Source organism: Flectobacillus major DSM 103 (assembly GCF_000427405.1).
In the GTDB taxonomy this organism is placed as follows: domain Bacteria; phylum Bacteroidota; class Bacteroidia; order Cytophagales; family Spirosomataceae; genus Flectobacillus; species Flectobacillus major.
In genome coordinates, this window is record NZ_ATXY01000003.1 from 1 (window position 1) to 57,671 (window position 57,671).

At 36.9% G+C, this 57,671-nt stretch carries 39 protein-coding genes (1 of these 39 running past the window's edge); 24 read left to right on the top strand and 15 right to left on the bottom strand.

Annotated elements, in window-relative coordinates; all coding sequences use genetic code 11:
* Positions 1-420: 420 nt before the first annotated feature.
* Positions 421-1,020 (bottom strand): TetR/AcrR family transcriptional regulator, encoded by a 600-nt coding sequence (locus FLEMA_RS0100205; protein WP_026993709.1) that lies wholly within the window; start codon positions 1,018-1,020, stop codon positions 421-423.
* 743 nt (positions 1,021-1,763) lie between these two features.
* Here FLEMA_RS0100205 and FLEMA_RS0100210 point away from each other — a divergent pair.
* From FLEMA_RS0100210 to FLEMA_RS0100225, 4 genes are all read left to right on the top strand, one after another.
* A complete protein-coding gene (locus FLEMA_RS0100210; RefSeq protein ID WP_026993710.1) occupies positions 1,764-2,708 on the top strand; it encodes a ParA family protein in 945 nt (314 codons plus the stop codon).
* A 4-nt stretch (positions 2,709-2,712) separates the two neighbouring features.
* Positions 2,713-3,558, top strand: coding sequence for a ParB N-terminal domain-containing protein (locus FLEMA_RS0100215; RefSeq protein WP_026993711.1), 846 nt, complete (start codon positions 2,713-2,715; stop codon positions 3,556-3,558).
* A 52-nt stretch (positions 3,559-3,610) separates the two neighbouring features.
* Positions 3,611-3,964 (top strand): winged helix-turn-helix transcriptional regulator, encoded by a 354-nt coding sequence (locus FLEMA_RS0100220; protein ID WP_026993712.1) that lies wholly within the window; start codon positions 3,611-3,613, stop codon positions 3,962-3,964.
* A 192-nt stretch (positions 3,965-4,156) separates the two neighbouring features.
* Positions 4,157-4,786, top strand: coding sequence for a 3-keto-disaccharide hydrolase (locus FLEMA_RS0100225; RefSeq protein WP_026993713.1), 630 nt, complete (start codon positions 4,157-4,159; stop codon positions 4,784-4,786).
* 183 nt (positions 4,787-4,969) lie between these two features.
* On the opposite strand, the gene FLEMA_RS0100230 is transcribed toward FLEMA_RS0100225, so the two are convergent.
* The gene (locus tag FLEMA_RS0100230; protein ID WP_026993714.1) at positions 4,970-5,695 is read right to left on the bottom strand and encodes a LytR/AlgR family response regulator transcription factor; all 726 of its coding nucleotides are present in this window, start codon (positions 5,693-5,695) and stop codon (positions 4,970-4,972) included.
* 11 nt (positions 5,696-5,706) lie between these two features.
* Complete coding sequence (locus tag FLEMA_RS67030; RefSeq protein WP_044170312.1) at positions 5,707-6,771, bottom strand: sensor histidine kinase; 1,065 nt, start codon at positions 6,769-6,771, stop codon at positions 5,707-5,709.
* Positions 6,772-6,959: 188 nt separating this feature from the next.
* Between FLEMA_RS67030 and FLEMA_RS0100240 the strand changes: the two genes are divergently transcribed.
* A complete protein-coding gene (locus tag FLEMA_RS0100240; protein ID WP_026993715.1) occupies positions 6,960-9,389 on the top strand; it encodes a TonB-dependent receptor in 2,430 nt (809 codons plus the stop codon).
* 13 nt (positions 9,390-9,402) lie between these two features.
* On the opposite strand, the gene FLEMA_RS0100245 is transcribed toward FLEMA_RS0100240, so the two are convergent.
* Positions 9,403-11,790, bottom strand: a complete 2,388-nt coding sequence (locus FLEMA_RS0100245; RefSeq protein WP_081681219.1) for a TonB-dependent receptor — start codon at positions 11,788-11,790, stop codon at positions 9,403-9,405.
* A 201-nt stretch (positions 11,791-11,991) separates the two neighbouring features.
* On the opposite strand from FLEMA_RS0100245, the gene FLEMA_RS75825 reads away from it, so the two are divergent.
* Together FLEMA_RS75825 and FLEMA_RS0100255 are read left to right on the top strand one after the other, a co-directional pair.
* Positions 11,992-13,020 carry a sensor histidine kinase gene (locus FLEMA_RS75825; RefSeq protein ID WP_144080019.1) on the top strand — a complete coding sequence of 343 codons (1,029 nt, stop codon included), beginning with the start codon at positions 11,992-11,994 and terminating at the stop codon, positions 13,018-13,020.
* Complete coding sequence (locus FLEMA_RS0100255) at positions 13,010-13,729, top strand: LytR/AlgR family response regulator transcription factor (protein ID WP_026993717.1); 720 nt, start codon at positions 13,010-13,012, stop codon at positions 13,727-13,729. The genes FLEMA_RS75825 and FLEMA_RS0100255 overlap by 11 nt, the downstream gene beginning before the upstream one ends.
* A gap of 94 nt (positions 13,730-13,823) precedes the next feature.
* Here FLEMA_RS0100255 and FLEMA_RS0100260 read toward each other — a convergent pair whose 3' ends face one another.
* Positions 13,824-15,107, bottom strand: coding sequence for an ATP-binding protein (locus FLEMA_RS0100260; protein WP_026993718.1), 1,284 nt, complete (start codon positions 15,105-15,107; stop codon positions 13,824-13,826).
* A 258-nt stretch (positions 15,108-15,365) separates the two neighbouring features.
* Between FLEMA_RS0100260 and FLEMA_RS0100265 the strand changes: the two genes are divergently transcribed.
* Together FLEMA_RS0100265 and FLEMA_RS0100270 are read left to right on the top strand one after the other, a co-directional pair.
* On the top strand, positions 15,366-15,995 hold the full coding sequence (locus FLEMA_RS0100265) for a gluconate 2-dehydrogenase subunit 3 family protein (RefSeq protein WP_026993719.1): 630 nt from the start codon (positions 15,366-15,368) through the stop codon (positions 15,993-15,995).
* A gap of 76 nt (positions 15,996-16,071) precedes the next feature.
* Positions 16,072-17,787: a GMC oxidoreductase gene (locus tag FLEMA_RS0100270; protein ID WP_026993720.1), complete on the top strand. Its 1,716-nt coding sequence runs from the start codon at positions 16,072-16,074 to the stop codon at positions 17,785-17,787.
* A gap of 57 nt (positions 17,788-17,844) precedes the next feature.
* On the opposite strand, the gene FLEMA_RS67040 is transcribed toward FLEMA_RS0100270, so the two are convergent.
* Positions 17,845-18,249 (bottom strand): putative quinol monooxygenase, encoded by a 405-nt coding sequence (locus FLEMA_RS67040; protein WP_026993721.1) that lies wholly within the window; start codon positions 18,247-18,249, stop codon positions 17,845-17,847.
* Between the two features lie 141 nt (positions 18,250-18,390).
* Between FLEMA_RS67040 and FLEMA_RS0100280 the strand changes: the two genes are divergently transcribed.
* From FLEMA_RS0100280 to FLEMA_RS0100305, 6 genes are all read left to right on the top strand, one after another.
* Positions 18,391-19,284: a helix-turn-helix domain-containing protein gene (locus FLEMA_RS0100280; protein ID WP_026993722.1), complete on the top strand. Its 894-nt coding sequence runs from the start codon at positions 18,391-18,393 to the stop codon at positions 19,282-19,284.
* Between the two features lie 178 nt (positions 19,285-19,462).
* Positions 19,463-20,023 carry a Crp/Fnr family transcriptional regulator gene (locus tag FLEMA_RS0100285; protein WP_044170314.1) on the top strand — a complete coding sequence of 187 codons (561 nt, stop codon included), beginning with the start codon at positions 19,463-19,465 and terminating at the stop codon, positions 20,021-20,023.
* Positions 20,024-20,294: 271 nt separating this feature from the next.
* Positions 20,295-21,050 carry an SDR family oxidoreductase gene (locus FLEMA_RS0100290; protein ID WP_026993724.1) on the top strand — a complete coding sequence of 252 codons (756 nt, stop codon included), beginning with the start codon at positions 20,295-20,297 and terminating at the stop codon, positions 21,048-21,050.
* Positions 21,051-21,148: 98 nt separating this feature from the next.
* On the top strand, positions 21,149-21,730 hold the full coding sequence (locus FLEMA_RS0100295; protein WP_026993725.1) for a TetR/AcrR family transcriptional regulator: 582 nt from the start codon (positions 21,149-21,151) through the stop codon (positions 21,728-21,730).
* Between the two features lie 348 nt (positions 21,731-22,078).
* On the top strand, positions 22,079-22,750 hold the full coding sequence (locus tag FLEMA_RS0100300; protein WP_026993726.1) for a type 1 glutamine amidotransferase domain-containing protein: 672 nt from the start codon (positions 22,079-22,081) through the stop codon (positions 22,748-22,750).
* Positions 22,751-22,837: 87 nt separating this feature from the next.
* Positions 22,838-23,137 (top strand): putative quinol monooxygenase, encoded by a 300-nt coding sequence (locus FLEMA_RS0100305; protein ID WP_026993727.1) that lies wholly within the window; start codon positions 22,838-22,840, stop codon positions 23,135-23,137.
* A 247-nt stretch (positions 23,138-23,384) separates the two neighbouring features.
* Here FLEMA_RS0100305 and FLEMA_RS0100310 read toward each other — a convergent pair whose 3' ends face one another.
* The 8 genes from FLEMA_RS0100310 to FLEMA_RS0100345 form a co-directional block, all read right to left on the bottom strand.
* A complete protein-coding gene (locus tag FLEMA_RS0100310) occupies positions 23,385-24,194 on the bottom strand; it encodes an NIPSNAP family protein (protein WP_044170339.1) in 810 nt (269 codons plus the stop codon).
* A 394-nt stretch (positions 24,195-24,588) separates the two neighbouring features.
* Positions 24,589-26,391, bottom strand: coding sequence for a glycoside hydrolase family 35 protein (locus tag FLEMA_RS0100315; protein WP_044170341.1), 1,803 nt, complete (start codon positions 26,389-26,391; stop codon positions 24,589-24,591).
* A gap of 264 nt (positions 26,392-26,655) precedes the next feature.
* Positions 26,656-28,101, bottom strand: a complete 1,446-nt coding sequence (locus FLEMA_RS0100320) for a TolC family protein (RefSeq protein ID WP_026993730.1) — start codon at positions 28,099-28,101, stop codon at positions 26,656-26,658.
* A complete protein-coding gene (locus FLEMA_RS0100325; RefSeq protein ID WP_026993731.1) occupies positions 28,101-31,292 on the bottom strand; it encodes an efflux RND transporter permease subunit in 3,192 nt (1,063 codons plus the stop codon). Before FLEMA_RS0100325 ends, FLEMA_RS0100320 begins: the two co-directional genes overlap by 1 nt.
* Positions 31,293-31,318: 26 nt before the next feature.
* On the bottom strand, positions 31,319-32,404 hold the full coding sequence (locus tag FLEMA_RS0100330) for an efflux RND transporter periplasmic adaptor subunit (RefSeq protein ID WP_026993732.1): 1,086 nt from the start codon (positions 32,402-32,404) through the stop codon (positions 31,319-31,321).
* A gap of 163 nt (positions 32,405-32,567) precedes the next feature.
* The gene (locus FLEMA_RS0100335) at positions 32,568-32,993 is read right to left on the bottom strand and encodes a hypothetical protein (protein WP_026993733.1); all 426 of its coding nucleotides are present in this window, start codon (positions 32,991-32,993) and stop codon (positions 32,568-32,570) included.
* A gap of 432 nt (positions 32,994-33,425) precedes the next feature.
* Positions 33,426-34,589, bottom strand: a complete 1,164-nt coding sequence (locus FLEMA_RS0100340) for a glycoside hydrolase family 88 protein (RefSeq protein WP_044170316.1) — start codon at positions 34,587-34,589, stop codon at positions 33,426-33,428.
* 51 nt (positions 34,590-34,640) lie between these two features.
* Positions 34,641-36,566 carry a heparinase II/III domain-containing protein gene (locus FLEMA_RS0100345; protein ID WP_044170318.1) on the bottom strand — a complete coding sequence of 642 codons (1,926 nt, stop codon included), beginning with the start codon at positions 36,564-36,566 and terminating at the stop codon, positions 34,641-34,643.
* Between the two features lie 1,000 nt (positions 36,567-37,566).
* Between FLEMA_RS0100345 and FLEMA_RS0100350 the strand changes: the two genes are divergently transcribed.
* The 9 genes from FLEMA_RS0100350 to FLEMA_RS0100400 all read left to right on the top strand — a co-directional run bounded on the left by FLEMA_RS0100350 (position 37,567) and on the right by FLEMA_RS0100400 (position 55,711).
* Positions 37,567-39,174 carry a glycoside hydrolase family 32 protein gene (locus tag FLEMA_RS0100350; protein ID WP_229359299.1) on the top strand — a complete coding sequence of 536 codons (1,608 nt, stop codon included), beginning with the start codon at positions 37,567-37,569 and terminating at the stop codon, positions 39,172-39,174.
* A gap of 369 nt (positions 39,175-39,543) precedes the next feature.
* Positions 39,544-42,255: a substrate-binding domain-containing protein gene (locus FLEMA_RS0100360; protein ID WP_044170343.1), complete on the top strand. Its 2,712-nt coding sequence runs from the start codon at positions 39,544-39,546 to the stop codon at positions 42,253-42,255.
* Positions 42,256-42,678: 423 nt separating this feature from the next.
* Positions 42,679-45,825 carry a SusC/RagA family TonB-linked outer membrane protein gene (locus FLEMA_RS0100365; protein WP_026993738.1) on the top strand — a complete coding sequence of 1,049 codons (3,147 nt, stop codon included), beginning with the start codon at positions 42,679-42,681 and terminating at the stop codon, positions 45,823-45,825.
* A gap of 73 nt (positions 45,826-45,898) precedes the next feature.
* The gene (locus FLEMA_RS0100370) at positions 45,899-47,605 is read left to right on the top strand and encodes a RagB/SusD family nutrient uptake outer membrane protein (protein WP_026993739.1); all 1,707 of its coding nucleotides are present in this window, start codon (positions 45,899-45,901) and stop codon (positions 47,603-47,605) included.
* A gap of 349 nt (positions 47,606-47,954) precedes the next feature.
* On the top strand, positions 47,955-49,073 hold the full coding sequence (locus tag FLEMA_RS0100380; RefSeq protein WP_026993740.1) for a glycoside hydrolase 5 family protein: 1,119 nt from the start codon (positions 47,955-47,957) through the stop codon (positions 49,071-49,073).
* A gap of 188 nt (positions 49,074-49,261) precedes the next feature.
* Positions 49,262-50,287 (top strand): glycoside hydrolase family 43 protein, encoded by a 1,026-nt coding sequence (locus tag FLEMA_RS0100385; protein WP_026993741.1) that lies wholly within the window; start codon positions 49,262-49,264, stop codon positions 50,285-50,287.
* A gap of 559 nt (positions 50,288-50,846) precedes the next feature.
* The gene (locus tag FLEMA_RS0100390) at positions 50,847-53,249 is read left to right on the top strand and encodes a glutaminase family protein (protein ID WP_044170320.1); all 2,403 of its coding nucleotides are present in this window, start codon (positions 50,847-50,849) and stop codon (positions 53,247-53,249) included.
* Between the two features lie 531 nt (positions 53,250-53,780).
* Positions 53,781-54,680 (top strand): helix-turn-helix domain-containing protein, encoded by a 900-nt coding sequence (locus FLEMA_RS0100395; RefSeq protein WP_026993743.1) that lies wholly within the window; start codon positions 53,781-53,783, stop codon positions 54,678-54,680.
* A 41-nt stretch (positions 54,681-54,721) separates the two neighbouring features.
* On the top strand, positions 54,722-55,711 hold the full coding sequence (locus FLEMA_RS0100400) for an aldo/keto reductase (protein WP_026993744.1): 990 nt from the start codon (positions 54,722-54,724) through the stop codon (positions 55,709-55,711).
* Between the two features lie 1,054 nt (positions 55,712-56,765).
* Here FLEMA_RS0100400 and FLEMA_RS67045 read toward each other — a convergent pair.
* On the bottom strand, positions 56,766-57,671 hold the 3' portion of the coding sequence (locus FLEMA_RS67045; RefSeq protein WP_044170322.1) for a peptidase domain-containing ABC transporter. It continues 1,257 nt past the right edge of the window; only the last 906 of its 2,163 coding nucleotides appear in the window; the start codon falls outside the window, past its right edge; its stop codon occupies positions 56,766-56,768.

The window sequence follows — 57,671 nt, forward strand, 5'->3', positions numbered from 1 at the left end:
TTAGTTGGTTTTTAGTAATTGAATGATTTATTGAGGGTTTTGGTAACAATACCAATGGCACTCGCCCAAGGTTGATAGATAACGATCCTTAATAATTTACCAATCTGTTTATATTAAATTGTTTAACACTGTTAAATAACAAAAAATTAGATTTATTATATTTTAAGTGGCTTTTTATTAAATCAAAAATTAACAGATAAATAATTTAACGCTGTTAAATAAAAGCTTTTAAAAAAATCTAATTACTTGATTAATAATTAGATAAAATAATATAATATGTATATTTAAGTGATATTAAAATATTTAACACCGTTAAGTAGTTATTTGAGAAACCGCCATACTAGCGTAATAGTTCCAGAAAAAATACTTTTTCTAAAATAATTTATGGATAATGCTACAAAGGAAGAAGAAAACAATATTCTAGTTTTGCATCAACGAACGAGTTATTCCCGAAATAGCATCTTTGAGTATCTTATGATTGATTTCGTTAGACAAACCATTTCCTACCAAATTGATTGAGATAAGCCCATGTACCACCGAAAAGTAGGTATAGTATTTTTGACAAATCGTATCTTCAGAAGGCGTAGAATCTTTCATCAACTCCATAATAGTAGCCGTAACCAGTCGATAAGGTGTTTTTATTTCGGGATAAGCCATCATTTGGCAGGTTGTCATTTCTACACCAAACATTAATTGATACATTTCTTTATTGGCAAATGCAAACTCCCAATAAGTCAACCACATTGCCTCTAGTTGTTCGGCCGTATCGGTTTTGCTATTTTTGGCTTCCATCAAACTTTGGTTAAGCACCCCATAACCTTGTTTGGTTAATTCTTGAAGAATAGCCTCTTTGTTAGCAAAATATTCGTAAATAATCGGAGCTGTGTATTCTATAGCATCGGCAATTTTTCGTAGGCTCAAGCCTTGCCACCCTTCTTCTTTTACGATTTTACAGGCTGCCTCAAGAATATTGTTCTTGATTTCCTCTTTATGCCGTAATATCCTGTCTTTACTTGCCATATTTTATTAAATTATTTAACACCGTTAGGTAAAGTTAAATAATATTAAATTTCAAATCAAAAAAATCATCTTATAATAGTATATCCTTAAAACTTATTCGCTCACAAAAAAGTTTGTTTTAACAAAGATTTTTTTTAGGAAGACATACAAAAGGAGAAATATTACGACAGTATTCTTTTTTGAATAATACTTACCCAAAAGCCTATTTATGGCATTACAATACCCAAAAAAATCACCTGTTTTAGCAAAATTTATCAGCTAAATAACAGTATCAACATAATTATTGTATTTTCCTACGCTGAGTACAATGATAAAAATACCTAAGGCGACTTTTGGGGAAATTTAATAGGTGCAAATATTACTTAATCGTTTTGGAGAACAAATAGCACTACTTTCTCCTAAAATGCAGTACAACCAATAAACCACTAATAATCAATACATTAAATCTCATAATATATCATATCAACACGATTAATAACTTTTATACTTGTGAAAAAAGTTACAATACTTTTCCAAAAAAGTCGCATAAGAGCCGATATTGAGACAAAAAATAAATTTCCCCACAAATGTATTAGCACATAAACTACTGATTACCAGCAAAATATTATTTATACTTGATGATTTATACATTATTTCGTCTAAAAATTAGAACCAACAACTATTTTAAAAGCAAAAAACACTAGCATTTAGGGATAAAAAATGTTACTTTTGTTTATACAAAAGATAAAAAATTACCTAAATGAATGATAACACAAGATAAGATTATTCGTTTTTTACGCTCAAAACAAGCACTCAATCTTTCTCAAATCGAGAAAGAAGCTAATATCCCTTCCAAAACATTGCATAAGGCTATTTCCGAGCAAAAAGATATTCCTGCCAAGCATATTCCCGCAATTGATGAAGTTCTCAGAAATTATGGCTACACCGATGCCCTATTCGACAAAGCCCAAGTAATTTCTATTGTTAATCACAAAGGAGGCGTTGGCAAAACCACTACCACCATCAATTTGGGTAAAGCCCTTAGTATTTTGGGCAACAAAGTTTTGATGATTGATATGGACTCACAGGGCAATCTTTCGCAGTGTTTTGGCATTCATGAACCCGAGCATCAAGTAATCGATGCACTTTTAGGAAACTTGCCTTTGCCGACCATTACCGTAAGCCACAACTTGGAATTGACTCCATCGGATATCCGAATGGCTTATAAAGAATCAGAATTAGGCAACGCCATTGGAGCCGACCGAAGACTTACGCTTAAAATTGATGAAGTAAGAGACCAATACGACTATATTTTGATAGATTGCCCACCTAGTTTGGGAATTTGTACAACCTGTTCGTTGGTAGCTTCCAATTATTGTGTAGTACCGATTCAGCCCGAAGCAAGTGCCTATCATGGCGTTGAAAGCCTTTTCAACAGAATTGCTGAAGTGCGTTCGTATATCAACCCTACCCTGACAGTAAAAGGAATCGTATTTACGATGGTACACAAAAACCAAAGTGTCCACAAAAGTATGATGACTCATATTGAGGAAAAATTCAAAAACTTCAATATTTACCAAACCGTTATTGAAAGTGCCACGGTCATAAAACAGTCGCAGGTGGCTAAAGAAGATTTGTATTCATATTCGCCCAAATCGGCCTCTTGGCAACAATACTATTCGCTTGCAACAGAAATAATGGCATTCTAAGAACATGGCAAAAAAAGATTTTATGAATATTATGAAAGAGAAAACGCATGATTTGCGACCTTCTCTGCTTTCATCTGAAGAGTTGATTAAATCGCAAATTGTGATTCTCGACGAGCTTCGTGACCTAATACCACCATTAACAGCCGAAGAATCAACCCAATTAGAACAAAATATAGTGAAGCATGGGGTCAAAGACCCATTGTCTATTTGGGAAACGGATTCGACCGCTGCGGGCTTAGACCAAGCCAAAACACCTATTTATATCCTTATCGACGGTCATAATAGGTTTAGTATTTGTAAAAAAAATCATTTAGATTATCGCATCAATATCATGCGTTTTGCTTCGCTCGACGAAGTAAAAGAATACATGATTGATTTTCAATTGGGCCGTCGTAACCTTACACCCGAACAAATTTCGTATTATCGAGGCTTGAAATATTTACAGCAAAAAAATACAAGAGGTGGTAATCAAAAAAATGGCGATTTGCTAGATGCCTCTGTTGCTCTGAGCCAAGAATATGGTGTAAGTGGTAGAACCATTAAACGTGACGGTGATTTTGCGATGGGGCTTGACAAGCTAGAAACAGGCCTAAAACAAGATATTTTGGTAGGTAAAACCAAGGTAGCCAAGTCGACTATTACAGCCCTAGGAAAAACGTTGGTATCAAAGCCTATTACCAATATTGAAGAGTTGGAAAGTGTGGTTCAAGAAAACCTGCCACCTGTAACTGAAACATTACCAGTAAACAGCCTTCAAGCTGAAATACGAGATTTAGTAAATAAAAAGTTAGATAAAAACGCTTGCCAAGAGTTAATTACAAAAGCTCAGGAGTTGTTGTTGCTGTTATAAAATATAAAACGTTATTGATAAAGCACAAAAGAAAAGGTATTCCTATAAAACAATGACAAATCGGAAAATAAGCTCGACAAATTATAACAACCAAGTGTTTTTAACACATAAATGTGCTTTGAATGAGCTAATTTTTGTGCTAAGCAAACGCTGGATAACCGATGTTTTATTTAGTATCGAAGATGGTCATAAGCGTTTTTCGAGTATCAAAGAAGACCTACAGTTTATTAGTGATAATATTCTTGGCGAGCGACTAAAATTGCTTGAAAAATATAAGCTTATTCAAAAAGACTTTACCAACGATACACCTACAAAAGTAGAATACTCGATTACTGAAACAGGTAAAGAACTCAGCGAGTTGCTAGGTAATTTATGTACTTTCGCCGAACACAAAGTTGGTTTGTAATATCGCTTTCAAATGGAAAATAGTAATTAATCGTATTGAAAGTAATTGTGAAAAGAGAGGGTGAATATTTTCATCGCACACCCCCACAGACACCCACACAGCAGATTTTGACATTGATAGCCAAAATGTATTCGTACATTAGTAATTCAATAAAACAACTCATCCCTTAAAAGGAAAATCAAGAATGTAAACATGAAAAAACTATCTTTATTTCTCTGCTTGTTGGTATCAATACAAACGGCTTTTGCTCAGAAAAAAAACAATACATGGATGTCACTTTTTGATGGAAAGTCTTTTGCAGGCTGGCGTGTCAATGAGGAAAATCCAAAAACATTTTCTATCGAAGACGGAACGATAAAAGTAGCAGGCGAACGCACACATTTATTCTATGAAGGAACTGTGGGAAACCATGATTTCAAAAACTTTGAACTAAAACTAAAAGCAAAAACATTACCGGGTTCTAATTCAGGCATATTTATTCATACTGCTTACCAAGCTTCTGGCTGGCCCGAAAAAGGATACGAGATTCAGGTGAACCAAACACATACCGACTGGCGAAAAACAGGAAGTTTGTATGGTATTAGTGACGTAAAAGAAAATTTGGCTAAAGACAACGAATGGTACGAATACCATATCATTGTGAAAGGCAAAAGAATTGTTATTAAAATCAATAATAAAGTTGCCGTTGACTATACCGAGCCAGATGTTCTTCCTTCCGACCGTGGACTAAAAAAACTAAGCTCAGGAACAATTGCCTTGCAGGGGCATGACCCTAAAAGTGTAGCTTATTTTAAAGATATTAAAATCAAGCTTTTGAAATAATTTTCATTTTATAGAAGTTGAGCTTATTAAATTAGCCTATTTGAACAGTTTTGTAGATGACCATAAAAGCAGGTAAGGAACTGAATTCTTCCTTCTTTCCAAACAGCACTATCTTATCAATAGGGTTCATTCTATCACTTTTAATACTGCTCATGGAGCTTATCATAGCTCCATGAGCAGTATTTATTTACTCAGCAGCTTGTTCTTTACTACCATATTGATTACTCGCTCTTTGAGATTTCTACTTACGGGTATGATATGATTTTGAATACTTATTTCATTATTTTCTATACCATCAACTTTCGGGATAGCAACCAAATAAGATTTATGAACCCGCAAAAATGTATTTGAATCAAGATATTCTTCTACTGTTTTCAGGGGCAAAAGGGTCATGTATTTGCCTTTATTGGTATAAATAATGACATAGTTTTGGAGTGCTTGTACAAACAATATTTCGTCAACCAGAATTTTCTCGTATTTACTTTCACATTTGATAAAAAGATAATCAGGTTCGCTCTTCTGAGGAGATAAATTAGGAGGCTGATTTTTAAGAGAATATAATTCTTTGGCTTTGTTAGTAGCTTTAAAAAAGCGATTGAAGGTGATGGGTTTGAGCAGATAATCTACCACATCAAACTGAAAACCTTCCAGAGCGTAATTGGGGAAGGCGGTAGTCAGTATCACCATTGGGAGATTAGTTTTTATTCTCAAAAAATCAAGTCCTGTCATGTGTGGCATCTGAATATCCAGAAATATAAGGTCAACAGCTTGGCTTTCAAGGATTTTATTAAGCTCGATAGGATTTTCGGCAACGCCAATAAGTGTAAGATAATCAATTACCTCAACATATCTAGTCAGCCCTTCGCTTGCCAATGGTTCATCATCTACTATGACACATCTAAGTTTCATCTACAAATGGGTTAATTCAAATTGATTGTCAAACTAACATTAAATGAATCAGTTCCTTTTTCAATTTCTAAATGATGTTTTTCTGGATAAACCAAATCTAACCTTCTTTTTACATTTTTCAGACCGATTCCTGAACTTTCAATATTCGTTTCTGCATGATAACTATTTCGAATACTTAATTCAAAAACCTCCGACTCTTTTACCGAACAAAGAAGTTTTATGAAATTCTTTTGCGTTTTTCCTTTTGAAATGTGCTTGAAAGCATTTTCGACAAAAGGTAATAAAATAAACGGTGCAATTTTTACTCCATGAGCCGATTCATGGTCAATTTCAAACAAAAGTTCGGTCTGATTTTCGTTAAGACGTAATGACTCCAATTCGATAAAATTTTCTAAAAACAGCAAGTCTCTGCTCAATAAAATCTCTTGGTCGTTACATTCATAAAGCTGATAGCGAAGCATTTCTGAAAAGTTTGCCAGCGATTCAGATGCCAAATCGGGGTTTTTGTGAATCAAAACAAAAATAGAGTTGATGGTATTGAACAAAAAATGGGGATTGATTTGAGATTTCAGATACTTCAATTCGGTTTCAAGATTGTCCTTTTCAAGTGTAAGACGTTTCCTTTCGGCATTAAGCCAGTTTTTACCCAATTTTATACTCATGGCCAAGGTCATAGAGCCTACCGTAGAAGGTAAAGCCGCCGTCGAAAAAATGATAAACCATTGGTCTGGACGTTTGTTGAATAATTCAAAAAAGGTCATTTTTGATAAATAAGCATTCAAAAAATAGCCTAAAGTAATAAAACCCGTACAAATCAAAACCGTAAGAATAACCAATAAAATATAGCTGCGGTATTTGCCCACATACAAAAATTTCGGAATCAGATAATACAAATTAAAATATGCTCCTGCTGCCTGAAAAATAATATATCCAATAAATTTAACAGGTAATTCGCCTTTAAAAAGATACCCAATTACACCATCGAAATTACCTATATTTATCATCATCCAAAGCAGATGATAGGCAATCCAAAATGGAATATGATGGAGTTTATATTTGAAAAACCAGTTTTGCATTTTAGTCTAAAAATGAAAATTAACCACTTTACTATAAAGTCTGACTTGTGATTGACAAAGTGTATAAAATAATTGACCAAATGCAAAAAACCGCAAACCCTACATTTTGTCAATATTAATAGTCTGTTCATCAATCTCAGAAATGTTCAATTTAGTCTTTTATTTTCTTTGAATCAAAAAACAAGAAAATGAAAAAGCTATTCCTTTTTTTACTGATAACCAATTATGCTTTTGGACAAATAAGTGGCAAGGTTCTGAATACCAAAAATGAACCGATAGCTTTCGCCAATGTTATTTTATATTCAGCTAAGGATTCGTCTCTGGTTACTGGTACAACTACCAATGAACTTGGCGTTTTTTCTTTAAATTTTTCACAAGCAGGGGATTTTTTTACTAAAACAAGTTTTATAGGATACGGAAATTCTGTCTCTAACATATTTAATATCAGCAATATATCAAAAACACACGAATTAGAAATTATTTACCTAAAAGAAGAAAACAATACACTGGAAGAAGTAACTATTGCAGCCAAAAGAGAGCTAATTCAGACCACTGCCATCGACAAAATCATCAATATCCAAAGTAGTTTATTGACTAAGGGAAGCAATGCCTTGCAAGTTTTTGAAAGGTTGCCAGGCGTGATTACCAACCGAAGAAATAATCAATTTAGCCTCAATGGACAAAATGGAGTAACAGTTTTGTTTAATGGCAGAAAAGTACAAATGCCCGTTGAGGAAATTATGGCTTTACTCGAAAATACTGTGGCGGACAATATCGAAAAAATCGAATTGATTACTTCGCCTACTGCCCAATATGATGCCGATGGCGGAGCAGGTATTATCAATATTATTTTCAAGAATAATGAAACATTGGGTACAAAAATCAATTTTTCGGCCACCGCTGGTTATGGTTATAGAGAGAAAGCTCTTACAACCATAGGCTTTTCTAAAGGATATAAAAAGTTAAATCTGAACGCCTCGTACTCCTTCAACCATGATATTCGTAAATCTGGCTATGAAGGCGATGGCACGGCAGGGGCTTCGTTTATGTTGGGAGAAACATTTAACACTTTTTACGGGATTGCTCGTCGATACCAAAATACTCATAATCTCAATTTTGCAGCACAATATCAACCCAATGCCAAAACTACACTTGGAGTAGATTTTGTAGGAACTTTTGATAAATCTCAAAATTTGGTGAATAATGGCGGTACTTATCAGCCTAAAAATAGAGAATATTTTGAAATTGTTATGCTTTCTGACGGATTGACAACCAAACAAAATAATATTGCTTCTGTTTTCCTCAAGCAAAATTTTTCTTCAAAAACACAATTCAATGTCGATTTGACCTACATTAATTACGCCAACAATAGTCCTGCCACTATCACTTCAGCATATTTTGATAAACAGAAGCAAGCCATCAAACCTCCGTTTTCAATTTTTACTTTTGGAAATAGAGGAGAAAGCGTTTCTACAATTGATGTGGGCGTTTTCAAAACCGATTTGAGTACGCAGTTTAGTGAAAAAATCAATGGCGATTTTGGCATAAAAATCAGTTATGCACAAAATGAAAATGATAGCAAAGTAGAAAGAAAAGTAAATGATGGCTGGGAAATAGACCCACGTTCTCAAAGCCAACTCAAAAGTCAGGAACAAATTGTTGCGACTTATTCTCAATTCAAATTTTTGCTTAATCATAAGGCTAACCTTCTTTTGGGCTTGCGGTACGAATATTGGAAAAGGGATTTTAGTAATCAAGATAAACCTTTTGAGATTTCAAAATTCTTTCCATCAGTACTTTATACGTATGCCGTTAATCAAAATACATCGATAAATTTCAATTACAGCCGCAGAATTAGTCGCCCAGCTTATACCGATTTGATTTCTAATTTGTTTTATACCGACCCTACTTTTATTTTCTCAGGAAATCCCCTTCTCAAACCTACCCTTTCTGATATACTCAAAGTAGAGTATTCAAGAAACGGATTAAGTGTTGGTATTTCGGCACAATACGATTTGAATCCGATTTTGAGGTATCAGATTACATCAAATGCCACCAAAGATATGGGCATTTCGTCCCCTCAAAATCTTGATTATATGAAAAGTCTGAATTTGTTTTTTACCTACCCTTGGCAAATAACCCAATGGTGGAAATTTACCTTGAGTAGCCTCACTTCACTAAGAGATTATAAGGTTTCTTACAGCCTATCTCCTACCGAAAAGCGTTATTTATTTCAAAATCTGAATATTTCACAACAAATCAATTTACCCAAAAACTTTGAAATTGAACTTTCTGGATGGTATAATTTTCCCTATTTTGAAGGCCCTAATTTTATCAAAGCTTTTGGTGTAGCCAATGTAGGCATTGGAAAAAAACTCAAGGATGATAAAGGCGTTTTTCTACTTACTTTACCCGACATTTTTCGTTCGTTTAACGTTTATTCACACAACGGAGGTATGACACCTATTGCTTTTGACATCAACACGATTTCTCATTGGCGTGATGAAACCGCTTTTTATCGGGTTATCAAATTAACCTATTCGAGGAGTTTTGGAGGGAATATAAAAAAAGCTTCCAATAGCTTTGGCGATGAAGAGAAAAACAGAGTGGGGAACTGAAATTCCCCACAGATTATTGTACTCTTTCTGTCTCTTCGGTAGCAGAATTGTCTCTATTTCGGCGTTTACGGGCATATTTTTCGTTACCAAATCTATAACTGAATGCCAAGCCAATTCGCTGAGTATCGTTTATATTAATCCTATTTTGGTAAATATTCTGAAAGTTTTCTATTCGTTCTCGGTAGGTATCTGAGTGAAAAATATCGTTGATATTCAGTTTTATTGCTCCTTTGTCTTTCAAAATCTTTTTTTGCATCGAAAAGTAAACAGATGCCCGAGCTAGCACTGTTGTCGGGTAGATTCTTTCTTCGGTTTTGTACTGCACCGAAAGTTCACTTGACCATCCCTTCCCAAAACTAATTTGTTGGTTGGTAGATACTCTTGCCGTAAAAAATACTGTATGATTGGTTTCTCCGTTTATGTTACTTTTAATGTCAAATCGAGCCAATTGAAAGTACAATGTTGAGCTTAGCCATTTGGTCGGTTGTAACGTTAAATTATGATTCATAAACATTCTGTTACCAATGCCCGTATTAAATGGCTTTCGGATAAATGTTTCGCCTTCTCTGACGGTTATTTCACCCAGAATTCCATCTGCTCCGTCATAGCCAAAACCCAATGTGTAAATAGATTTATACTGATACTTAAAGCGTACTAAATTCAAGTAAAATGGTTGTAAAGCTGGATTGCCTTGTGTGTAATTATAGGCATCTACATAGTTTAGAAATGGATTAAATTGCTGATAATTGGGTCTGTTTATTCTTCTTGTAAAATTAAAACTAAGGTTATGATTTTTTAAACTGTCTAGGTTATAACTTAAAAATACACTGGGGAAAAAGTTGGTAAAATTTTGATTAAATCGCTGATATTGAATACTTTCGTTTGGTAACAATTCTCCTAAGATATTGGTATTTTCTGCTCTCAAACCCATTTGCAAACTCAACTTCTTATTGATTGATTTTCTAAAATTTACATATCCTGCATTTATATTTTCATGATAAATAAAGTGGTTACTTCGGCTGTAAATGATTGCAGCGGATTCATTCCGAAAAAGTGCATCGTTGTCGTTTTTGACAAAACTTACCTTTAGTCCACTTTCCAAGCTTGCTCCTTTGCTCAATGGCAATGAATAGTCTGTTTTGAAGTTATAGATATCAATATTGTTGGATAGTTTGTTGTCAAAAAGCTCATTTTCAGTTACTCTATTAAAGTTTCGTAAGCCTCCTGACTGATAGTTTAATATGTTCAAATCTCCAGATAACTCATGCCCTTTGCTATTGAATTTATGATTAAAGTTGACATTGGCAGATTTTGAGTTCCAATCTATTTTGCCATTATTATTGCCTTTAAATTCCTGATTAGCTGTCGTATTTACGTAGTTGGCTTCATCAGAACGGGGTCTATTTTGTAAAAAAAACTGCACGCCCAAAATAGTTTTTTCACTCAATGTAAAATCTGCCCCAAATCTTCCACTGAGACTATTAGATTTATAATCGCTATAGTTTTTTGACTGAATATTGGCTATACTTATTTTGTCATTATCGAAAATGGTTCTTTGTGATGTTTCTTCTGTGTAGTCCTTGTCTAAACTTTGGTCTATTCCCCAAAACCAATTGATTTTCTGACGATTAAGATTAACGTTTACACTATTATTGGCTCTCAGTTTTTGCCCCATCGACATGCCTGAAGATACATTACCTGTTAAACCTCTTGCTTTATTCTTCTTCAAAATAATATTGATGATAGATGACCCTGCGGCATCATATTTTGCAGGTGGATTATCCATCAGTTCGAGTTTATCTAACAAACCGCCTGGTAAAGATTTCAGATAAGCTACCAAATCAGTCCCGCTCATGTAAGTACTGCGACCATCAATCAAAACCATTGCTCCACTTTTTCCATAGAGGCTAATATTTCCCTGAGCATCCACTGATATACCTGGTGTTTTTCCCAAAACTTCAAGTGTATTACTGGACGCTGCCGATATCATCGTTCCTACATTTACAACCGTTTTATCGATTTCTTGCTCAATTAGTGGTTTTTTGGCACTCACAACTACCTCATTTAAAGTAGTACTCCTAGCAGGCAAAAGGATAATAACGGGCAACTCCACCTTGGTTTGTTGTTGATCCAATGTCCTTTTTACACTTCTATATTTCAAAAAACCCATTGAAGTGATTTCTAAAAAATAACTGCCGCTAGATAAATTTTGTAAAAGGAAATTCCCATTTATATCAGTAATTCCTCCTTTCACAAAACTTGAGTCGCTACTGTTCATAAGTTTGACAGTAGCACCTATCACCGATTCATTTTGAGTATCTTTGACACTCCCGACTATACTTTTATTTTGAGCCAATATTTGACCCGATAGGATTAGTAATAGAAATAGTTTTTTCATCATTGTTTTTTGACAAAGTTGGTTTTCCTGAGATTGCCCAGAAAACAAGTCTGACAGAAATCAATTTTGCATTGACAAACATGGAAAAAGGACTGACAAAAATTTTAACCTGTTTAAATACCGTTTCGTCAGTCAAATAATGGATTCTGAAGTCAATAATTTTAATTATAGTTGAGGCTATTCAATTTTGCAGAAAAAAACAAAATGAGCTTTTTAGAAAAAATATTGGGAAAAGAAGCCGTTAAAATCGGCAATTATTTGGGGCGGTCTATTCTAGCTGCAATACTCCTGTTTACCGTCTTTATGGCATTTGCAGATATTTTTTTCAAGAATAATGACGACGAAATAGCCTTAATCGCAACTATTTTGTTGTTGCTGGGTGCATTTGTAGGTCGTTTTTTGGCGAGCTTATGGCAAAAAAAGCATATTAGTAATTGGACATTTATGGTACTTATTGGTTTGACTTTCGCCCTGATAGTATCTTTGATGCCTATTATAGACACTCTTATTTCTCATCTGGAGTTTTTAGTTGTCGCTATAGCGTTGATTATCTATTTTAGTATTAGTATCTTGATTGGCTTACTCATAAAACTTACACGTATGCGTAATGAATACAAGTTAGACGTAGCCAACACAACTGCTTTGCATAGTCAATCCGAACTACAGCTTCTTCAGTCTCAACTAAGCCCACATTTTTTGTTCAATACCCTCAATAATCTGTACGGTTTGTCATTAACCGACCACCAAAAAATACCTAATTTATTGCTAAAACTATCAGATTTGTTGAGGTATTCGGTGTACGATGCCAAAGATATTTTAGTGCCAATGGCAGAGGAAATAAACTATATCAATAACTATAGTGACTTTGAAAAAATACGCTTAGGCGAACGCCTCAACTTAAAAACAGACTTTGAAGAAAGTAACCCTCAAAAGCCATTTAAAATAGCTCCTATGCTGTTGATTGTTTTTGTAGAAAATGCGTTTAAACATTCCAAAAACAGCTTGGATAATGTAATAAATATAGAAATTAGCCTTAAAACTTGGGGAAATTCAATACTATTTTCGGTAGTAAACTCTCATAATAATATGTACAACGACAAGCAAAAACATAGCGGATTTGGCCTAGACAATGTAAAAAAAAGGTTGGATTTGATATATAAAGGCGAGTATGATTTGGAAATTAACGAGACGACAACTAACTACGAAGTAAAACTCAGGATAAATGGAAAATAAAATATCGTGTCTCATTGTAGATGATGAACCTATCGCCAGACAAATTATAGAAAAATACTGCTCTCATTTGCCTGAAATTGAGTTATTAGCGAGTTGCGAAAATGTTTTTGTAGCTAAGAAAGTATTAGAAAGCCAAACGGTTGATTTACTTTTTCTGGACATTAATATGCCCGTTTTGGATGGAATAGCATTTTTAAAAACACTCAAAAATCCACCCTCTGTCATATTCACTACGGCATACAAGGAATTTGCCCTTGATGCCTTTGACCTTTCGGCAATAGATTATTTGCTCAAACCTTTTTCGTTGGATAGATTTATGATTGCTGTTGATAAAGTCAAAGAAAAATTAGCTTTACTAAAACAACCTTCTATAAAATCGATAGAAAAAACCGCAGAAAATTTTACGTTTATCAAAGCTGATGGGAAAATACACAAAGTAGATTTTAGCACTTTACTCTATGCTGAGGCCAAAGGCAATAATGTGCTCATTGTTTCCGAAAGCCAAACTATTTTCCCAGTCATGACATTTAGTGATTTTTTAGCATTATTGCCCAATCAAAATTTCCTAAGACTTCATCGGTCATTTGTAATCAATAAAACCAAAATAAGCCATGTTGAAGGCAACAGGGTATTTATTGATAAAACTGAAATACCTATTGGCGGAAATTACAGAGCAGATTTTTTGAAAAGCTTGGGAATCGGCAATTGATTTTGGTTAGCAAGCCAACCTATTCGCCTGCCAACCAAAATCATACGGTTCAATCTATTTTTGCACCCAAACAGCGAGCCATTTTAAAAAACAATTACAAATTATTTACCGCATACAAAGGCATATTAATCATCCAGTCTTGTACTCGGCGATTATTCATTGAAAATCGAAGATTCTGCTCTGTTTGGAATTTTTCGACGAATACTTTCATACTTTTTGATTTGAGGTTTTCTTCGGCTTTTACTTCTATCGGAATAATGGTTTGCTCTTTTTGAATCATAAAATCTATTTCGGCCGTAGCATTTTGAGCAGACCAATAATAAATTTCATGTTTGATTTTCAATTGCTGTGCCACAAACTGCTCGGTTAATGCTCCTTTAAACTCTGTCAGAATACTATTTTTTTCTAACAATATTTTGGGCGAAATACCTGCCATCGCATTGAGCAAGCCCACATCCAAACAAAACAATTTGAAAATATCAATATCAGAATATGCACTTAGCGGAATGGTTGGTTTTTCAACAATATTCACTTTTAGTACCAAACCAGCATCTGTAAGCCATCGAATAGCCGTTTCAAAATCTTTTGCTCTTGAACCTTTCTTGATTTGTCCGTAAATAAATTTCCGATTTTCTTTTGCCAATTGACTAATCAAATGACTCCAAACCAATCGAATTCTTGGTACTATTTCGATGGGGGCGTATTTGGCAAAATCGTTTTCATAACCCAGCAGAATTTTGTTTTGAATCTCCCGTACTTGATACAAATCTTGAAATTGGATATAATTAGCAACCGCTTCGGGCATTCCGCCTACGAAATAATAGCGTCGAAGCAAATCGACCAATTTATCATGAAAAGTATCTATTATAGTCCAATTTTCAGCTTCAATTTGGGCTAAGAGCAGTTGTTGACCCGTATTTTCTAAAAACTCAGCAAAGCTCATCGGGTACATCTGTAAAAAATCTACTTTCCCAACAGGAAAAGACGTACTTTTTTGTAACGAAACGCCCAACAACGAACCAGCAGCGATGATAAAATAGTCTGGTGCTTGTTCATAGAAATACTTTAAGGCAGTAAGCCCTTTTTCAGCTTCTTGGATTTCATCAAAAATGAGTAAACATTTGTCTGCCTGAATTTTGTAACCTACTTCAATTTCAATTGTAGTAATAATACGCTGTATATCAAAATCGACTGAAAATAAGCTTTTTAGCCTTTCGCTACTCTCGAAATTCAAGTAAACGGTATGTTCAAATTCCTGTTTACCAAAATCTTTCATCAACCAAGTTTTACCGACTTGTCTTGCTCCTTGCAAAATAAGGGGCTTTCGTATGGATGAATTTTTCCAATGAACTAAATCTTTATAAAGGCTTCTTAACATTTTTTCAATTGATTATTTGTGCAAATTTACATTTTTACAAACGAATAAATGAAGCAAAATACACTTTTTCAAACAAAAAAACTAAAAGCATTCATATTCCCATAAAGTAAGTTGAATATGTAGCCTTCTATATAATTTGCATGAATACCAAATAAAACAAAAATTCTCTTGGAATAATTAAAAACAAAGCTTTATGAATAAAATTCAGCATTGAATAAATATATTTGTTTCTCAAAATTATTCAATCCTATAAATAAAATGAACCGAAGAGAAGTCATTAAAAATATAGCCTTGATGTTGGGGGGAACATTCTCTGCTCCAACAGTCATTGCGATGAGTCATTGGGAAATGGCGACAAAAGTCAATTCCAATATTGCAGCATTTAGTCTAACAGCAACGCAACAAAAAATTGTTGCCGAAATTGCTGAATTGATTATCCCAAGAACCGATACCGATACGCCCGGCGAGGCGTCGCCCGGAGCAAAAGATGTGGGCGTACCTGCTTTTATCGAAATGATGCTCAAAGATTGCTACGCTCAAGCCGAGCATTTGAGTTTTTTAGAAGGTTTAAGCTCGATAGAACAAGCCAAATTCTTGGAAATGAATGAAAGCGAACGCCATGGAGTGCTTAAATATTTGGAACAAGAAACCAAAGCCGAAATGAAAGCTCGCCAAGTAAAACAAACCAAAATGGGCGATAACGACGACCACGAGGACATCAAAAAAGTACCAAAAGGGCTGCCTTTCTGGCGATTAATGAAAGAATTAACCTTATTGGGCTATTTCACTTCCGAAGCTGGTATCAAGGCTTCTTTTGAGTACGTACAGATTCCGGGGAAAGTTGAAAATATCAAATTGAAGCCTAACCAAAAATCATATTCGTATTGATTAGTTACGATTGATAAATTGCTATTAAAGCAAGAAAAATCACACATTAAAACTCCATTTTAAAAACCTTTCAATTATGAATTTGAATATAAAAGCCAATAAAAATAATACTTTTGATGCGATAGTGGTGGGTTCGGGTATGACGGGTGGCTTCGCCGCAAAAGAACTGACGGAAAAAGGGCTGAATGTGTTGATGATAGAGCGTGGTCGTGAAATTAAGCATCCGCAAGATTATGACACCGCCATGAAAGAACCTTGGGATTTTGAGCATCGTGGAAAAATACCAACACATTCGGCTGAGGAACTTTGGGCCAATAAGCGTTTCGGGAATTTAGCCAATGAAGAAACTGGCGGACATTTTACCAATGATAAAAATAATCCGTATATAGAGAAACGTCCTTTCGACTGGATTCGTGCCTATCATACTGGCGGAAAGTCAATGCACTGGGGACGACAGTCGTACCGATTTAATAGACAAGATTTTGAAGCCAATGCCAAAGAAGGTGTAGGCATAGATTGGCCAATCAGATATGAGGATTTAGAGCCGTGGTACACTCATGTAGAAAAATTTGTAGGCGTTAGCGGTCAAAAAGAAGGCTTAGATGTTTTGCCCGACGGACATTTCTTGCCTGCCATGCCATTATTTGCTCCAGAACTTCATTTCAAAAAAATGATGCTTGACAAATTCAATCGTCCCGTAACCGTTGGGCGTGTGGCAAACCTTTCGCAACCACAAGAAATACATACCAAATTGGGCAGGGCTTCGTGTCAGTATCGCAATAAATGTGCTCGTGGCTGTCCGTATGGTGCATATTACAGTTCTTTATCAGGGGCAATTCCAGCAGCCAACCTGACCAAACGATTGAGTATTTTGCATGATAGCATCGTTTCGGAAATTATTTATGACGAACAAAAACAAAGAGCCACAGGCGTGCGTGTGATTAACCAAAACACCATGCAAGTAGAAGAGTTTTTTGCCAAAATTATCTTCTTGAATGCAGGTGCTATGAATACAGCGGCTTTATTGCTCAATTCTAAGTCAAGTCGTTTTACGAATGGTTTAGGAAACGATAGCGACCAAGTAGGCAGAAATATCATGGATCATCACTTGGGCGTTGGGGCTACGGCAACGATTGAGGGATTTTTGGATGACTATGTTTATGGACAACGCCCGAATGCTCTGTACATTCCACGTTTCCGAAATTGGGGAAATGATAAACAAGCTTATCTCAGAGGCTTTGGTTATCAGGGCGGAGCAAGCCGTGAAGGCTGGACCAGAGGCGTAAATGCTGATGGTTTTGGAGCAGATTTCAAAAAAGATTTAACCAAACCAGGACAATGGACAATTGGCTTTGGTGGTTTTGGAGAAGTATTACCGAATCCAGAAAATCGTATGTACCTCGACCCTACCCGTAAAGATAAATGGGGCGTACCAATGATTGTTTTTGATGCCGCCTTCGGCGAAAACGAAATCATGATGCGAAAAGATATTATGAATTCGGCTATGGAAATGATGGACGCTGCAGGCTTCAAGAATATTACTGGCTACAACCGCCCAGAAGTACATTTAGGCTTGGGTATTCACGAAATGGGAACTGCTCGTATGGGTCGTGATCCCAAAACGTCGGTATTGAATGCTTTCAACCAAGTGCATTCGGTAAAAAATGTTTTCGTGACCGATGGTGCTGCGATGACTTCGTCTTCTTGTGTCAATCCTTCTATTACTTACATGGCTTTAACTGCTCGTGCAGCCGATTATGCCGTGAAAGCCTTGAAGAAAAGAGAGCTTTAGGAATAAAAATAGCTTTGAAAAGGCACAAAGAAATCATCCGCTTTGTGCCTTTTATTTTTATTTCATTTTCGAAAAAATCAAAGGCATACTTTTAGGGTCAAGCGTGCTCATTTCTACCAATTTAAGAGATTTTACCATGTGTAAAGTTGCCTTTTTGTAATGTAGAAAATGAGGTGTTTTCAAATGACTTTGATACGCCTCTTTACTGGCATATATTTCCAAAAGTCGGAAAGTGGTAGGATGGTCTTTTTGAAACATCGGAAAAATCGAAATTACACCCGTTTCCAACTTGACAGACATGGATGATTCTTCTTGCAGAATAGCCATATATTCGTCCAAATAAGTAGAGTCAATCTCTATTTCGGCAATACGAACCATCATACTTGAATAGGGCGTTGTTTGTGCATTTACGGCTAAATGGGTCATTAATGCGAGGGCTAGTATTAAAAACAATGTTCTCATATTTATGTCGTTTGATGAATACAAAATTCGATTAAATATTAACGAAACTCTTATACAAATTACCTCACTTCTTACCAAAATTCCTGATTTTCTATAAATAACTGATAGAAGAATTATCTTGGACTTATAAAAAAGTAAGATATGGAAAAACTGACCAGTATAACCCAATTTAATACCATTAGAGGACAAATAACGCACCATCCGATGATGACGGTTTTAGACCAATCCCAATCTTGTATGGTATGGTCAAAGCCCTATTTATCAGAGTTATTTATCATCTTTTTGAAAGATATTCGTTGTGAGGATTTCAAATATGGACGTACTCATTATGACTATGAAGGAGATACGTTATTGTTTATTTCGCCAGGACAAATATTTGGTATTGAGTCAGTTGAAGAAAAAATGATTCAGCCAACAGGAGGGGCGATAGCCTTTCATCCTGATTTTATCAGAGGTACACATTTAGGAAAAACGATTTCGAGCTACCCTTTTTTTCATTATCATTCTCATGAGGCTTTACACGTCTCGTTGCTTGAAAAAGAAATGATTGTAGACAATATGCAGAAGATAAGACAAGAATTGGAATGCCGAATCGACAAGCATAGCCGCATGATTATAATTAGTGCTATTGAGCTATTGCTTAGCTATTGTACACGCTTTTATGACCGCCAATTTATTACAAGAGAAAACCTTAATCGAGATGTTTTAGTCAGATTTGAGCAACTACTTTATGAGTATTTTCAATCCGAAAAACCACAATTACTCGGAACACCCACGGTAAGTTATTGTGCCGAACAACTACATTTTTCAGCTAATTATTTTGGAGACTTAATAAAGAAAGAGACAGGAAAAACAGCACAAGAATATATCAAAGACAAAATTATTGAGATTTCAAAAGAGCGTATTTTAGATATATCTCAGTCAATCAGTGAAATAGCCTACGAGTTGGGTTTTATACATCCACCGCATTTTACACGATTATTTAAACAAAAAGTCGGTATTTCGCCTGTAGAATATAGGTCTATATCAGTGTGATATACACTCATCATTAATCCTAACTTCAAGGCTTGTTGCCGATTAAACAGTTTTAAAAAACTATTTAAGCAGCTTCGATATACTTCTGTTTGTCACAAGATAACCTAAAATAATACATTCCCCTTTACGACGAAAATTTGACGATACTCTATCTTTGCATAAGGTGAATTTATATTACATGGAAAAACTACGAACACATATTCAACATATTGCTCCTATCAATGATGAGGAGTTTGAAGAAATCAAAACGCACTTTACAGTCAAAAGAGTTAGGAAAGGACAATACCTTCTCAGCGAAGGCGACGAAGTAAAACACGAGTACTTTGTGCTATCAGGGATTTATAAGGTATTTTATATTGACGGACAAGAGAAAGAGTATATTTTACAATTTGCTCAAGAAAATTGGTGGATGTCGGATTACCCTTCTTTCTTCAAAAGAAAAGAAGCAACCATGTATATCGAATGCTTAGTTGAAGGTGAAGTATTATGTTTGACTTTGGACAGCAGAGAAAAGCTTTCTGCAACTTTTCATAAAATGGAGCATTTTTTCAGGGTAAAACTGACCAATGGATATGTGGCACTACAATTAAGAATCAAGCTTTTATTGTCGGGAACACCCCAGCAGCGTTACGAGGAATTTGCAAGACTATACCCCAACCTCATGCAACAAATACCTAAAAAATTAATCGCAGAGTTTTTGGGCGTAAGCCGAGAAACCCTCAGCCGTTTGTATCAATGATGAACATTGTCCAAAATAAGTTTTGAATCTTGGTAATCTTATCAATTACAGCATACCTCCTTGCTAACGATATATGTGAATATTCTATTCCATTGAAGAATACTATTTAGACTAAAAATCAAATAATTACGAGATAATTACCTAATACTAAAATGATGTAAAATTATTTTAAAAAATTTATTCAAATATATTTGGAATAAACATTCCAAATATACTACCTTTACGGAATAAACATTCCAGATAAGAGATTTGGAATCTAAAACAGAAAAAAATGAACAAATTATCAAATAAAATCGCCATCGTTACTGGAGGTAACAGCGGAATCGGATATGCAGCAGCTCAAGAATTAATTTCAGCAGGGGCAAGCGTAATTATTACAGGAAGAAACAAAGATTCCCTTGCAACAGCAGCTCAAGAGCTTAATGCCAAGGCAATTGCAACCGACCACGCAGATTTGAAATCAATCGATGCCTTGGTTGAAGAAGTAAAAGCAACTTATGGTAAAATTGATATTATCTTCTTGAATGCTGGTATTGCAGCCTTTGCTCCTTTAGAATCTGCCTCAGAAGCACACTACGATAGTATTATGGATATTAATGTGAAAGGAGTATTTTTTACATTACAAAAATTCTTACCTATTCTCAACGATGGAGCTTCTATCATATTTAATACCTCTATCAATGCACACGTAGGAATGCCGAATTCAAGTGTATATGCTGGTAGCAAAGCTGCAATATTGGCTTTTAATAAAGTATTTGCTACCGAATTAGCTCCGAGAAAAATACGAGTAAATGCTATTTCTCCTGGTCCAGTTGAAACTCCGCTTTATGGAAAATTAGGTTTAGGTCACGAAGAAATAGCTGGTTTTGGTGAAGTGCTTGGTAAAAAAATCTTATTGAATCGTTTTGGACAGTCAAGTGAAATTGGTAAAGCCGTTGTATTCTTGGCTTCTTCTGATGCTTCGTTTATTACTGGTACTGAGCTTGTTGTTGATGGAGGGTTATTGGTTAATCCTATTGTAGGTTAATTTTTTTTGATTCAAATTTGGAATGATTGTTCCATATCAATAGCTTTGCTCGATAATTATCAGCAAAGCTATTGATATTAAAAAAAATTGATATAATTATGGCAAGAACGAAAGAATTTAACGAAATGGAGGTCTTAGACAAAGCAATAGACCTGTTTTGGTTTAAGGGTTATAATGGAGCCTCGATGCAGGATGTCGTAGATTCATTGGGCTTGAGCCGTTCAAGTATCTATGATACTTTTGGTGATAAATACCAATTGTATATTGCTTCCCTAGAACAGTACCGAAAACAAGCCGCTGGAGGTTTGATTAATATGGTAACACAATCCACTAATCCTTTACAGACCATACAACAGCTTTTTGAAATGCTCTCTAACGATAGCGTTAATGCTGTTTGTAACAAGGGCTGTTTTATGACCAACAGTACTATTGAATTAGCACCACACGACCCCCAAATTCATAAAATCGTCAAAGATAATATGCAAGATATAGAAGAAGCTTTTTATAATCTTGTAAAAAAAGGACAGGACTTGCGGGAAATTACTAACAAACAAGATGCAAGAGCCCTCGCTCGCTTTCTGTTCAATACGATTTCTGGAATCAGAGTTGCCGCAAAATCAGGGGCTGGAAAAGCTGTTTATCAAGATATTATCGAGGTTACTCTTTCGGTACTCCGCTAAGAAGTCTCAATCTTGAATAGACACTTTACCTTTATTAGTTTGAGATAAGAGATGATTACTTATCCCATCAATAAAGCCCCTTTCAGCCAATTGCAGGAGTATTCTACTCTTCATACCTACCCCTTTTACAGATAATCCTAAAGCGTACTGTCATCAACAATAGCACCAACGGTACGCTTTAGGGTATTTTGTGTGATTCAAATCACACAAACAAAGTGATTTACTTCCTTCTATTTGGAGGCATACACCTTGTAATTTTACATCAGAAATCAGAACAAAATCAATACCGAGCGCTCAAGATGAAGTTCTTTTAAAAATCAAGATGTAACAATTAAACTATTGAAAGTCATGGAAACTAAAGTATTAATCATCGCTTCAAATGCCAATGCAATTGGCCCTAATAATAGAAGAACAGGCACATTTTTACCTGAAATAGCTCATCCTTATGCCGAATTTAAAAGAGCTGGCTACCAAATTGATTTTGCCACATTAACAGGCGACACTCCCTATTTGGATGCTTTATCTCTAGCCGACGACCCCGATAATTTGGCTTTCTTAGTAGGTGATGGTTGGGCTAAAATGCAAAAAGCCACAAAATTATCGGACGTTGATGTAAGTCAATATGATGCTATTTTCGTTCCTGGAGGTTTGGCACCAATGGTAGATATGGTTGAAGAACCTCTGTTGAAAAAAGTAATTGCCGAAACTTACGAACGTGGTGCTGTGGTAGGGGCTGTGTGTCATGGGCCTGTTTCGTTATTGAATGTAAAATTAAGCGATGGAAGCTACTTGGTAAATGGTAAAAATATTGCTTCGTTTACCACAGCAGAAGAAGACAATTACGCTCGCCCTGATGTGTCATTCGACCTACAAACAGCACTAACTGAGCAAGGAGCTATCTTCCATGCTGCCGAACCTTGGTCAGCCAATAGTATCGCCGACGGCCACATTGTAACTGGTCAAAATCCAGCTTCTGCCAAAGGTGTTGCCGAAAAAATGATTGCTATTTTGGCTGCCTAGGGCTTATGTCCTTGCTCTTATGATTCAAACGAGGGCAAGGACTATTCTTCACATCATATTTTCAAACAACTTAAAAAAAGTAAAGACATGAACTCAAGTATAATTTTTGTATTCGCTAAATGGCAGGTTGCAGAAAACCAATTGCCAAACGTATTAGAACTTTTAAGTGAAGTTGCCCAAAAAAGTAGGACAGAATCTGGCAATCTGTTTTATAAAGTTCATCAAAGCCAAACAGAGCCAAATACCTTACTACTATCAGAAGCGTATAAAGATGAGAGTGCCTTGAACGAACATAGAAATTCAGAACATTTCCAAAGCATTGTTGTCGGCAAAATTGTACCCCTTTTGGCAAATAGAGAGGTTTATTTGACCCATGAAATCTTGTAGAATATTGTACAATAAAATTAGCTATGCCTCCCAAAACAAACTATCCAGAATTGTTCCGTGTCTATGATTACAATGGGAACAATTCTGGATATATTAATTCATGGATAAGTATTTAGGAAAACAAACCGTAATTAAAAATCTGTCTTAGTGAGCTACACTACATGATTTTCTTGAGTTTAGGCTAATCAAAAAAGATGGTAGCACTCATATTTACTCGATACGTTCAGCAACAACGGGGTGTTTTATATTAAATATCAGAATAGTCAGTTGGACGTAAAAAACGAGTGTCATTTTTTGACACATTATGCTGGTATTCAGGCATTGCAGATAACTTTTTCCAAGTAGGGTCGCTTGAAAAAGCCTTCCAATGCTCATCTCTGGAAGCCTTATTTTCAAAAGTTGTCATGTAAATCAAATTAGGCATTTGTCCGCCCGAAATAACTTCACCATAAAATACAGCATTGAAACCAAGGCGTTTAAACAAAGCTACTTCACCCCCTCGGTTAAACATATCGACTTTGTTAAGATACAATTTTTCGGTAGGGCCTTCGTAACTTCTCAATTCATATACTCTTTCCGATTTTGGTGAGCTTAAAGCTGGTAAGTTGAACTGTGGGTTATCGACAAATGCAGATAACAAAATCGACTCGATACGAGCATAAGGAACATTGTTATAAGCAGCGTCCAGATAATCTTGTCCATCAAGAGCATATTGTTTATCGGCTGCTAGCTTTTTATCAAGTTTCAAAAAGTCGTCAGACGATTTGAAAGGAATAAATACATATACCAATTGTTCGGTAGGCTCAGGAGCATCGGCGGCTACAATAGGCTTAAATACCCCCACTTTACTAATCCCCAAACGGTGTAAAGCAGGCAAAAAAGCATTTTCCAAAAAACTATCAAGACGTTTTTCTTGGTCTTTTGTTTTAAGATGATAGATTTTGAGTTGATAAAAGTCACGACGAGGAGCAAAAGCTACCGAAGGGAAAGTCCAAGCAAATAGTAGTGCAACAGTAATAATATTGAAAATACTGGTTTTGGTGATACTTAATTTCATAATTGATGGATGATTAAACATATATAACTATTCTAAGGTGAAACCTTATTTTGCAAAGATATAACTATCAAGAATGACTTGTACCATGTTTTGTATGAAGCCATAGTACTCATTAAAAAAGGAGTGATTTCGTCAATTAGATAAGTACCACAAAACGAAGTGGTTTAGAGAATTTTTATGAACTATGAACTATTATTACGAGCTAGTTTTGTTGAAGATAACAGTTATATAGGGCATTTATCACGATAAAAGCAGCAATTTGTTATCATTGAGGTAGTTATTTTTTATAATCGGTGAATAAGCAAAAGTATTGTTTCAATAATTCTTTTGTTTAGTATTTCTTTTTAGCAAAAAAAACGGAGTTGCTCTATCAACAACCCCATTTTCAAAAAACCTATTCCATTGACTTATAGCCTTTTACTGGGCTACTTTCTGTTTGGTGTGTGTCAAAAACGATAATTTCATTTTTCCCTTTTTTTAGCCAAACGCCTGGGCAGTACAGTCTTTGTTGAGGCCCTTTGTCCCAATATTTTCCAAGGTTTCTACCATTTACCCAAACAATCCCTTTTTTCCATTGACTCATATCTAAATAGGTATCTCCTGCTTCGGTCAAGTCGAATGAGCCTTTAAAAAATACGCCTTGCCTGTTGGTGGTAGCGGTGGTGTTTTTAAGGTTTTTGAGATAATTACTGTCGAAAGGCAGCAAAAAGGTTTCCCAATTCATCAACGTCATTCCGTTCAGGGTTACACGGTCGGTAATACCTTTTCGGTCAATCATGTATTGAGCAAAATTGATACGCCCCATTCCTTCTACAAAGATTTCTAATATAGGATCTTTTACATCAGATTTAGGTAATTGGATGGTCCAATTACCACCATCACGGAAAATATGCCCTATATATTTTCCATTTAAAAATACCGTTGCATAGTCGTGTGGCTCGGTAATCGTCAAACTACCACTTTTATGACCGATAAGTTTGGTACGATATAACATAAAACCACTATTTTGTCCGTAAGCCTCCATTGGTTTGGGCTGAGGCGAATAAATAGCTTTGGGGAGATTGTCCCACACCGAAGTCATGGTACTGAGCTGAATTGTTGGGATTTCGATACTCGACACAGGCGGTGTAGGTAAATCAGGAATATTTTTTACATATTTCCCAATCAAATTACGAAGAGCAAAAAACTTTGGTTTAGGGCTACCATCTTCGCTAATTGGAGCATCGTAGTCGTAGCTAGTAATATCGGGTTGGTATTCGGTAGGCTTAAAGGCATTGGCCCCCGCCCAATAGCCAAAGTTTGTTCCACCATGAGCTACATAAAAATTGACAGACCTTTTGGTATCTAGCAAAAATTTGATTTCTTTCAATAAACCAGCGGTATCGGGTCTTGCCCATTTTTCGCCCCAGTGAGTAAGCCAACCTGGGTACGACTCACTGCTGAAGGCTGGCACATTAGGATTATGTTTTTGGGCTTCCTTAAAATCTTGTTCACTAGAGCCTGAATCTAAACCAATGGCTGCACCATCGATTGCTCCTGCTTCGAGCATAAAGGCGGTTGGGCCGTCGGCTGTATAAAACGGCACATTGATACCGTTACTTCTCCATAGCTTTGCCAAAGTGGCAATATATTGCTGGTCATTCCCATAACTTCCGTATTCATTTTCAACTTGTACCATCAAAATTGGCCCACCTTTTGATATTTGTAAAGGAGCTACCAAAGTCGATAGTTTTTTGATGTACCTTGTAACAGCCTGCATATACACAGGGTCGAGGCAACGTAATTTAATATCGGGGGTTTTTAGCAACCATGCTGGCAGTCCACCAAAATCCCATTCAGCACAAACATAAGGCCCTGGACGTAAAAGTACCCATAAACCTTCTTCCTGAGCCATTTTGATAAATTTTACGATGTTATGGTTTTCGGAAGTAAAATCAAATACGCCTTGTTTTTCTTCATGATAGTTCCAGAAAACGTATGCCGCAATAGTATTACAACCCATGGCTTTGGCCATTTTGATACGGTGCCTCCAGTATTGAAAAGGTATTCGGGCAGGGTGCATTTCGGCCGAAATAATTTGATATGGTTTATTATCTAATAGAAATTGGTCTTTCTCCAACTCGAATGTATGTTTTTTTTGAGCAAAAGTGTTGTTAATGGTAAGAATAAACAGAACCCAAAACAGGTATTTTTTCATATAAATATGCATTAAATTACTGATAAATTCATTTTTTTATAAAGTTATCAGATTTGTTAGTATAGCCTATCCTGATACAGAAAAGAATAAAAAAAAGCCCAACGGTGATTTATACACTGCTGAGCTTGTATTATAGATTACATTGGTACTTTATTATTTGTTTAAAGAGGATTCTAGCATTGTTACTTGGGCTATGGGCAAGTAATATTTGGGTTAGTGGGTCAATATTAGTATGTATATTAACCCACTAACCAATTTAATTTTTCAATTCCATCCACCACCGAGTGCTCGGTAGGTATTTACCAAAGCATTCATTTGTCGCATTCTGGTTTCTATAAGCTCCATTTTTGACTCCAATACATCACGTTGGGTCAACAATACTTCCATATAGTCTGCTCTGGCCGATTTGAATAGCTTGATTGATATGTCGGTAGATTGCGTTAGGGCTTGCACCTGATTGTTTTTCATCGCGTAGTTTTTTTCGAGGTTATCAATATTCGACAACTGATTAGCTACTTCAATATAGGCGTTTAACATAGTACGCTCATAGTTATAAACGGCCTGAATCTGCTTGGCATTGGCATTTTTATAAGTGGCTGTAATAGCATTTTTGTTGATTAATGGCCCTGCTAAGTCGCCTGCTAAAGAAGCTACCAAAGCTTGTGGAATACTTGCCAAATACAAAGGACTATACGACCTAAAACCAAAAGCTGCAGAAAGCCCCAACGATGGATAAAAATTAGCTTTGGCTATACTTATATCTAACTTGGCTGCTCCTAACTTCAATTCTGCTTGCTTAATATCTGGTCGATTCTCTAGTAACTGAGATGGAACACCCGCATACATTTTACTAGGAACTAATGCGTTGAAATTTTGAGAATCACGCTGAACATGCTGTGGAAACCTACCTACAAGAAAATTGATACGGTTTTCAGTTTCAATAATCTTTTGTTGGATTTCGTACTGAAGGCTTTGTGTTTTATAAACCTCTGCTTCAAACCTCCGTACTGCTAATTCCGTTACCTTTGCGGCCTGTTTTTCTTGCTTAATAATAGATAACGCATTATTAAGAATGTCGATATTCTTTTTGATAATATCAAGCTGGTTATCGAGCGACATCAATTCATAATACGAATTGGCAATTTCGGCAACCAAATTCGTTACCAAGAAATTCTTACCTTCAACAGACGCTAGATAATTAGCTACAGCCACTTTTCTCGCATTGCGAAGTTTGTGCCAAATATCGACTTCCCAGCTGGCAAAAGCCCCGACATACATATTGGGCAAAACCTCAGGGGTTTCTTTACCAGCTCTGATTTGTGACATAGCATCACTTGCTCCTTGGCTAGTGTATCTTGAGGCTTTTTCTACACCTGCACCACCACCCAAATTTACGAAAGGTAAATACTCCCCTTTTCGTGCTTTTATTTCGTTCTGAGCAATTTCTATTTCTTGTAATGTAATATTTAATTCCTGATTATTGTGTAAGGCTGTGTCTATCAGGGCAGACAAATATGGATCTGTAAAATAACTTTTCCATACAGTTTTGGCCGTATTGGTGGTATCCAGAGAGTTATTAAAGCTCTCTGGAGTATTCTTATTAACTTTTTTTTCAACGAAGTTAGCTGGACCAACACAAGCCGAAAACGATAATGCAAAGAACAAAAAGCCTAAGCATTGAAGGGTGAGTTTTTTATTTTGTGTTTTCATTATTCTTCTTCGGGTTGAGGGAAACTATCAATTGAATGAACAAAGTCTTCTGATAATGAATCATCATCTTCGTTTTTAATCAGCTTACGGCCGTCGGCCAAAGTACCAAAAATATAGTACAAGCCCGGCACGATTATTACACCGAAAACTGTTCCAAAAAGCATACCACCCAGTGCCGACGCTCCGATGGTATGGTTACCGATTGCCCCTGCACCATGTGCCAGAATCAACGGAATCAAACCTGCAATAAAGGCGAAAGATGTCATTAAAATTGGACGAAAACGTACTTTTGCTCCTTCAATAGCAGCTTCCATTACAGTAAAGCCTTGCTTGTGTTTCATCATGGCAAACTCTACAATCAATACGGCATTTTTACCCAGCAAACCTACCAACATTACTAGCCCTACTTGTGCATAAATATCGTTTGCCAAGCCCATCAATTTGAGTAACAAAAACGAACCAAAAATACCCGCAGGTAATGAGAAAATTACCGACAGTGGAATCAAGAAGCTTTCGTATTGTGCCGCCAATACAAAATACACAAACACTACCACGATAAGGAAAATATAAATGGCTTCATTTCCACGAAGTGTTTCGTCTTTTGAAAGTGCCGCCCAGTCAATATCAAAGCCTTGTGGTAAGGTTTCTTTGGCTACTTCTTGAATCACTTTAATGGCTTCACCACTACTGTATCCTTTCGCAGGAGCACCTCTGATGGCGGCTGTATTATACATATTGTAGTGGTTGATTTCGTTTGCGCCCTGTACTTTCTTGATTTTCATAAAGGCAGAAAACGGCACCATTTCATCACGATTATTTTTCACATACAATTTCAAAATATCCGTCGGAAGTCTTCTGTATTCTGGTGCAGATTGCACGAATACTTTAAAGAAACGCTGGAATTTGATAAAACCGAGTTCGTAAGTACTACCAATAAAAATAGACAGCGTATTCATGGCATTACCGATAGAAACGCCTTTTTGCATTGCCAATTGGTTATCTATTTCGATTTCATACTGTGGATAGTTGGCACTAAAGAAAGTAAACAAACCTGTTAGTTCTTTACGTTTTTCTAGTTCTTTCATGAAATCATTTTTTACTCTTTCCAATTGTTTGTAGTCACCAGAGTTGGTTTTATCTAACAATTGTAGGGCAAAACCACCCGCTGCACCATAACCCGGCACTGCTGGCGGGTCGAAGAATTCGATGGTCGCTCCTGGTATTTCTTTGGCTCTTTCTTCGAGTTCATAAATAATTTCATTCACCGAGTGCTTACGTTCATCCCACGGTTTTAGGTTAATCAAACAAGTACCTGCGTTTGAGCCCCTACCTTCTGTAAGTACCTCATAACCAGCTATTGACGACACCGACTGTACACCTTCTACTTGCTGAATAATTTCTTGGAGTTTTCCAGAAATATCATTGGTTCTTTCCAAAGTTGAACCCGGAGGTGTTTGAATAATGGCGTAAATCATCCCTTGGTCTTCTGAAGGAATAAAGCCCGAAGGTAAAATCGTAGTAATACCAAAAATACCAAAGCTAAACGCCAATAATATACCAAAGGTAAGTACTCGGCGGTTTACGATTAACCTTAGTAAACCTACATATTTACCTGTCAGTTTTTCAAAACCACTGTTGAAACTATCCAACGCTCTATTCATCCAAGTTTTCTTTCTCGGTTGTCCATGGTTATTTTTCAAAATCATGGCACAAAGTACTGGCGTAAGGGTAAGTGCAACGAAACCTGAAATGACGATTGAAGTTGCCATCGTAATCGCAAATTGTCGATAGAAAATCCCTACTGGGCCAGTCATAAAAGCTACTGGAACAAATACGGCTGTCATCAATAAAGTAATGGCAATTACCGCACCGCTGATTTCGCCGATTACTTTTCTTACGGCATTGTAGGGCGACAGATGTTCTTCTTCCATCTTGGCATGGACGGCCTCGACGACGACGATGGCATCATCGACCACAATACCAATTGCTAATACAAGGGCAAAAAGCGTAATCATGTTGATTGTTAGCCCGAAAAGTTGCATAAACATAAATGCACCAATCAAGGAAACAGGCACGGCAATAGTAGGAATAAGCGTTGAACGCCAGTCGCCCAAAAAGATAAATACTACCAGTGCCACCAAAATAAAGGCATCTCGTAAGGTATGTATTACGTTTTCGGTTGAAGCATCAAGGAAGTTAGAAACGTCGTAACTAATTTCATAATCCATTCCTGGAGGGAACGATTTTTTCAACTGCTCTAATTGTTCTTTTACTTTTCCAATTACTTCACTGGCATTACTACCATAAGTTTGCTTCAAAACAATTGCTGCCGATGGGTGTCCGTTTAGGTTAGAATAAATATCGTAATATTCACTACCTAATTTTACTTCTGCCACATCTTTTAAGCGAAGAATTTCACCGTTTGGATTCGCTCTGATAATTACATTTTCGTATTCTTCGGGTTTACTAAATCTATCTGAATACGCCAAAACATACTCTAAAGCCTCCGAACGGCTACCGTCGCCTCTGCCTATACGTCCAGCTTTACCAATCACACTTTGGTCGTTGAGGGCTTCCATTACTTCATCGGGCGAAATCTTGTAAGCACGCATACGGTCGGGGTTTAGCCATACACGCATAGCGTACTGGCGGCTACCCAAGATTTTTGCTTGCCCTACACCATTAATCCTCTGTAATTCAGGAATCATGTTAATCCCTGCGTAGTTAAAAAGAAATTTCATGTTGGCGTTTTTGTCCTTACTGAACAAATTAACGTACATCAACATACTTGGCATAATGGGCGTAATTACCACCCCTTCACGTTGTACAAGAGCAGGTAATTTATTGGTTACTTGTTGTACACGGTTTGATACCTGTACTAAAGCTTCGTCGGGGTCAGTTCCCAAGTTGAATACAATTTGAATATTGGCTTCACCCGCACTGGTAGCATCGGAAGTCATGTACTTCATACCCCAAGCACCGTTGATTGATTGTTCCAAAGGAATAATCACTGATTCGGCCAGTGATTTGGCACTTGCACCCGGATAAGATGCCGAAACCATTACCATCGGAGGAGCAATTGAGGGAAACTGCGAAGTAGGCAGTGTCTTGATTGCCAGTACGCCCATAAAAATAATAACGAGCGATAATATGATGGCTAATACTGGCCTCTTGATGAATTTATTAAACATATTATTATGATTTTGAATCGTTATTACTATTCAGCGTACACTTTTAGGTTGGCAAGAACTTGTTTAGGGTCTTGATAATTGTAGCTTATTTTGGTATTATCTTTTACCTTACGGATACCCTCAAGTAAGATTTTATCGTTTTCGGTAAGGCCATCTTTAATAATATACAAATCAGGCATTTCGGCACTAACTGTAATTTCTTTCGACCTTACGACATTGTCTTTTCCAACTACAAATACATACTTTTTTTCCAAGACCTCAAAAGTGGCTTTTTGCGGAATAATAATAGCATTTTTGAATGGTACAACCATTTCGATATTACCTGTTTCGCCATGACGTAACAGTCCTTTAGGATTCGGGAATGTTGCTCTGAAGGCAATATTACCTGTTTCGTTATTGAAATCGGCTTCGATGGTTTCGACTACCCCAGGGTGTTCAAATAACTGATGATTTGCCATCGACAATTTTACTGTCATCAGGCTATTTTTAGGAGCTGACGATTTATAATTAAGATATTCGGCTTCTTGTACATTATAGTAAACCCACATTTTGCTATTGTCCGACAAAGTGGTAAGTAGGTCGCCCTCTTCCAAAAGACTACCAAGTCTTACCTGAAAGTGGTCCATGATACCATCAAAAGGAGCTCTAATTTCGGTAAAACCTAAGTGTACTTTTGCAATGCCTAATTCAGCTTTAGCTTTGTCTAATTTTGCTTTTGCCAGTGCTAATTCATTGCGAGATACAATATTACTATCAGCCAATTGCTTGGTATTTCGGTATTCTACTTCTACCAAATTAACTTCGGCCTGAGCTTTTTGTACTTCAGCTTGGTATTGCAAAGGCTGAATCTCAAACATCAATTGCCCTTTTTTAACAAACTTACCTTCGTCTACATAAATCTTTTTAAGATACCCTCTTTCCAATGCTCTTAGTTCGATATGTTGGATAGCATGAATCTGACAAACATATTCATTGGTAACAGTTGTATCTTTTCGGATTGGACTGGTTACAAGTAGTTTGACATCTTCTTTCTTTTCTTCCTCTTTTTTGGTTTCACAACTGGCAAGGCACAAAAGTGCACCCAAACCCGCAAGGGTGAGAATTTTGTTCATGATGATTTTCTTTAATGAGATAGATTAAATAATTGAAATTTTAGATAGTAAATGGCATAACAAGGCTTCTAGCTCATGTAGCTAGCCTATTACTTGGTTACGAGAAATACTTATAATGGGAAATATTGGGGGCAATACACAACTGCCGCTTAGTAGCATGAAATCATATTCTGAAGACACGGAATACGATAAATAATTTGTTAAGAGGATACTGCGAAAAATGCTTACCGAAATGTAAGACTGGTGAAGTGTTGAATAAAGATACTATAGCATACCAGCTATAGAAAATAGCTGAGGATACATTACTGTTGGCTAGACTCTTTTTATATAAAGTAAAACTTTCTTTTTCGTCTTCTTCTTGTTCTTCATCAAAGTAAAATAACTTTTCTTTACTTTCAGATGAAACAACTCGGCTGAGTGAAGCCGTCGGAACTTGATGAAAGTTGTTGCCAACTAATTTAATTTCATGAAGGCTTTTGATAGGGGTATAAAATACACGCTCCTTCTGCATATTAGCTGTCAGCTGACCGCTAAAACCCAGTAGGAGAATACACAATGGTATTAGATATTTTATATATGCCTTATTCATTGGGACTAAAGTAATCCACGATTATTATCGTACCAAATTTTTTAGCTATATTTTTCACAAAAAATATTATTTTCCTTTATTTTTCATATTAAATCTTTTATTATTCAAAATAATCAAATATTAGTTTAGGTATTTTAAAATGATTTTTATTCTTAATCTTCAATGACAATTATCACTTTTTAGTAAAATTATAAGTGGTAAAATATCTTTCGAAATACTTCCTTTCAACCTTATTTCTTGGAAAATTACTATTGGCATAAAAATTACATCAGGATTGGCACTGTGATTTTAAGAAGGGAATCTCCTCAACCTGAAAGGCTTACATCATTAACAATCTGATTACTGAACATTTTACAACATAGCATTCCTCACTTATGAATACCCATATTTACTTCGTACAATTGTTCAGTAATCAGAATCATATCAGGTATGCTATTTTTTTATTTTTTTGAGTTGGTTATATCTTAGCAATGCCTCCAAATAATAATAGTCGGCATACACAAGCGGTACATCCACTTCCGAATTACCTGGCTTATGGCCAGTGCTATGCATCAAAATAAAATGGTTGTTTTGTCCAATCTGAGCTTTGAATGCTTGGCTAGATAATGTTTCGAGCATTTTAGTGGCGTTTTGAATATAATATGCTTTTTGTTTTGCGGTTGAATACTGGGCAAGTTCAAATAATGCAGAAGCGGTAATTGCTCCAGCCGAAGCATCTCTTTCTTCGTTGGGTTTGCTATAATCCCAATACGGAATTTTGTCGGCAGGTAAGTTGGGGTTATTCAAAATAAAAGCGGCAATTTTATGAGCTTGGGCTAGATATTTAGGGTCTTTGGTTTCACGATACATAACCGTATAGCCATAAAGTCCCCATGCCTGACCACGAGCCCATGCCGATTCGTCGGCTGCCCCTTGGTGTGTTTTTTTGGCCAAAACTTCGCCATTAGGCCCATAGCAAATCACATGGTAGCTACTGTTGTCGGCTCTAAAATGATTTTTTAAGGTATTATCGGCGTGTGTAACACTAATATTGTACAGACTTTTATCGCCCGAAGTTTTTGCAGCCCAAAACAAAAACTCTAAATTCATCATATTATCAATAATTACGGGATAATCGTATTTTTGCTGAAATTTATTCCATGATTTAATTAAACCAACCTGAGGGTTAAATCGAGTAGCCAACGATTTTGCCCCCGTGAGCATGATATTTTTATACGTTTCATTTTGAGTAAGACGGTAGCCATTTCCAAAAGGGCAATACAACATAAAGCCCAAATCATGTGTACCAGTATTGTATTGTTCTTTTTCTACAGCCATTGTCCAGCGTTCGGCGGCTTCTTTCCATTTGGGGTCGTGGGTATATTCATACAAGTACCAAAGCGAGCCACCAAAGAACCCACTACACCACCAATCTGATTTCATATCACGCGGCGAGCCGTCGGGATTGGTCGACTGTGGAAATTTGGTTAAATCTGGATGAGCCGCCAGCATGCCTTCATATTGCTTGGCAGCAGACTCAAATTCTTGCTTAACATTGATTTGCCCAATAGTACAATGGGCAATTAGTACCAAAAGAAAAGTTTTAACTATTTTCATAATTATATTGGAGGGTTTAAATATAGACTTAAACACTGGGAAGAATCTCTCCTACTCAGTTGTAAATGATATTTTGTATTGCCCTTTGCTTTCGAGCGTAGTTTTGTTAAAAATAAGCCTTGTAATAGAATTTCTTCCCCATTTTGTTTTGAAACTCTCGTATTCCATACCCTCAGTAGAAGGCTTATCAGTTGCGATACTCCATACTTTGGGGTCGTAATGAACGATTAGTTGCACGTTGTTATTTCCTTTCAGTAATATTTTTCCTTGCTGAGACAAATCGACATTACAGATTGTCATTAATACTTGTTGCATTGCTGTTGGTGATGCCGAGAGTACGTAGTTGTCACTAAGCTCTATTATATTTTTGATGCGATTTAATTTTACCAAACGATTCCATACTGTAATCCCTGCTTCTTTAGGATAACTTGCGGCAATATCCATTGCCAAACTAGCTTCTTTGTCATTGGTAATAGCTTTTACCTGATGAGCCTCATAATTACGGCCAGCTTTTTGCCCTATTCCATTCACAATAGGTAAATTGTGGTATTCTGACCGTGTAAACCAAAGTTCATAGCGTTGTTTTGAAAAAGTACGAGCAGTATAGTTACCTCGGCCTGCATCTATAATCATAGGTTGACCATCAAGATATATAATAAAATCCCCTACGTCGTTATGATTATGGCTTTCGTCATTATGCCCTCCATGAGTGGCCAAAAACAAACCATTGCTAGAACGTGCCGTAAGTACTTGTATATCGCTAATCCATGCGTCTTTGACAGGCTGAAAAGGAGGCTGGTTTTTATCTATTTTTTGGACACTCAATAGGTTTTCAATACGACGCATTCGTTGATAACCTTCTGTTTTTATACTTGGATAAGCCGCAAATGCCCAATTACCAAACTGAATAAGCTTGTCGTCTTGAAGGGCTTTACCAAAACGGTACAACATAAGGCCATCGGGGCGAAGTGTGGGGTCGGCATCGGCAAAGTTGACAAAGTAGTCGCCACTAATATGGGTTTTGTAAATGTAATTTGCCATATTTTTGATCAAAGCATTGTCATAAATATTGACGGTATTGTGTGTGGCTTTTTGTAGTAACTCCAAACAATCGAAGACACTCCCTCCTGCCGCAAACCAGTAGCTTGGCCCTTCGTCGCAACCGCCGTCATCGCCAAGGCTATTAAGATATGAATCTAGCCCAATCATTGAGCCATACACCATTTCGGCACGACGATTTTCGTCTTTTTCTAATAACAAAGCACTCAAAATCCAATTGGACATAATCCACGGATTCCAGTTATTAACAGGCTTAGTTTTGCTCATCCATCCGTATCGTTCTGGGTTTTTGAGCAAAGGCTCAAATATCCGTACATTGGTTTCGTGATAAATTCTTTTACGAACCAATGGATTGATTTTGTCGAGTTTGTCTCCTACAAAATAGTCTGCTAAACCTACTACAGAAGCAGTTTCTGCCGAAAATAAATCTACGACAGGATTGGTAACATCTGGCAAACCTGTACCTCCAATATGAGCAGGAACGCCCCAATAACTTTCTTCACAAATAGACCAAATACCATTGAGAATAGCTTCCATAAAGCGGCCCTTATTTTCAATACTTTCGGCCAGAATCAATTGAACCAAGGCATTCCGTTTGCCATACGAAATTTTACCATGCCTTGAACGATCGCCAGAACGCACATAATCTAAAGATAGGGTAGCGGTAATAGGTTCAAAATTGTAGGAAAGATTCGCTTCACCGTCTTTAATAATACTCCTTAATACCGAATCTGGGACGGCATCTTTCCACTCTGCGGGTGTTTTTGGATAAGGATTCCACTGCTTTTGAGGAATGAGGTTCTTTTTAACGCTTTCGAGTTGGTAGCTTTTAGCAAAAATATTCCGTTGAATTATTTGTGCATATCCTGCTACATTCATCATTAGTAAGATGATACTAATAAGCTTTATTTTTTTCATAAAAATAGGATTAATGATTAATACAGATTCAAAAGATTTGTATTGCCAAAATTATAATCGATGGGATATACACCTTAAAGACAAACGATGAGCTAAAACTACGTAGTATCAAAATTATTTTTTGAACCTAATGTTCAGAGATCTCAATACTTTCATCCAATACATTTACCCAAAAATCAAAGTGACACGCTGTCACTTTGAAAATCATATTGGATACTGACCATTTTCGAGAATCTACTAACTGCCGAATTTATTCGCCAGTTAACTGGAATATATATTAGCATTGAGCAAGGATATTCTACAAGCTACTTAAATAGAGTTTATACATCCAAAATCAAAGTGACACGCTGTCACTTTGAAAACCATAGTCGATACTGACCATTTTCGAGAATCTACTAACTGCCGAATCTATTCGCCAGTTAACTGGAATATATATTAGCATTGAGCAAGGATATTCTACAAACTGCTTAAATAGAGTTTATACCTCCAAAATCAAAGTGACACGCTGTCACTTTGAAAACCATAGTCGATACTGACCATTTTCGAGAATCTACTAACTGCCGAATCTATTCGCCAGTTAACTGGAATATATATTAGCATTGAGCAAGGCTATTCTACAAACTGCTTAAATAGAGTTTATACATCCAAAATCAAAGTGACACGCTGTCACTTTGAAAACCATTTTCAAAATACAATATTCATTGAATAAACTATTTTTGTACAAAAACAACAGTACCTATTTAATCCTAACACCTTGTTGTTTAGACTTTGCTAATGCAAAAAGGTGTTAGGAGACTTATTAATAGATGTATCAAAATCTAAATAAATGTAACATTATTGTACTTTTGTCGCTTTCACAAAACTACAAAATTACACCAATCACCTAAAAATCAATTATTTATATATTGTATCAAAATTTAAGGTATCCGAATAATAACTTGAAGAGGTATTGACAAATGCTTTGTACTTTTGACCTATCCAATTGTACAAAACATTAACAATGAAAACCAAAACCATGTATCCAAAAACCTTCGGAAAGAGTCTTTTCACTGTATTCGTTCTATTATTATCGCTAGGAAACGCTATGGCTCAAGAAACACCACAAGCCACCTATCATGAAACACATCGGCCACAGTATCATTTTTCGCCCGCCAAAGGCTGGATGAACGACCCCAATGGTATGTTTTATTACGAAGGTGAATATCATTTGTTTTATCAGTATTATCCCGACAAGACCGTTTGGGGGCCTATGCACTGGGGGCATGCTGTTAGCAAAGATTTGGCTCACTGGGAAAACCTCCCTATTGCCCTATATCCCGACTCGCTAGGTTATATCTTTTCGGGTAGTGCTGTGGTTGACTGGAAAAATACAAGTGGTTTTGGTATCAATAATCAACCGCCTCTGGTGGCTATTTTTACCTATCATGATATGGCTGGCGAAAAATCAGGTAGAAAGGATTATGAAAATCAGGGTATTGCTTACAGCAATGATAAGGGGCGTACTTGGACAAAATATGTGGGGAATCCTGTGCTAAAAAACAATGGAACTACCGATTTTAGAGACCCAAAAGTGATTTGGGATGAAGCCCGAAAGCAATGGGTTATGGCTTTGGCTGTACAAGACCATCATGAATTTTGGGTATCAAAAGACCTTAAAAATTGGGTAAACACAGGGAGTTTTGGCAAAGAATGGGGCAATCATGGCGGGGTATGGGAATGTGCCGATTTGTTCCCACTCAAAAATGGCAATACCACCAAATGGATTTTAATTGTTAATATCAATCCTGGTGCTCCTAATGGCGGTTCTGGAACACAATATTTTGTAGGAAATTTTGACGGAAAAACGTTTCACCTCGACGAAGATTTCAAACCTTTGGTAAGCAATGGAAATGCGGCTTGGCTCGACTACGGGCGAGATAATTATGCTGGCGTTACGTGGTCGGATGTGCCAAAATCAGATGGTCGACGCATTTTAATTGGTTGGATGAACAACTGGCAATATGCCAATCTTGTACCTAGCTTACAGTGGCGAGGTGCCGCTACTTTGCCAAGAGAACTAAAATTAGTGGCTACTCCACAAGGATACAGAGTGGCGGTTGTACCAGTCAAAGAGCTACAGTCACTAAGAAATATCAAGCAGGTTTTTTCTCTAAAAAATCAAAAAGTAAAAACGGCTATCGACTTAACGCCTCAATTAGGCTTTAAGTCAACTTTGTCCGAAATAGAAATATCCTTTGAAAAACCTCAATCAAAAGGTATTCTTGAGATTGAAATAGCCAATAATAAAGGTGAGCGTTATGTCATTGGCTATAATACAAGTACAAATACTTTTTTTAGCGACAGAACACAATCGGGAAAAATTCAGTTTTCAGACAAGTTTGCCAATAGTGTTCATACAGCACCAAGGTTATCCAATAGCAATACCATAAAGCTTCATGTATTTTTTGATGTGGCATCTGCCGAGCTATTTGCCGATGGCGGTACTAGTGTTTTGACAGATACATTTTTTCCTAATGAAGACTATACCAAAATTCAGCTCAAAACCGACGGCACTACAATTGCCATAAAGGAACTGAAAATATGGTCACTAAAAAGTACATGGAAATAACATCTGTGAAACAGCTTCACCAAGTTTTGTTTTTCCATGAAAAAAGGTATTTCAATCGTCATCAAGAAGTACTCAGTTGGTTGGCAAAAATTCAATAACAACTTATTAGCTTATTCATTTTTCAAAATACTTCTTCTAATAATACTGCATTATACTAGACATACACGGTATTGTACCAAGCCAAAGTAAAAAATTGGTACAATACCGTAAAAACCTAGTGCTACTCTGTGTTATAAAATATTCAAGAATCAAGCATATTTTTATTTTGCTCCATAACTTTAAGATAATTTGCGGTAGCAATTTATCTTTTTCGCTTTATAAAGCCTCGGCAACTATGGCATGTTTGATACATTATACAAAGACAAACTCATGAAAAGAATCTTTCAAATATTAATATCCATATTTGTTTTGGTATGGCTCAACGCTTGTCATCGTAAAAGTGAGCCAGCCTTTACTATCGGGTTTTCGCAATGTGGTATGGACGACCGCTGGCGAGTAGAAATGGTAGAAAGTATGAATCGAGAGTTGAGTTTTTATCCAGAGTCGTCGATGATCCTCAAAGATGCTCGATGGAACAACCAAACACAAATCAATGATATAGAGAATTTTATTGCTCAAAAAGTAGATTTAATAATCGTTTCGCCCAACGAAAGCCTTATATTACAACCTGTTATTGAAAAAGCTTTTCAGCAAGGTATTCCTGTAATAGTAGTAGACAGACGCATCTATTCTAGCCAGTTTACGGCTTTTGTGGGGGCTAGCAATTATTTGGTGGGTAAAAATGCAGGCGAATATGCCAATATATTACTCAATGGAAAAGGGCATATTTTAGAGATTGGCTTTGGCCCCACAAGTACTCCTTCTATTGATAGACACGCAGGGTTTCTGCATGCTATCAACCAACATACTGGCTTACACATTGATGAGTATTATAACAGAAATTGGTCGCAAGAACAGTGGGGGGCTGTACTAAAAGACTACCTGAAAAAGAAGCCAACATCTGTTGATTTAATTTTTCTTCACAACGACCGAAGTGCCAACCACTGCTACAAAATCTGTAAAGAATTAGGACTAGAAAAGAAAATCAAAATTATTGGTGTTGATGGAAGTGTCGGCGAAGACCTTGGACTTGATTTGGTACAAAAAGGTAAAATAAATGCTACCATTTTGTATCCGAGTGGCGGAGAAGAGGCCATCCAAATTGCTATGAAAATTTTGAAAAAACAGCCTTATCATAAAGAAAATGAGCTATTTAGTACCGTAATTGATGCCAAAAATGTCAGTATTATGCTGGCTCAGCACCAAAAAATCAAAGAACAACAAGAAGATATTAAGCGACAAGTCACTAAAATTCAGGACTTAACTCGTATCTTTTCCTTTCAGCGAAATACCCTATACCTTACCCTTTTTTTCTTGTTGATGGTACTTTCTTTAGGAGGCGTATTATTCTATTTATTAAGAGAAAAACAAAAATCAAACCTTATACTAGAACAGCAAAACCACGCTATTCTGGCTCAAAAAAATGAAATAGAACGGATTTCGCAGTTGGCCAAACAAGCCACCGAAGACAAACTTCGTTTTTATTCCTATATCTCACACGAATTTAGGACACCCCTGAGCCTTATTCTAACACCCACCGAAGATATTTTACACCGTAAATCGGGCGATGTCAAAGAAACCCGTCAGGCATTTCAGTTAATTTATAAAAATGCCAATCGGCTGCTTCGACTGGTTGATCAGCTACTAGAACTCAGAAAAGTAGACGCTGGCAAAATGGAATTAGAGCTTCAACAACGTGACTTGATTGCTTTTGTCAAAGAAATCGTTACCGATTTCAACCTAAAAGCTAAAACACAACATATTGATTTACAGTTTATTTGTCCATTCAAAACACTACCTTTTTGGTTTGATGCCGAAAAGCTTGATAAGGTTTTTTTCAATATTATTTCTAATGCCTTCAAATATACCCCCGAAGGAGGTTCTATTCATATTTCATTACTGAAAAATATAGAGAAAATAGAAATTCTCATTTCCGATAATGGTATTGGTATGAGCAAAGAAGAAAAAGACCGAGCCTTTGATTTGTTTTACCGAGGCAACCAAAATATTTCTTTGGGTACGGGTTTAGGCTTGGCTTTATCTCGCGAGTTTGTCTGCCTACATCAAGGAGAAATAGAAGTAGATTCACAGAAAGGAAAAGGCACAACTTTCAAAATCATTTTGCCCATCATTAATCCTAGCCCTAATGCTGAGGCCACCGAAAAGGTTGTTGAAAAACCCTATTTGCGTGAGGTACTAGAACCAAAAGTGGTAGCTGATACCGAAACCCTTCAATTGCACGACAACACCGTTGTTTTGATAGAAGATAACCAAGATTTGAATTTGTTTTTACGGAAAAAACTAGAAAATTCGTACAACACCGTAGCGGTAGAAACAGCCGAAAAAGGCTGGGAAGAAATTCTCAAAAATATTCCCGACCTAATAATCAGCGATGTAATGTTACCAGAAATGGATGGATTTTCGTTAACCCAAAAAATTAAAAATGATTTTCGTACTTCGCATATTCCTGTAATTTTGCTGACCGCCAAAGGCCAGATGGAAAGCCAAATTGAAGGTACAAAAGCAGGAGCGGATGCCTATATTGCTAAGCCTTTTAATCAACAATTATTAGAAGAAAAAATCAAAGGATTACTCGAAAATCGTGACAGAATGCGTCGTCGTTTTTCGAGTGAAATAACCAATCCCAGCCAAATACAAAAAAATGAGCGTAAATTTTTGGTAGAATTTGAATTATTAATTGAAAAAAATATCAAAGATAGCTCTTTGTCTGTCGAAAAACTCAGTAAGGAATTGGGTATGTCGAGGGTACAATTGTTTAGAAAAATATCGGCACTAACCAATAAAAATGTTACCGATTATATAGCCGATTTTAAGCTACTAAAAGCTAAAGCCCTTTTAAAAGAATCCGATAAAACTATTGCAGAAATAGCTTACGAAACTGGTTTTAATAACCCTAGTTACTTCACTACCTTCTTCAAACAAAAGACTCATCAAACGCCTTCTGAGTGGCGAAATTCGTGATGTATCATTACTGATAAATAGGTAACAAAAGTTGAATATTCAACTTTTGTTACCTCAATAAAAAACACACAACACTCTGATTAGCAAATATTTACACACCTGTATCAATATCAATATTCTTTGAAAGAATACTTACATTCATTCCTCTCGTTATAAGATAATTTTGATTCATCGAAAACTTCTAAAAGTTCAACTATGAATCTAATTATACTTACTTTCTCATACACACATACCTTCGTATCGAACCAACTACTACGGAGGTTTAATCACATTATAATAACTATTATGATGGCCATTTGTCAACAGCTACAACAATTTTGTCTATTAACTCCCAATCATACCAATACCCGTCGATTCAACCGAATCGCCACACAAATAAAAAGTACCAATTAAAAACCATTTTTAACCTAATATCCAAAAATAATGAGAAAAACTTTATTATTCATGCTCACCTGTGCCTTGCTTGCCACTGTGCAAGTAACCTTTGCACAGCAACGAACCATTACAGGCAAGGTTGTAGCTGCCGAAACAAATGAATTACTAATTGGGGCAAACGTACAGATTACTGGTACGTCGAAAGGGGCAACCACCAATTCCGAAGGTACGTTTTCGCTCAATTTACCCGAAAATGCTACTTCATTGACGGTATCTTTTGTAGGATATACTACCCAAGAAGTACCTATAGCAGGACAAAGTAATATTGTAATAGCCCTAAAAGCTGGAAAAGAATTGAGCGAGGTAGTAGTAGTAGGTTATACCTCTTCTCGTAAACAAGATTTGACGGGGTCGGTAGCGGTAGTAGATATGAAACCCCTCAAAAATATTAGTTCGGGCAACCCGATGCAGTCCTTGCAAGGGCGTGTTGCTGGCTTGTACATCGAAAAGGACGGCTCGCCTAATGGCTCAAATAGCCGTATTTTGATTCGTGGAGCTAATACTTTGGGCAACAACGACCCACTCTATATTATCGACGGTATTCCAACTACTCGTCCTGAAGTATTTCAAAATATTAGCCCATCCAATATTGAGTCGGTACAAGTATTGAAAGACGCTTCGGCCGAATCTATTTATGGTGCTCGTGCATCGAATGGGGTAATTATTGTTACCACCAAAAATGGCGGGAATACCAACGGAAAAATAGAATTTCAGTACAATAGCAGTGTGTCGATTCAGTCAGAAAAATCTATGCGTTTGAAAATGCTCAATGCTGTAGACAGGGGAAAAGCCCTTTGGCAAGCATCTATCAACGACGGGCAAGACCCAGCAGCAGGCTATGGCGAAATCTATAATTTTGACTGGAACAAAAACTTTAGCAATCCTGTACTCAATGGTATTTCGGTAAAGCCCTTTGTTGGTGGCGACCCTAACACTCCTGTAGGCGATACCAATTGGCAAGATGTTATGTACAAAACAGGTATTGTAACCCGCAATGATTTTACGATTTCGACAGGTAACAAAACTTCGTCAATTGAGGTAAACTTTGGACAACTCAAAAATACAGGGATGTTGCGTTTTACTGGCTACGAGCGTTTGAGCGGAAGCATCAATGCCATTACACGTGCATTTGACGACAAGCTCAAAATTGGCCTTAGTTTAAGGGTAGCCAATTCTGACGAAACCCTAACCGCTAGAGATTTGGGGGGTGCTACAACAACCTTTTTGGCTGTAACATTAGCTCCAACAATTCCAGTTTACCAAAAAGATGGCATTACGTATGCTGGTGCGTCGGGTGCTGGGTATTCAGACAGAAATAACCCTTTGCACATGCAAGATTTGGCAAAATGGAACAATGCCAATCGCTTGAGTACTTTTGGAAACGTATTTATTGAAGTACAACCTATCAAAAACTTGTTTTTCAAAACCAATATTGGTGCCGACGATGCACGATTTTTAAACAAAGTCATTACACCGACTTTCTCGGAAGGAGCTTTCAACCGTACCACCAACAGCTTACAGTTTGATCAAAACCATTTTTTGAGCGTAACTTGGTCAAATACCCTTCGATATAACTGGGATTTGAGCGATATTCATCACTTTAAGTTTTTGGTAGGAACAGAGTATATAAAAACAGATTTAGATTTTCAAACCACCAAAAAAGAAGGCTACGCTCTTCAAACAGAAGATTATTTTACCCTTAATGCAGGTACAGGTAATACCACTGTTTCGGGTGGTTCTACAGGACACCGCTTGTATTCACAATTTGCTAGGGTTGATTACAACCTTTCTGACAAATATTTGGCGGCTCTTACGATTCGCCGTGATGGTTCGTCAAGATTTGGTGCCGATAACCAATATGGTATATTTCCAGCAGCTTCGTTTGGTTGGAAACTCGACCGAGAAAATTTTATGAAAGACAGCAAAGTGTTCTCTGAATTAAAAGCAAGAGTTGGGGTAGGCCGAGTAGGAAACCAGCAAATTGGTGACTTAGCACGTTTTGGGCTATTCGATACCCGATATGGTACTACACAAGCACAGTTGGGAGGTGGTTTTTGGGAGCAATACATGAATATAGGTACAGCTTATTCACTGTCAGGAGCTAATACAGGTACATTACCGTCGGGTTTTGTACAAACACAAGCTGCCAACTCAGCCCTAAAATGGGAAAGTACCGAAGAAATCAATGCAGGGGTAGACTTTGCTTTTTTGAATAACAAAATCTTTGGTTCATTCGACTACTTTACCCGCAATACCACTGGTATTTTGATTACACCTCCAGTAGCATCGGCACTAGGTGAAGGACAATCAAAAGCCGTAAATGGTGCTTCAAAATCCAATAAAGGTTGGGAATTGGTACTGGGCTATCATGGCGATACTGACAATGGGCTCAAATATAATGTAACAGCCAACTTTGCTCATTTTAGAGACAAAATCACTGAATTGCCAGAAAATGTTCGTCCAGCCTATGCAGGAAACCTCATCAATACCATTATAGGGCATTCGCAATTTGATATTTTTGGTTACAAAACCAATGGCCTTTTCCAATCGCAAGCCGAAGTAGATGCTGCACCCACTCAGGTAGGAGCAGGGCCAGGCCGAATCCGCTATGTTGATACCAACAACGATGGTAAAATAGATGACCTTGATAGAACTTGGTTGGGTACAACCCTTCCTGCTCTTGAGTATGGTTTAAGAATAGATGTGTCGTACAAAAAATGGGACTTGGCCTTATTTGGTTCGGGCGTAGCGGGCAGAACAGGCTTTGATGTATATACCTTGTTCAACAACCTCATGAAAGGTAGAGAAAATGTAGGCCCTGGGGTATTTAATGGATGGACTCCACAAAATCCAAATACAAGAGTACCAGCCCTAACACTAAAAGATAACAACAACGAAGGCCGTACTTCCGACTATTTTATTGTAAATACCTCGTATTTCAAAATGCGTAATATTCAATTAGGCTATACGATTCAGCCAAAGGCGGTATTCTCGCGAATTCGTGTTTTTGCCATGGCCGAAAACTTATTTTGGCTCAAAAGCAGTAGCTACCAAAGCCCCGACCCTGAGCGTATCGATCTAGACCCTGTTCCGATTCCAAAAACTTTTACGTTTGGTATAAACGCATCTTTTTAGGCAATCCACAAAAACTGGTCGCAGGTACATAACAAGCCATTGAATTAACTTTTCCAACTTCGATTCTAAAAAAATGAAACATAAGATATTTTCACTCATGCTAGTTGCAGGATTATTAACATTAGATTCTTGCAAAGAGGCACTCGATTATACCCCTACAGGTGTATTGTCTTCCTCAGACCTAACTTCACCAACGGCCATTGATGGCCTAGTAACTGCCGCTTATGCAGCCATTGGCAATGGCGATATGATTGGCCCTATTTATAGCAATTGGGCGTATGGAAGTGTTCGCTCGGACGATGCCTACAAAGGCGGTGGCGGTACTGGCGACGTTGGCGAAGTAGATGCCCTTGAGCACTACAACTTAGTAACTCCTACTATGGGCTCGTTTGTAACACGTACTTGGCAAAACCTTTTCAAATCTATTTCAAGATGTAATGTGGCTTTGCGTGCTGTAAATACCCTTTCAGAAGCCAATTTTCCTAATAAGAAAACTCGCTTGGCCGAATTGCGTTTTCTGCGGGCTCATAGTTATTTTACGATGAAGCTTTTGTATAAAAACATTCCTATTTTTGACGAAACAGCCACCGAAGAAGAAATTTTAAAGGTATCAAATACCCTTTCTAATGACGAATCGTGGAATAAAATTGCGGCTGATTTTCAATTTGCAGTAGATAATCTCCCCGTAAATCAGGCCGAAATAGGAAGAGCCAACAAAGTAGCAGCTCAGGCATATTTGGCCAAACTAAAATTGTACCAAGCTTATGAGCAAGATGCCAACCATAAAGTAATCAATATCAACAAAACAAGGTTGCAAGAGGTAGTGAATCTTACTCAGGCCGTTATTTCGTCTGGTAAATATAGTTTGAGCAAAGATATTGCCGATAACTTTTTACCCGAAACAGAAAATGGTCCCGAATCTATTTTTGCTATTCAATTTACTATCAACGATGGTACAACTGCAGGCCGTTTGAGTTTTGAAGATGGCCTCAATTACCCTCATGGTGCCCCTCAATATGGCTGTTGTGGTTTTCATGCCCCAAGCCAAAACTTGGTAAATGCTCATGCTACCGACGAAAATGGCTTACCCAAATTTGCTACTTTCAACAACGGAAACATAGATTTGAATACCGCTACTGTAGACCCACGCCTTGACCACACTGTCGGAATAGACGGCCACCCTTACAAATACGACAACACTAAACCTTTTAGTAATAGCTGGGTGCGTGATGCTGGGGTATATGGCAATTTCCACTCGATGCGCTTTCAACAATTAGCCACAAGTGGTTCGTATTTTAAATTAGGCCCCTTTATGGGAACAGCCAAAAACTACGATATTCTTCGCTATGATGATATTTTGTTGATTCAGGCCGAAGCTTATATAGAACTTGGACAGCCCGAAAAGGCTTTGCCTCTGATTAACCAAATCAGAAAAAGAGCTTCTGAAAGTACAGGTCGATTAAAAAAAGCGGATGGTACTTTTGCCTCGAAATACCTAGTAAATGAATATGGTAGCACAGGCTGGACACAAGACTTTGCCAGAAAGGCTTTACAGTGGGAACGTCGCTTGGAGTTTGCTACAGAAGGAGCTCGTTTCTTTGATTTGGTACGTTGGGGTATTGCCGAGCCAACACTGAATGCCTATATCAATGTCGAAAAAACCAAAAGAACTTACTTGGCAACAGCCAAATTTACGGCAGGTAGAGACGAATATCTGCCTATACCACAAGCAGAAATTACTTTTACCAATGGTTTGTACAAACAAAACCCTGGTTATTAAGCCATAATGTACTGCAAGTTTTATGCACTTTTATGGACTTTGTTTTTACGAAAATGAAAGTAAAATACACCATTCTACTGGTTAATGAATTTGAAGGTGATGCAAAAAAGGTAGTCGATAAGGCTACCTTTTTTCTTTATACTCCATACTCAACCACCAATGTTTGGTGGTTGTTTTGACCATCATCATGTACACAAAATTCGCCCCAATAGCCTATTTTGATACAAATTCTACCTTTTTGAGACGTTTTGACTAATAATTGAACAAAACAATCAAAGAATTACTATTTACTTTGTTCTATTATTTATAAGAATATTTTTATAAAAGTATTTTAAAGACATTTTTTATAATGAAAAAAACGTATCTCTACCTAAGCATCTTATTGATGGCTATGGGCTTAGTAGCTTGCCAAAAACCTCAGAAAATTCGCCAAATATGGTCGAAAGAAGAGGCCAACCAATGGTACCAAAAACAGAGCTGGCTTGTTGGGGCTAATTATATTCCTAAAACAGCCATCAACCAACTAGAAATGTGGCAAGCCGACAGCTTCGATACCCTCAATATCAACAAAGAACTTGGGCTAGCCGAGTCGCTAGGAATGAATACTATGCGTGTATTTTTGCATGATTTACTATATCAACAAGACTCGGTAGGCTTTTTGAAAAGAATGGATACTTTCCTTCAGATTGCCGAACGTCATCATATCAAGCCGCTATTCGTTTTGTTTGACTCATGCTGGGACCCTTTTCCTCTATTGGGCAAACAACGCAGCCCCAAACCGTTTGTACATAATTCGGGATGGGTACAAAGCCCCGGCTACAAAACTTTACAAGATTCTACACAATTTCCACGATTAGAACAATACGTAAAAGGTACTGTTGGGCATTTTGCCCACGACGAACGTATTTTGGGCTGGGATGTCTGGAACGAACCCGATAACCTAACGGGGGCTTCTTATGAAAAAGTAGAATTAAAAAACAAAGTTGAAATTGTAACTCGTTTGTTAGCCGACGTTTTTGTATGGACACGTTCGGCAAATCCTATCCAACCTATCACTTCGGGTATTTGGGCAGGCGACTGGTCGAGCGATAGCAAGTTAAAAGCCATTGAAAAACTGCAATTAGAGCAATCAGATGTTATTTCTTTTCATAATTATGACAAAGCTGAAGTCCTCGAACAAAAAATCACACAGCTTGAACGCTATGGCAAACCATTGTTATGTACAGAATATATGGCTCGCCCCAACGGAAGCACCTTCAGAAGCTCGTTGCCTGTAGCTCAAAAGCACCATGTAGCCATGATGAACTGGGGTTTTGTAGAAGGTAAAACACAAACGATTTATCCTTGGGATAGCTGGACGAAACAATATACAGCCGAGCCACCTGTTTGGTTTCATGACATTTTTAGAAGCGACGGTACACCCTACAATATCGAAGAAGTAAACTTGATTCGTAAAATGCTTCAATAGATAACAATAAGTAGGAGGGATGACAAGTGATGCGTGTTGAGGCGAAATAATTACGTACGAGTTATGTTTTCATAACAGATTATTGTAAGTCTAAAGGGGCAAAGCTACTCGTAATACTGATGACCAACCCGCTAAATTGCAATTCACTTGCCTATTCATTCGCTAAAACACTCAATCTGAAAGATACCATGTTCAAACAACCGATATTATTTATTGCTCTCTTGCTTTTGAGTTATACCAGTATTGCCCAACAATTAACCAATCCATTATTACCAGCAGGAGCAGACCCTTACAGTTTTTTTAAAGATGGCTATTACTACTATACCCATACTGTTGGCAATAGATTGATGCTATGGAAAACCCAAAATCTAGCTGATTTAAAGGCTGCTCCAAGCAAAACCATCTGGACTCCACCACAAGGAACGCCATACGCTAAGAATATTTGGGCTCCTGAAATACACTATATTCAAGGCAAATGGTATATGTATTTTGCGGCTGACGATGGCAAAAACGAAAACCACAGAATGTATGTCATAGAAAATGCCTCGCCCGACCCTATGCAGGGTGAATGGGTATTCAAAGGGAAAGTTGCTGACAAAAATGATAAATGGGCTATTGATGGTGATGTTTTTGAGCATAACAAACAGCTATATATGATTTGGTCGGGTTGGGAAGGCGACATCAACGAGCAACAAAATATTTATATTGCTAAAATGTCTAATCCTTGGACAATTGCTAGTGAAAGAGTTAAACTCTCAGGGTCGGATTTTGACTGGGAAAAGCATGGCGACTTGCACGATGCCAACAACCCACCACACGTAAATGTCAATGAAGGCCCTCAGTTTTTGAAACATGGCAATAAAATATTCATTATTTACTCAGCAAGTGGCTGCTGGACAGACTTTTACGCTTTAGGAATGCTTACTGCCAATGCTTCGGCAGATTTGATGAAGCCTACCAGTTGGAAAAAATCGCCCAAGCCTGTATTCAAGCAATCTACTGAAAATAAGGTGTTTGCTCCCGGGCATAATTCCTTTTTTAAATCCCCTAATGGTAAAGAAGACTGGATTTTGTACCATGCCAATCCAGAAGCAGGACAAGGCTGTGGGGGGCATCGTTCGCCAAGAGCTCAAAAATTTACTTGGGACAAAAACGGTATGCCTAATTTTGGCACACCTGTTAGTACAATTACAAAATTAGCTGTACCTCAGTAATTACGAAACAAAAATAGACCACTCATTTACAATAAGTTACAAAATAATTTATACCCAATTTTCTTCAATATATTCCTACTGTTGGTTAGCAATAATTTTACCCATTCGTAAATGACGTTGTCTACAGTTTTCAGGGTAATAGAAGTGCTGAATTACAAAAGCCTATTAGAATAAGTAATTAATTATCAAGAAATAGCTAGATTTCAAATCTCTGGATTTTTAATATGAAAGGATTTTGAGGGGTTTATTGCACAAATATCCTCTATAGATTTTTCCAAACAGAAAAACATTGACAATGCTATGTACCCAAAAGCGTGTAGTTCTTAATCTTTTAGTTCCCATGTACTCTCGACGCTATTACTATGAAAAGCAAAATTTATTGACTTTACTATATTTCTTGGTATAGTCATCTAAGAAAGGCTATACCAAGTTGATTAATAAACGAATACCTGAGTAACTCAGCCAACAAAGGTATCTTGAAAAGCTAATTAATCACTGATTATCAAACACTTAATAAATACAAAAAGAATCTCATCCATATCAATACTCTTTGTCTCGTATGAAAAAAATAATCATGGCATTTTGTAGTCTTTTTGCCATATCAGCACAAGCACAACAATTACGTCCACCAGCCTATCCATTGATTACCAACGACCCATACTTTAGTATTTGGTCGTTTTCAGACCAAGCTAATCAATCGGTAACACGCCACTGGACAGGCAAAAACCATTCTTTACAGGGTATTGTTGAGGTCGACGGCAAAGCATTTCAGTTTTTAGGAATGCCACAAATCCAATATAAAACCTTAATTCCAACAGCTTTAGAGAAAGAATACTCGGCCAAGTATACCTTCAATACCCCTAGTACTGGTTGGGAAAAAGAGCAGTTTGACGATAGCCAATGGGCTATTGGCAAAGCACCGTTTGGCGACGGGGCAGGTAGTAACCCCATACGCCCAAATACAGCTTGGAAAACCAAAGATATTTGGTATCGTCGTACGATTACACTCAGTAATTTTTCTCCCGAAAATATCCGTCTACAAGTCAGCAACGACGACGACGTAGATGTTTACCTCAACGGCGTATTAGCTTACAGTTGTGGCCCATGCTATATTGCTGGATACGAAAGCTACAAACTTTCTCCAGAAGCTCAAAAATCTCTAAAAAAAGGCCTCAATACCCTTGCGGTACACTGTAAAAATCCCCAAGGTGGTGGCTATATCGACGTAGGAATGGTAGAAGAAATTCCTGCTAAAAATACCATAGCAAACGCTCAACAAACACAAGTATCGGTCAAAGCAACCAATACGCATTATACTTTTTTGGCTAACGGAGTCGAGCTAAAAGTGATATTTACATCGCCCTTGTTGATGGACGAACTAGAGGTATTAGCACGTCCTGCTTCGTATATTACTTTTGAAGCAAAATCACAAGATAACCGCTCGCACAGCGTAAAGGTAAAGTTTGAGGTATCGGCCGACCTAGCCGTAAATATGCCTACTCAGGAGGTAATTACCCAAGTACAAGCCAATACCCCAAAAGGTCTACAATTGGTGTCGGCAGGGTCTAAAAGCCAGAAAATTTTGGGAAAGAAAGGCGATGACCTCCGTATCGACTGGGGGTATGCCTATTTGGCAGGCAAAGAAGTTACACTGGCAGTAGGTAATAGCAACGACAGAGTCATGAAAAGTACCCTTAATTTGGGCAATGTCGGTACTAAAGCCTCACAAAAACACTTAATTTTGGCTTATGACGATATTTATTCGGTACAGTATTTTGGTAAAAATCTTCGTGCTTGGTGGCGAAGAAACCCGTCGATGACTGTTCAAAAAATGTTGGATGAAGCCGAAAACAACTATACTAGACTGATGAATAAAACGGCTCAATTTGACACACAACTATATCAAGATGCCCAAAAAGCAGGAGGAAAAGAATATGCCAACTTGTGTGAATTAGCTTATCGTCAGGCAATTGCAGCACACAAAGCCGTTGACCGTGGCGATGGTACGCTTTTGTTCTTTTCAAAAGAAAACTTTTCCAATGGCTCTATAGGTACTGTAGATGTTACCTATCCATCTGCTCCGATGTTTTTGTTGTACAACAATACCCTGATGAAAGGACTCTTAGAGTTTATTTTTGAGTATTCAGAATCGGGCAAGTGGGGAAAACCTTTTGCTGCTCATGACGTAGGAACGTACCCTTTGGCCAATGGACAAACCTATGGCGAAGATATGCCCGTAGAAGAGTGTGGCAATATGGTGATTTTGGCGGCTGCCGTTTGTCAGAAAGATGGTAATGCTGATTTTGCAAAAAAACACTGGCCAACCCTTACTACTTGGGTAAAATACCTTGTAGAAAATGGCTTTGACCCAGCCAATCAACTGTGTACCGACGACTTTGCGGGGCATTTGGCTCGCAATATCAACCTTTCGGCTAAGGCTATTGTGGCTATAGCAAGCTATGGCAAAATGGCAGCCTTGATGGGCGATACCCAAACCGCTACAAAATACAGCCAAATTGCCAAAGAATACGCCAACAAATGGCAAGAGATGGCACAAGCAGGTTCTCATTATGCCTTGACTTTCGATAAAAAAGATACTTGGTCTCAGAAATATAATCTTGTATGGGACAAACTTTTGGGATTGAATCTATTTCCTGCTTCGGTTATGAAAAAAGAAATAGATTATTATTTGACCCAACAACAAACCTACGGATTACCGCTTGATTCAAGAAAAACCTATACAAAGTCAGACTGGATTGTTTGGACAGCTACTATGGCCGACAACCAGCAAGATTTTGAGGCATTGATTAAGCCTATTTGGAAATTTGCCAATGAAACACCATCGAGAGTCCCATTGACAGACTGGCACGAAACTACTACTAGCAAACAAGTGGGTTTTCAGGCACGTTCGGTAGTAGGAGGGTATTTTATCAAAATGCTCGAAGGAAAAATTAATAAATAGTTGGTCAAAACTCATCAAAGGTCTGATTAGGGTATATTTTATGACATGGAGTACTTCACGAGTTTTTACCATTTTTCTCTGTGAAGCTCCATATTTAACCCACAGATAATAGCTATTTTACTTTTTGAGATTTTCCTATTGGTTAGCATACCTGTTGGCTAGCTAATAGGAAAACTCATTACAAAAATTTATTGTTGAAAAACAAGCTAAAACGCTGTATTTCTTAGGGTTTCGCTCACCAAAACTATTTCAGCATATTTTCTCTAGTCCAAAGCATGTTTTGATGTATCTGGCAATTACAGCCAATACTTCCCTTAAATGCCATTGTTCTATTTATCTACAAAAAATAGCCTCTCAGCTATCCGCCCTATCTTCCAAGTTGATTGATTAGTAATTATTTGATTTTCGTAAGTAATAGTTTGATTTTTGTTCAAAATACGTCGGTTATTCTTCTACTTTTGCGAGAAATAAAATACGCTATTCTTTATAAAAAAGCTAGAAATAGCCTTCAATCCTATTTGTTGAGCAACTATGGAAAAAGCAGAAACTCTTGCCGACTTCTACCAGAAAAAATTCGATTGGATACCCGATAATATTCGAGGCGAAATTGGGCATTTTAATGTATTTCGCTTAGACCCTTTTACTAAGAATAAACCGCAACCTATTCCTTATAAGAGGCGAGATTTCTATAAAATTATGCTGGTAAAAGGCCATAGTAAAGTTCACTATGCCGATAAGGTCATGGAAGTTCAAAAACAAGCCCTTTCCTTTTCAAACCCTCATATTCCTTACAAATGGGAACATTTAGACAATATCCGAGAAGGATTCTTTTGTATTTTTAATCAGCATTTTTTTCATCAGTTTGGTAATTTGTCTCAGTATCAAGTTTTTCAGCCTAATGGTATTCATATTTTTGAACTCAACGACCAACAAGTAATAGCAATTACCCATATTTATGAGCGAATTTTTGAAGAAATTAACTCCGATTATATTCATAAATATGATGTGCTTCGCAACCTTGTTTTTGAGTTACTACACTTTGCCATGAAAATGCAGCCCTCTGCTCAATTCGACAAGCAGCATATCAATGCTTCACAACGAATAGCTACTTTGTTTTTGGAACTGCTTGAACGCCAATTCCCTATCGATGAAAGCCATCCAACCATTGGTATTAGGGCAGCCTCTGATTTTGCCAACCAGCTCAATATTCATGTCAATCACCTCAATAAAGCTGTAAAAGAAATCACTCAAAAAACCACCTCTCAGCTCATTGCGGAAAGGATTTTGCAAGAATCGAAAGTATTGCTAAAACATAGCAATTGGAATATTGCAGAAATTGCCGATGCTTTAGGATTTACAGAAGTTACACATTTTAATAATTTCTTTAAGAAGCATACAACCGTGAGTCCTTCAAAATTTAGAAGTATTTGATTTTTGTAAGTGAATTATCATATTTAATTATCGTTATAAACATGGAAAAGCGTAAATTAGGCAATAGCCTAGAAGTATCAGCTATAGGATTAGGTTGTATGGGAATGAGCTTTGGCTACGGCCCAGCAGGCGACAAAGATGATATGATAAAAGTAATTCGCTCGGCAGTAGAGCAGGGAGTTACTTTTTTTGATACCGCCGAAGTATATGGCCCTTTTACTAACGAAAAGTTATTGGGCGAAGCCTTAGCTCCTTTCAAAGATGAGGTTGTGATTGCTACAAAATTTGGATTTGAAATCGACCGTGTACAAAACAAATATATTGGTGTAAACAGCCGCCCTGAGCATATCAAACAAGTAGCTGAAGAATCCCTAAAAAGGCTAAATGTAGAGGTTATCGACTTGTTTTATCAGCACCGAGTAGACCCCAACGTACCCATTGAAGACGTGGCAGGGGCAGTAAAAGACCTTATTCAGGAAGGGAAAGTAAAACACTTTGGGCTTTCAGAAGCAGGAGCAAATACCATTCGTAAAGCTCATGCTATACAACCTGTTGTAGCTTTGCAAAGTGAATACTCGCTCTGGACACGCCAACACGAAAAAGAGATTCTTCCTACTATCGAAGCATTAAAAATTGGATTGGTGGCTTATAGCCCTCTGGGAAAAGGCTTTTTGACAGGAAAAATTGATGTTAATACACAGTTTGCCGACGGCGATATTCGCAATGTATTGCCACGATACACCGAAGAGGCTCGCAATGCCAACAAGGCTCTTTTAGCTATTATCGAGCGATTTGCACTAGAAAAAAACGCAACAAATGCACAAATAGCCTTGGCTTGGGTGTTGGCTCAAAAACCTTGGATTGTGCCTATTCCAGGAACAACTAAAGTACATCGCTTGACAGAAAATAATGGTGCAGCCACTATTCAATTTACGCCTGCTGAACTACAAGAAATAGAAAGAGCTTCGACACAGGTCAAAATTGTGGGCAGTCGCTACACCGAAGCAATGGAAAAATCCACAGGTTTGTAACCACCACTTCCATACTTTTATTGAGGGAAATATTAAGGAGTTTTTTGAGCCAGTAAGCCAACAATACCCAGTAAATCAATTCAAAAACGTTGAATAATTGAAGTGGATATATTTGTAGGCAAGCAACCAAAAAAGGAATTTCTGCCAGCATGACTGCTTTAAATAGTATTGAAAAAACTACTTTACGGTCAAAGAAAAAGAAGCCTGTTTGTAGAACAAGAGTAACAAGAAAAATTTAATTAAATAAAAGCCAGACATAAGTATGATATTCATGCCCATTGATGAGACTGTTCAATAATATTATCCCTTTTTTCTACTATTAACTATTCAGATAAAAACTATAATAGAGCGTATTAGAAAGTAAAAGAGATTTATCACAAATGTTAATATCAATGAATATATGTGGATTATAGTTGTTTGAATGTTGCAAATAAGTTTTTCATATACACCTATAATTCATTTTTTTATATCTCTATTTAATAATTGTATTAAGGTATAAAATGAAGGTATTACTGAAATTAATATAAATACAATAACTAATTCTTTTGGAAACGTTAAGAAACCCATGATTGTTAGTATGAGTATAATAGAGAATATCAATGCTATGATGTTTAAAATTTTGAGTAGCATGGGATGACAGTATTTACGTTTATGCCATCTGAATGTCACTGTTCTCTCCATAAAATTATAATAATAGACACATTTAATAATATCGATTTATTTTAAATACTTATACCTGATCATAGCTAATTAAAAATACCCGTGAAACCCCATTATAGACTTAAGCTTTCTAAATATGAATGTCCTAATAGCTTTAAATTCTCATATAATTCTGATGTTGAAGCATTCTACTTTAAACAGTCATGGCATCAAACTCACTGATTCCATACTGAGGTAAAGCCATTATTGACAATGTCAAGGATATTTTCTAATTTTTTAATACTAAGAATTGGTTTCTATAATTCGAAACCACAAAATATAATATTTCAGATACTTAGTTTTTTCTATCAATACTTTTCAAGAACTATCCCCAAAAACAATGTATTCTCATTTATCAAGTGTAACTAATCTGAGTATTAACAATGTTCATCTCATATGTAATACCCTTTTCTAAAATAAAAACATTATCTGCTTTCTCGGCGATACTATTACGGTGAGTAACCATTAAAATCCCTATTTCAGATTTCAATTTTCTGAGTAAATCAAGCACAAATTGTTCTGTTTGACCATCCATTGCAGAAGTGGCTTCATCAAGTAATAATATACTTGGCTGACTATATAAAGCTCTTGCCAAAGCGACTAATTGTTTTTGCCCTCCTGAAAGATTGATACCTTCTTCACCTACGATTGTTAAATAGTTTTGTGGAAAATTGTCAAATATTGTATCTAAACCAATTGATTTACAAAACTCTACGGCTTTTTCTCCTTCGGTTATTACATCGCCTAATATGATGTTATCAATTAATGTTCCATTGAAAATCTTAACATCTTGCGGAACAACGCCTATCTTTCCACGCCAAACATCTGGGGCTATATCATTGAATGGTAAATTATCATTGATAATTATTTCGCCCGCTTCATAATTCTGAAATTTTTGTAGAATCTGTAATAATATACTTTTTCCAGAACCCACTTCCCCTAATAATACGACCATTTTGCCTTTACCAACCGAAAGTGAAACGTTTTTTAGCAATTGACTTCTCCCTACAAAACGAAAAGATAAGTTATTGATTTTTAAAGAATTAACATATTTCAACTTTGTAATATTCCACTTCTTTTCTTTATTATTTTCCGGTTTAATACTCGCAAATTCATACATTCTTTCAAAAGCAACTTTGGCTTCTTGGAGTTGTATATTCGTTGTTGTCAGTCTCCCAACTGACCCAATCATACCCGATGCAATGGAGATTATTGCCATCATTTCACCAATTTTGATATCTTTATGTAGCACTGCAAATGA

What these genes read in the sequence shown, in the direction of transcription:
- FLEMA_RS0100205 (WP_026993709.1), bottom strand. Translation starts at nt 1,020, where the DNA reads ATGGCAAGTAAAGACAGGATATTACGGCATAAAGAGGAAATCAAGAAC.
- FLEMA_RS0100210 (WP_026993710.1), top strand. Translation starts at nt 1,764, where the DNA reads ATGATAACACAAGATAAGATTATTCGTTTTTTACGCTCAAAACAAGCA.
- FLEMA_RS0100215 (WP_026993711.1), top strand. Translation starts at nt 2,713, where the DNA reads ATGGCAAAAAAAGATTTTATGAATATTATGAAAGAGAAAACGCATGAT.
- FLEMA_RS0100220 (WP_026993712.1), top strand. Translation starts at nt 3,611, where the DNA reads ATGACAAATCGGAAAATAAGCTCGACAAATTATAACAACCAAGTGTTT.
- FLEMA_RS0100225 (WP_026993713.1), top strand. Translation starts at nt 4,157, where the DNA reads ATGAAAAAACTATCTTTATTTCTCTGCTTGTTGGTATCAATACAAACG.
- FLEMA_RS0100230 (WP_026993714.1), bottom strand. Translation starts at nt 5,695, where the DNA reads ATGAAACTTAGATGTGTCATAGTAGATGATGAACCATTGGCAAGCGAA.
- FLEMA_RS67030 (WP_044170312.1), bottom strand. Translation starts at nt 6,771, where the DNA reads ATGCAAAACTGGTTTTTCAAATATAAACTCCATCATATTCCATTTTGG.
- FLEMA_RS0100240 (WP_026993715.1), top strand. Translation starts at nt 6,960, where the DNA reads ATGAAAAAGCTATTCCTTTTTTTACTGATAACCAATTATGCTTTTGGA.
- FLEMA_RS0100245 (WP_081681219.1), bottom strand. Translation starts at nt 11,790, where the DNA reads ATGATGAAAAAACTATTTCTATTACTAATCCTATCGGGTCAAATATTG.
- FLEMA_RS75825 (WP_144080019.1), top strand. Translation starts at nt 11,992, where the DNA reads ATGAGCTTTTTAGAAAAAATATTGGGAAAAGAAGCCGTTAAAATCGGC.
- FLEMA_RS0100255 (WP_026993717.1), top strand. Translation starts at nt 13,010, where the DNA reads ATGGAAAATAAAATATCGTGTCTCATTGTAGATGATGAACCTATCGCC.
- FLEMA_RS0100260 (WP_026993718.1), bottom strand. Translation starts at nt 15,107, where the DNA reads ATGTTAAGAAGCCTTTATAAAGATTTAGTTCATTGGAAAAATTCATCC.
- FLEMA_RS0100265 (WP_026993719.1), top strand. Translation starts at nt 15,366, where the DNA reads ATGAACCGAAGAGAAGTCATTAAAAATATAGCCTTGATGTTGGGGGGA.
- FLEMA_RS0100270 (WP_026993720.1), top strand. Translation starts at nt 16,072, where the DNA reads ATGAATTTGAATATAAAAGCCAATAAAAATAATACTTTTGATGCGATA.
- FLEMA_RS67040 (WP_026993721.1), bottom strand. Translation starts at nt 18,249, where the DNA reads ATGAGAACATTGTTTTTAATACTAGCCCTCGCATTAATGACCCATTTA.
- FLEMA_RS0100280 (WP_026993722.1), top strand. Translation starts at nt 18,391, where the DNA reads ATGGAAAAACTGACCAGTATAACCCAATTTAATACCATTAGAGGACAA.
- FLEMA_RS0100285 (WP_044170314.1), top strand. Translation starts at nt 19,463, where the DNA reads ATGGAAAAACTACGAACACATATTCAACATATTGCTCCTATCAATGAT.
- FLEMA_RS0100290 (WP_026993724.1), top strand. Translation starts at nt 20,295, where the DNA reads ATGAACAAATTATCAAATAAAATCGCCATCGTTACTGGAGGTAACAGC.
- FLEMA_RS0100295 (WP_026993725.1), top strand. Translation starts at nt 21,149, where the DNA reads ATGGCAAGAACGAAAGAATTTAACGAAATGGAGGTCTTAGACAAAGCA.
- FLEMA_RS0100300 (WP_026993726.1), top strand. Translation starts at nt 22,079, where the DNA reads ATGGAAACTAAAGTATTAATCATCGCTTCAAATGCCAATGCAATTGGC.
- FLEMA_RS0100305 (WP_026993727.1), top strand. Translation starts at nt 22,838, where the DNA reads ATGAACTCAAGTATAATTTTTGTATTCGCTAAATGGCAGGTTGCAGAA.
- FLEMA_RS0100310 (WP_044170339.1), bottom strand. Translation starts at nt 24,194, where the DNA reads ATGAAATTAAGTATCACCAAAACCAGTATTTTCAATATTATTACTGTT.
- FLEMA_RS0100315 (WP_044170341.1), bottom strand. Translation starts at nt 26,391, where the DNA reads ATGAAAAAATACCTGTTTTGGGTTCTGTTTATTCTTACCATTAACAAC.
- FLEMA_RS0100320 (WP_026993730.1), bottom strand. Translation starts at nt 28,101, where the DNA reads ATGAAAACACAAAATAAAAAACTCACCCTTCAATGCTTAGGCTTTTTG.
- FLEMA_RS0100325 (WP_026993731.1), bottom strand. Translation starts at nt 31,292, where the DNA reads ATGTTTAATAAATTCATCAAGAGGCCAGTATTAGCCATCATATTATCG.
- FLEMA_RS0100330 (WP_026993732.1), bottom strand. Translation starts at nt 32,404, where the DNA reads ATGAACAAAATTCTCACCCTTGCGGGTTTGGGTGCACTTTTGTGCCTT.
- FLEMA_RS0100335 (WP_026993733.1), bottom strand. Translation starts at nt 32,993, where the DNA reads ATGAATAAGGCATATATAAAATATCTAATACCATTGTGTATTCTCCTA.
- FLEMA_RS0100340 (WP_044170316.1), bottom strand. Translation starts at nt 34,589, where the DNA reads ATGAAAATAGTTAAAACTTTTCTTTTGGTACTAATTGCCCATTGTACT.
- FLEMA_RS0100345 (WP_044170318.1), bottom strand. Translation starts at nt 36,566, where the DNA reads ATGAAAAAAATAAAGCTTATTAGTATCATCTTACTAATGATGAATGTA.
- FLEMA_RS0100350 (WP_229359299.1), top strand. Translation starts at nt 37,567, where the DNA reads ATGAAAACCAAAACCATGTATCCAAAAACCTTCGGAAAGAGTCTTTTC.
- FLEMA_RS0100360 (WP_044170343.1), top strand. Translation starts at nt 39,544, where the DNA reads ATGAAAAGAATCTTTCAAATATTAATATCCATATTTGTTTTGGTATGG.
- FLEMA_RS0100365 (WP_026993738.1), top strand. Translation starts at nt 42,679, where the DNA reads ATGAGAAAAACTTTATTATTCATGCTCACCTGTGCCTTGCTTGCCACT.
- FLEMA_RS0100370 (WP_026993739.1), top strand. Translation starts at nt 45,899, where the DNA reads ATGAAACATAAGATATTTTCACTCATGCTAGTTGCAGGATTATTAACA.
- FLEMA_RS0100380 (WP_026993740.1), top strand. Translation starts at nt 47,955, where the DNA reads ATGAAAAAAACGTATCTCTACCTAAGCATCTTATTGATGGCTATGGGC.
- FLEMA_RS0100385 (WP_026993741.1), top strand. Translation starts at nt 49,262, where the DNA reads ATGTTCAAACAACCGATATTATTTATTGCTCTCTTGCTTTTGAGTTAT.
- FLEMA_RS0100390 (WP_044170320.1), top strand. Translation starts at nt 50,847, where the DNA reads ATGAAAAAAATAATCATGGCATTTTGTAGTCTTTTTGCCATATCAGCA.
- FLEMA_RS0100395 (WP_026993743.1), top strand. Translation starts at nt 53,781, where the DNA reads ATGGAAAAAGCAGAAACTCTTGCCGACTTCTACCAGAAAAAATTCGAT.
- FLEMA_RS0100400 (WP_026993744.1), top strand. Translation starts at nt 54,722, where the DNA reads ATGGAAAAGCGTAAATTAGGCAATAGCCTAGAAGTATCAGCTATAGGA.